The following is a 48,436-nucleotide window of genomic DNA, read 5'->3' as shown; positions in this document are numbered from 1 at the left end:
GACATACGAAAACTCCCCTTATCGTTTCTAGTGAATTTTTGTTTTTTCACTGTCCACTATAAGGGGAGTATATCAAAAGTCCTAGCCTCTCAATTGTCTTTGGATTGTCGAGAAAGACGCAGTGGTTGAGTAGGCTCTACTACGCTGATTTTATCAGCTTTACAGCCCTACTCAACTGTGCGGAGGTGGGACGACGAAATCGAATTCTAACGAATGACCGATTTCTGTCCACGCTCTCTTTTGCTTTTGTCAAACACTCCTTAGTCGCATTTTCAAGAGATTTAGGGTACAATAGACATACAATTTACACGTCTTGGAGGCCGTCATGTTTAAGTGGATCAAACGATTGTTTGGAATTTTTCTTCTTCTTTTTATCTTCTTAGTAGTTTTATTGGTACCAGGTTCTATTCCTGAAGGAGAACAACTGAGAAATGTACAAGCCGGTAGCTCCCTAGTAGACCTGGCTAAAAATGCTGCCTCAAATGGATCCGTGACCACAGAAGGATTATCAACTGAGCTGAGTTTGAATTCTGTGCAGCTCAGTCAAATCGTGAAAACTAGTGCTGGCGATGCACTTGAACATTCAGATTATCAAAAGATGGCCCTTGAGATGAATGGCAATGATCTTCATGTCAAAATTCCTGTTTCTTTAGGGCCGGTTGATAGTTATTTGGATTTGACGATGACGACACAGGTTGAAAACAATGTCTTAACCAGCCACCTTACAGGTGCTAAATTAGGAAAATTACCGATTCCAAAATCTTTGGTTCTCAACTATTTAAAAGAGAAGGAGGGCCAAAACGGAGCCGGTTTAACGGTGACGGATGACAACGTGATCCTCCAGCTCCCTCAAGCAGTCTATACTATTTCAAAAGCGCATGTTGATAATGGGACTGCCAAAGTGACCATTAGCATTCCCTTGTACTAATGATGTAATCAAGGAATCTAGGGGTCCTTTTAGGGACTAGTCTGAGTGTTACAGTTTAGTCAAAACAGTCTGTCATGAGAAACGGGTGCTAGTTGATATAAAGAGGCTGGGACAAAAGTCCTAGCCTCTCAATTGTCTTTGGATTGTCGTGCAAGACGCAGTGGTTGAGTGGGCTCTACTACGCTGATTTCATCAGCTTTTATAGCCCTACTCAACTGTGCGGAGGTGGGATGACGAAATCGAATTCTAACGAATGACCGATTTCTGTCCCACTCTCTTTCTCGTTGGTAGCCATAGAAGGGAAGATAAGATGTTTTTAGAGCATTATTTTGACCGCTATACCTTTCAGCCTGAAAAAGGGCTGGCTTATGGGTTTAGAAAGACGGATACGGGATACATCTACCAGTGTTCGCTGTTAGAGGATAGCTTTTTGCTGAAGTTCTGGATCAAGAACCAGGAGATTTCCTTTAAAGTTTATGATCAGGATACGGGGGATGAATACATCCAGATTCATTTGGAACAACTCCAAGGAAATTTTGTCGGCCAAGTTCGCCAAGCTTGTCAGGAAACCCTGGCAGCCATTCGGCAGTCCTGTTTCGAGGTGGAAGATTTTCTCTATCCTCAAGCAAAACGGTTGATGGCTTATATTTCCCAGCGCTATCAAGGATCCATTGAGTATCTTTGGGATCGTTCTCCCAATTCAGGAGCTATTCGGCACCGGAAGACGCTTAAGTGGTATGGGGTTTTTATGACCATTGATTGGAAGAAATTGGATACTGGCAAGTCTGGGAAAATTGAAGTTTTAAATGTTAAGGCTAATCAAGCTGCGGATTTAATACATGAGAAGGGGATTTATCCGGCTTTTCATATGAATAAGAAGTATTGGGTGAGCATTCCGCTAGACGATTCACTTACCGATGAAGAGCTATTTGCTCTAGTGGATACCAGTTGGCAACTTACGAAAAAAGGAACTTAAAATGAAATTGTTACACAAACTATCCTGGTTTTTTAGATTAGAAAAGAAACACTATCTGATTGGTATTTTATCCTTAATCCTGGTTAGTTTTTTTAATCTGATCCCTCCCAGAATCATGGGGGTCGTGATTGACCGGATTGATAAAAAAAGGCTGACGATGGGGCAATTGGCTCTGGATATTTCGCTCTTGGTAGTTGCGGCCCTTGCTATGTATGCTCTTCGTTTTATCTGGCGGCGCTATATTTTTGGGACAGCTAATAAGTTGGCGCGGATCTTGCGCTACCGATTGTTTAAACAATTCACGCTCATGTCGCCTTCTTTTTACCAACGTTATCGGACAGGAGATCTCATGGCCCATGCGACCAATGATATCAATGCGGTAACCATGTATGCAGGTGGCGGAGTCATGTCTGCTGTTGACGCTTCTGTGACAGCCTTTGTCACCCTGGTGAGCATGTTTTTCATGATTGATTGGCGCTTGACCTTACTGGCGATTTTGCCCCTACCTTTCATGGTGGTTGTGACTTCTGCGATCGGTCGCAAAAATCACCAGGCCTTTAAAGAAGCACAAGAAGCTTTTTCGGACTTAAACAATTTTGTTCAGGAATCAGTTTCTGGCGTCAAGGTGACCAAATCCTTCGGATTTCAGACAGATGAAATTCAGGCTTTTGAAAAGACTAATCAAATGGTTTTCGGCAAGAATATGCGATCAGCCAGTTATAATGCCTTATTTGATCCAACGACGCTTCTATTTGTTGGGTTGTCTTATGTGGTCACACTCTACTTTGGAGGGTTATTTGTCCAAGAAGGGTCCCTGAGCGTTGGGCAAATTGTAACCTTTATCACTTATCTCAATATGCTAGTGTGGCCTCTTCAAGCCATGGGCTTTTTGTTTAATATCAGTCAGCGCGCCAGTGTATCTTATGACCGTATTGAAAAGCTACTAGCAGAATCGGCGGATATCAAGGACCCAGCTCAGCCTGTTACTGAAATTCAAAACGGAGACCTGGAATATCAGATTCAATCCTTTGCTTATGAGGATGAGCCGGTTCTGTCTCATATTCATTTTCGTCTAGAGAAGGGGCAAACTCTTGGGATTGTGGGACCTACTGGTTCTGGTAAAACGACCTTGTTGCGCCTCTTACTAAGGGAACACGACCTGGAGAAAGGCACGATCTTTCTCAATGGAGTCTCTCTCAAAGACTATCGTTTAAAGGATTTGCGTGGCCTGATCGGCTATGTCCCGCAAGACCAGATTCTATTTGCGATGACCATTCGTGAGAATGTAGCTTTTTCTGATCCTAAACTTTCAGAAGAAGCACTGGTAGAGGCTTTAAAGATCTGTGATGTCTACGAGGATATTTTAGCTATGCCAGATCAGCTAGAGACCTTGATTGGTGAGAGAGGTGTTTCTCTCTCAGGAGGACAAAAACAGCGGATTGCTATGAGCCGGGCCTTGGTTATGGATCCGGAGATCTTGATTTTGGATGATTCCTTATCAGCAGTGGATGCCAAGACCGAGCATCAGATCATTGAAAATATGAAACAAAACCAGACAGGTAAAACGACGATTCTAACAGCCCATCGCTTATCGGCTGTTGTTCATGCAGATTTGATACTCGTGATGGAAAATGGGCAAATCAAAGAACGAGGCAACCACGAAAGCTTGATGGCAGAAAAAGGTTGGTACTATGAAACCTACCAAGCCCAACAATTATCTCAAGAAATGGAGGGAAAGCTAAATGAAACTATCAGAAGCTAGTGTCATGAAGCGACTCTTGGCTTATATGTGGCGCTACAAATGGCTGACTGCACTGGCCTTGGCCTTTACCTTCTTAACCAGCCTTTTCTTAACAGCTATCCCTCTTGCGGCACGCTGGTTTATAGACAATCTGGTGGATCCAAAAGTGGCACAGATTCCCGTCCTAACAGCGCTTCAGTTTTTAGCACTCTATTATGCCTTATTTGTCGCCAGGGTGTTTGCGACTTATCTGAGTCAATTAAGCTTTGCGCGCGTGTCCAATTCCATCGTCAGAGACATTCGCTTGGACATTTTCCGAAACCTCCAAGGCCTTGGCATGTCTTTTTATGACCAGACAGCAGCAGGTTCCATTGTTTCGCGCGTGACCAATGATACCCAGGCAGTGGCAGATATGTTTTCTACCGTCTTTTCAAGTTTGGTTTCTTCCCTCTTGCTTTTTCTAGTGACTCTAGTAACCATGTTTAGTTTGGACTGGCATTTGACCATTTGGATCCTGCCGTTTCTGCCGATCATTTGGATTTCAATCAAGCTCTATCGTAAGTTTTCCAATCGTTTGGTCAAAATGACCCGGCAAAAATTATCGGATATCAATGTGAAATTAGCTGAGTCTATTGAAGGCATGCGGATCGTGCAGGCCTTTCGTCAAGAGAAGCGCCTGACCCAAGAGTTTGAGAAAATCAATGGCGAACATTTGTCTTATGCCAATCGCTCCGTGGATGTCAATTCCATCTTTTTAAGGCCAGCTATGTCGCTCTTACAGGTCCTTGCTTATGCCGTTATTCTGACCTTCTTTGGACTCAATTGGCGCAATTCAGGCTTTACAGCAGGCTTGATCTATGCCTTTATCCAGTATGTCAACCAGCTCTTTCAACCCTTGATTGATGTCACTCAGAATTTCGCTACCTTGCAGACGTCAACAGTCTCTGCAGCGCGTGTCTTTGAGATGATGGATCGAACAGACTACGAACCCAAGCAAGCTGGCTATCTAAACGAAATTGAGCGAGGAGATATTCGCTTTGAGCACGTTTCCTTTTCATACGATGGCAAAAGAGATGTTCTAAAAGATATTTCTTTTGAGGTCAAAAATGGCGAAACCATTGCCTTTGTTGGTCATACCGGTTCTGGGAAATCCTCTATCATCAATCTCTTTATGCGCTTTTATGAATTTGATCGTGGTCGGATCTTGATTGATGGAAATGATATCAAGGACTATAGTCAAGAAGCCTTGCGAAAATCCATCGGTCTGGTTCTACAAGAGCCCTTTCTCTACCATGGAACCATTGCTTCAAATATCCGCATGTATCATCAAGAATTGACAGATGAGGAAATTCATCAAGCTACAGAATTTGTGGATGTGGCAGAGTTCATTGAAAGTCTTCCAGGAGCTTATGACCATCCTGTGACAGAACGTGGTTCGACCTTGTCTACTGGGCAACGCCAACTTCTTGCCTTTGCCCGGACGATTGCTGTCAAACCGAAGATTTTGATTCTCGATGAGGCTACTGCCAATATTGACCAAGAAACCGAAGAGATGATTCAAAGCTCTCTGAAGAAGATGCGACAAGGACGGACGACCATTGCTATCGCCCACCGCCTTTCCACCATCCAAGATGCCAACTGTATTTATGTGCTTGATAAAGGAAAAATCATCGAATCGGGAAGCCATGAGGAGCTCATTGCTCTTGAGGGAACTTATAAGAAAATGTATGACCTGCAAGCTGGTATGATGCAGTAAAGGATGGGTGTTCATTCCAAATTTAACCTTGTAATTTTGATCTATTCGCAGTAAAATAGAGAAAAGAAGAAAAGGGAGCAACGTATATGTCAAATGATTTTATCCTCATGGGAGTTGTGATTATCTTGTTTGGACTCTATTTCACCCTTCAAGTGGAGCTCAATAAGGTAAGGAATCAACTAACCCATTTCCTCCTTCAACCGGGTAGCATTTCCAAAGAACAAAAAGAAAAGTATCTCAAGGAACCAGAGATCGAAGCGATTCGCTTAATTCGTCTGGACTATCATATTGGCATTCAAAATGCAAGAGTGGTTTATCAACAGTTGAAGAAATAAAAGAGAGAGTGGGACAGAAATCGGTCATTCGTTAGAATTCGATTTCTGTCCCACTCTCTTTCCTATTCAAAATAGCTCGTCAGTTCTGGTAAGACTGTGGCGACGGCTGCTGCTGGGATTTTGGCAAGTTGGTAGGGACAAGCACCAATATAGGCCTCTTCAAAGAAGTCAAGTGGAAGGCCACCATGCTTTAGGGTTGCTAAGGATTTGACCTGACTGAGATCCAGCAAGACCCCGTCATGAATCAGTGTGAGATGAGGAAGAAGGGAGGAATCAGCCAGTAGGGCCTGAAGCGTCTCTTCTTCCTTTTTTCGTCTCGCAAGGAGTCTTTTTTTATTGGTCAGATACATGCCATTTTCGATATAGAGGCTTAAGGCCTTTTGCATGATGAGGTTACTATCGTAGTCCAGAATGGTTTTATAGCTCAAGACTGGATTTACAAGGTTCTTGGGTAGAATCATAGAAGTGATCCGAAGGGCCGAGAAGAGGTTGGTTGAAAAAGACTTGATATAGATCACTCGATTGTGCCGATCTAGATAATGAAAGGAAGGCGCATTGTGCCCATCCAGATCTCCTAGATAGTCATCTTCTACGATATAGACGTCGTAACGCTCCGCTAGGGCTAGAATCGCTTCCTTGTCCTTTGTGAGATAGCTATGGCCAAGCGGATAGTGGAAGCGCGGAATTGTATAGAAAAATTTGATGTGGCCACTTTTGAAAATGGCTTCTAGCTCTTCTAGATCAATCCCATCTAGATTCCTTTGAATGGTCCGGTAGGCTAGCTGTTGGGCAGAGAGCAACTGGTTCATGCGGTGATAGGTGGGTTGTTCAATCAAGATCTGAGATTTCTTATTTGGAAAGTCAATCTGACTGAGGATGTTCAGAGCTTGTTGCGTGCCCGTGGTCAGTACAATCTGATCGACTGTAGTATAGATCCCTTCGTCTTCTAGTAAGCCTTGAATGGAGGCTCGTACCTCAGGAAGACCTGCTTGGTCGGAAACGTTATTGAAGAGATAATTTTCGCGACCAATTAAGGTCTCATTGATACAAGTCCGGAAGTCCTCAAAAGCTTGGTTACGATCCTCCTCTAATTTGATGGGGAGATCTTCATGTTGATTCGACTCTTGCTCCAAGACATAGTAACCACTTTGGGGTTTGGCATAGAGCACATGTTGGTAGGTCAAGTCCAGTAAGGCCCGCTGGACCGTATCCTTGCTACAAGAAAACTGACGAGCCAACTGGCGAACGGACGGGATTTTCTGCCCGGTTGCGAGTTGCCCCCCTTGAACGGCTTCTTTTAGATAATGAATGATGTCTTTGTATTTACTTGTTTTGGTCATGACTGTCCCCATACAGTTTTTTTCTATTGTACAGAAAAACCGACAAAAAAACCACTCCGAAGAGTGGCTCTCGGTTACATATAGTAAACAATGGCTAGATACTGAAGAGCAGAAGCAGCTAGAATAAAGAGGTGCCAAATCATGTGGAAGTAAGGTTTTTTCTTAGCATAGAAACCAGCACCCACTGTGTAGCAAAGACCACCCATGAGCATGAGGCCCCAAAAAATCGGAGTGGTTTGGCGAATGATGGGTGGAATGATAAAGACCACCAACCAGCCCATGATTAAGTAAAGAGCGAGACTGAATTTTTCGTTGACCTTTTTAGCAAAGATTTTGTAGAGGATCCCAAAGATGGTCGTCCCCCATTGGATCAGGATAATACTGTAGCCTACCCAATTATTCATCAAAGTCAAGACAACCGGTGTGTAGCTACCAGCAATGGCAATGTAGATCATGGAATGATCAATAATGCGAAGCACATACTTTTGAGGAGAATCATAGGACATAGCATGGTAGACTGTCGAAGAAAGAAACATCAAAAAGAGGCTAATCACAAAAATAGATGTTCCAACAGCACTGAGAAGGCCGTGCTGTTCGAAGCTATAGATGGCAGAGATCGGGAGAAGAATCAGCATGAGAAAGGCGCCAACAGCATGGGTTACACTATTTGCAATTTCTTCTCCAAAAGATAATTTTTTACTTAGTTTCATGGTGTAGTTCATCAGGGATGTCCTCCGAATTTTCTGGTTGAATATAAGAGATGGTTTCAAGATAAAGTTGAACCGTCTGGCAAGCTGCACGGATAATGGGAGCTATTGGTTCTTTTTGCTCATTGAGATAATCGACAAAACTATTGTAGAGAAGGTCTGAGTTCGCTTGCTGGTGAAGGTAATTCAAGGTGGAAGCGATCTCTTGGATAGAGAAGACCGTCTTCAGGGTCGTAATGGCGATCAAGCGAGCGATTTGATGGCGCTGGTATTTCTTCTTGTCTGGTTTTTCGACATAGCCGTGTTTGACATAATTATTGATCATAGCAGCGGTTAAGCCTTTGTCTGAAGAAGAAAGAACCGGTGCACAGGTCTTATTGACATAGAGCAATACTTGATCCAGATAGAGATCCAAATCAGGAAGCTCTTCCCAACTAGGATAGTGAAATGTAGTCACAGAATTTTCACCTTTCTTATATCTAGTTTTGATAACTAGATAATACCATTAAAAAAAACTCCTGTCAAGGAATTTTCAAAAATATGGTACAATAGTCCTATGAAAATTTTAATTCCATCCGCTAAAGAACTTAATGAAAAAGGGCGCACGGTCGTACCCAAACCGTTATCCCCCCAGACCAAACAGATCCTCCAAAGCTTAGGGGACTTCTCGCTTGAAGATTTAGCTAGCTTTTATGCGATCTCAGAAGAGAGGGCTCAAGTCGAGCGGGAAAGGATCGAAGCCTTGGTCAATGGAAGCGCCAAGTCTTATCCTGCCTTGGAACTGTTTGATGGTCTCATGTACCGCAGTATGGAGCGAAAAAACTTATCCGACAAAGAGCAGACCTATCTTTCAGAGCATTTGCTAATTACCACAGCTTTGTACGGTGTCATTCCTGCTTATGAAGGAATTGCTCCTCATCGTTTGGACTTTATGATGAAGCTAAAACCGGCCGGTCAGTCCTTAAAAACGATCTGGAAAGAGAGCTATGATCTGGCAGTAGTAGAAGAGGATCAAATTCTTTCTCTCTTGTCATCTGAGTTTGAATTGGTCTTTTCAAAAGCCATTCGTGAACGCATGATTCAAATTAAATTTATGGAGAATCGTGGTGGTAAGCTTAAAATTCACTCGACCATTTCAAAAAAAGCCCGTGGGGCCATGGTCACAGCCATGATGAAGCAGGAAATAAACCAGTTAGAAGATTTGAAGAAACTTGAAGTGGCCGGTTTTTCTTATCGTCAGGACCTGTCACGAGAAAAAGAGTGGGTATTTGTAAAAGATTAAAAAAAATTCCTGACCAGGATCAGGAATTTTTTTATTAATTGTTGGAAACGCCTCACCACAAAACTCCAAAATAGAGGATTTTGGAGTCATATGGCTCTTTTTAGTGGTGATTTAGGCAATGGTTTTAAACTTCTTCAAAAGCTCTTGCAATTCAGCCTGTTCACCTGTGTTAAAAACCTGCATCAGGCGTTGGATGTTTTTGATATGATCGGGAAGGGCTTCTTCGATCTTTTTACGCCCTGCATCAGTAATCGATACCAGATAGGCGCGACGGTCTTCTGGATCAGTCTCACGGGTAATCCAACCATCACGGACCATGTTACGGATCACGACGGTCATATTACCAGATGTCGCAAGAATACTGTCAATCAGATCTTGGATACGGAGATCGCCTTTGCTGTACAAGGTCTCTAAAACAGAGAATTGGGTTGGTGTCAACTGGTGCTTCTTAAAGATATTCGCCTCAGATGCACGGATCAATCTCTCTGCCTTGTGAAAGACAATCATGGTTTTTAAATCTACGTTTGCTTCTTTGAATAGTCTCTTTAAATTTTCCATACTTCTATTTTATCAATAAATAGTATTTATGCCTTTTAAATTTATTTTCAAATTCGTTACAAAAATGTAACAAATTTATATAACTATAAACAAATCAGCGTCAGTTGTTAATTTTACTTTGTTTATCAAATAAATTTATACTAAAATATTGTAAAAGGGATGAAATATTAGTAATAAATCTTTCTTAAAAATCTATAGAATTCTGCTAGGCTTTGGTGTATAATGTGAGAGTGAAAGAAAAAAAGAATCATTTTATCATGTGGCAACATCTTATTGGGATTTGCCTCTTATTGCTAACAGGGATTTTTTCGGTTTTATTTTTGGCCGTTCATACGGTGGACCAGGAAGCTAATCGGATCGCTAAAGCCAAACAAGTGGCTTTATCTCGGTCTACGATGGTTCAGATTGAGGATACGTCAGTCTTTAATGGCCAGGATTCCTATGTGACAGTGATGGGAGAAGATCAAGAAGGCCAAAAGCTGGCGGTTCTTGTGGCAAAGGAGAATCATGCCGTTTATTCTTACCCATTAAACAAGGGGATCAGCCAGAAAAAAGCTTCTGCAATTGTAAAGGACAAAAGTAAGGATCCCATTGAGCGGGTTACTTTTGGTCGCTATCAAGGAAAGGCGATCTGGGAAGTAAAGGCTGGTAGTTCCTTTTATGTCATTGATTTTAAGACTGGAAAAGTCATTCGTGTATTGTAAGTGTTGAGGAGAAGGTATGAAATTATCACATCGTGTAATGGAAATGGAAGAAAGCGTGACGTTGGCCGCAAATGCGCGCGCTAAAGCTCTAGCTGCAGAAGGTCGGGATATTTTGAGCTTGACCCTTGGGCAGCCTGACTTTGCAACTCCAAAAAATATTCAAGAAGCAGCAGTCGCATCGATCGAGGATGGTCGCGCCAGCTTTTATACGGTCGCTTCTGGGCTTCCAGAATTGAAAGATGCCATTAGTGACTATATGAAACAATTCTATGGTTATGCAGTGAACCGGAATGAGGTTGTGGTTGGTACTGGGGCCAAGTTTATTCTTTATGCTTTCTTTACTTCTGTTATCAATCCAGGTGATGAGGTCATCATTCCAACACCTTGCTGGGTCTCTTATGTAGACCAAGTCAAGATGGTGGAAGGAACACCCGTTACTTTCCAAACAACAGAAGAAAATCACTTCAAAGCCACTGTAGAGCAACTGGAAGCAGCGCGTACAGACAAGACTAAGGTGGTCTTACTGAATTCGCCTTCTAATCCAACAGGAATGATATACAGCAAAGAAGAATTGGAGGCGATCGGTAACTGGGCTGTCGAACACGACATCTTGATTTTGGCAGACGATATCTATGGCCGTTTGGTCTATAATGGCAATACCTTTACACCCATTTCTAGTCTCTCTGAAGCCATTCGCAAGCAAACCATCGTGATTAACGGAGTTTCTAAAACTTATGCCATGACCGGTTGGCGGGTAGGCTTTGCAGTAGGGGATCCTGAAATTATCGGAGCCATGGCCAAGGTCATCAGTCAGACCACTTCTAATTTGACGACGGTATCTCAATATGCTGCTATTGAGGCCTTGACAGGAGACCAATCCTCCATTGAGATTATGCGCAAAGCTTTTGAAGAACGCCTGAATACCATTTATCCTCTCTTGAATGAAGTGCCTGGTTTTGAAGCCATTAAACCTCAAGGTGCCTTCTATCTTTTTCCAAATGTCAAGAAGGCCATGGAGATGAAGGGGTACACGGATGTGACAGAATTTACTACAGCGATTTTGGAAGAAGCAGAGGTCGCTCTGGTAACGGGAGATGGCTTTGGTGCCCCTGAAAATGTTCGCTTGTCTTATGCGACCGATTTGGATACGCTTAAGGAAGCTGTACGTCGCCTTAAGGCCTTTATGGAAAAATAAGCAATAAGGATTCTCAGTTAGCATTCTGGGAATCTTTTCTGTTAAAAAATCAAGATTTTTGGCAGGTAGAATCTAGCGTATATAGGTGAATTGTGTTACAATAAAAGGTAATGATGTCTTTGGACAAGAACAACCAGAAAAGGAAGATGAATTATGACAAAACGGATTACCATCATCGAAGTAAAAGACTACGTCGGTCAAGAAGTGACTATCGGTGCTTGGGTAGCAAACAAATCAGGTAAAGGGAAAATTGCCTTCTTGCAATTGCGTGACGGGACTGCTTTTTTCCAAGGTGTAGCTTTCAAACCAAACTTTATCGAAAAATTTGGCGAAGAAGTGGGGCTTGAAAAATTTGATACCATCAAACACTTGAGCCAAGAAACGTCTGTTTACGTTACAGGGATTGTCAAAGAGGACGAACGATCTAAATTTGGCTATGAGCTCGATATTACAGACATCGAAGTCATCGGTGAATCGCAAGACTACCCAATCACTCCCAAAGAACACGGTACAGATTTCTTGATGGACAACCGCCACTTGTGGTTGCGTTCGCGCAAGCAAGTCGCTGTCATGCAAATCCGTAATGCCATTATCTATGCAACTTATGAGTTCTTCGACAAGAATGGCTTTATGAAGTTTGATAGCCCAATTCTTTCAGGAAATGCTGCAGAAGATTCTACAGAACTTTTCGAAACAGACTACTTTGGAACACCAGCCTACTTGAGCCAATCTGGTCAGCTTTATCTTGAAGCTGGTGCTATGGCCCTTGGTCGCGTCTTTGACTTTGGTCCAGTATTCCGTGCTGAAAAATCTAAGACTCGTCGTCATTTGACGGAGTTCTGGATGATGGACGCTGAGTACTCTTACTTGACACATGATGAATCACTTGACTTGCAAGAAGCTTATGTCAAGGCTTTGCTTCAAGGTGTTCTCGACCGTGCTCCTCAAGCCTTGGAAGCTTTAGAACGTGATACAGAGCTCTTGAAACGCTACATTGCAGAGCCATTCAAACGGATCACATATGATGAAGCTATTGACCTCTTGCAAGAACATGAGGGTGATGAGGATGCTGATTATGAGCATTTGGAACATGGAGATGACTTTGGCTCACCACACGAAACGTGGATTTCAAACCACTTTGGTGTGCCAACCTTCGTGATCAACTACCCAGCAGCCATCAAGGCCTTCTACATGAAACCAGTCCCTGGTAACCCAGAGCGCGTGCTTTGTGCAGACTTACTTGCACCAGAAGGCTACGGAGAAATCATCGGTGGTTCCATGCGTGAGGAAGACTACGACGCCCTTGTCGCGAAGATGGAAGAACTTGGCATGGATCGTACAGAGTATGAATTCTATCTTGACCTTCGTAAGTACGGTACAGTGCCACACGGTGGTTTCGGGATCGGTATCGAGCGGATGGTTACTTTCGCGGCTGGTACAAAACATATCCGTGAAGCCATTCCATTCCCACGTATGTTGCACCGTATCAAACCTTAAAAAGACGTAAAAACGCCGGTAGGCGTTTTTAACTTTTATATCACAAGATGATTAGGAAAGGGATTCTTATGCTGAAAAGAGATATCATTGATGGAAAAGAATATGATTGTATTCATGGTGCTTTGATTGCTGACTTGGATCATACCATTCAAACCATGTTGCAGATTTCTTATCCCGATAGTCAGATGGATGACTTTATTACCTACAAGAATTTAAGTCAGTATTGTATGGATTATCTGTCTCAGATTATTGATCGGGCGAATGAGAAAAATGAGGCGATCAAGCAACAGGTGACGGCAGTCTTGCCAATGACGGAGGCTCCCTTTAACGTTGAAGACCGCTTGACGGCTAGCTATACCTTCGGCCAGCGGGTGGCGGATTCGGTCGCACGTTTTGGTGGATCATGGACTTTTATCATCACCTTTATCTTGATGATGGGGATTTGGATGTTGATTAACGTGGTGCATCCTTTTGGCTGGAATTTTGACCCTTATCCATTCATCTTGTTGAATCTAGCCCTGTCTACGATTGCGGCCATTCAAGCTCCTTTGATCATGATGAGCCAAAATCGGGCGGCAGATTATGACCGCCTGCAAGCGAGAAATGACTTTAACGTCAATATGGAGTCTGAACGGGAAATCCGCTTATTGCATACGAAGATTGACCATATGGTGCAACAAGACCAGACGGATTTACTGGAAATTCAAAAGCTGCAAATGGAATTATTGGTATCCCTGTCAAATCAAGTCATCCAATTGCGTCAGGAAATAAATCAAGAAAGAACAGAGGAGGTGGAGAAAATGTAGGCAACTCTAAGTAAGTCTTTTAGAAACACAAAAAATATCTATTGAAAGAGAGAAAACAATGTTTAAAAGAACTTACAAAGGCAATATTCCACTCCTAGCAGGACTGGAATTTACATCTTATTTTGGAATCACCAGTTTTTGGATTTTATTTTTCATTCAGAATGGTCTTTCCTTGCTTCAAATCGGTCTCTTAGAGAGTATCTTTCATGGGACCAGTCTCTTGTGTGAGATCCCTTCTGGTATGTTGGCTGATCGATTTAGCTACAAGACCAATCTCTATTTAGCTCGCTTATCCAGTATTGGATCCTCCATCTTGATTTTGTTTGGTCAGGGGAATTTTTGGATGTATGCGCTTGCCATGATGGTCAATGCCTGGTCTTACAATTTTGATTCGGGAACCAGTACCGCTTTCTTATATGATTCAGCAGTTGAAGCGGGTCAAAAGGACCGTTACCTTCAGATTTCTAGCTTTTTGTCTGGTGTGGCTGAGGTCACCCGAACTTTAGGTACAGTTGTGGCAGGCCTCTTTGTTCATGGCGCCTTGGCTTGGACCTATTATATTGCCATCGGCCTTTCATTAGTTTCCATTCTCTTGATTTTTCTGATGAAAGAGCCTGAAACCAAGAATAATGAAAGAGACCACTTGACCTTAAAACGAATAGTGGTGGTAGTGAAACAAGAATGGCGGGAAAAGCCAGTACTTTTTTACTGGATGCTCACCTATCAGTTGGTAGGGACCATCATGTGTATGTTTTATTTTTACTACCAGCAGAAAATTAGTGACCTAGCTAGTTGGCAAGTGTCGCTCGTCATGCTTGTTGGGAGTCTCTTAAATCTCCTAGCGGTTTATCTGGCTAGTCAAATCGGAAAAAAATGGAATAGTGATCGCGTCTTTCCGATTCTGGTTGCACTGACAGGTTTGGCCTTGTTTTTGGTCGCATTCAGGACTCCATTCGCATATCTAAGTGTCTATCTCTTAACCAATGCCCTTTATGCAGTGTACCAACCCATATACTACAATGAGTTACAAGGCTATTTACCGTCCAGTGTGCGTGCAACCATGCTGAGTATCAATTCGATGATGTTTAGTCTATCCATGATCGTTATCTTCCCACTGACGGGTTGGTTTATTGATAGTTATGGATTTGTAGCAGTCTTTATTGTGCTAGGACTTATAACCTTATTCTCTTTCCCTCTCTTACTGATTGGACTGAGGAAAATGGGTAAGAGCTTAAACAAGAGCCTAAAGAGTGAATAAAATTCTGACGGTTCATTTGTCTAACAAGGTTTAAATAGAACAAAACTAAACGAACTCTCTCTGCTTTGCAGGAAGATTAAGATTAAAGAAAAAGTCATCTTAGAAACTTTCCTTAGGCGAGGACGGACGTCAGCGAACTTCTACGAAGTTCCATGACTTAGTTTTGAACCTAAAGTTTCAAAACTCCCGAGTGCTAGAAACAATAGTGTTTCTAGCACTTTTCTCACAGCGGAAAGTTTCAGTAGATGATTGAATAACTTTTACAAATAAAATTATTTTATCCTTAAAGAAGTTAATAAATTTGTATAAAAGTGCAGATTATATATGTTTTCATTCTCTCCGCTATGCAGGGAGAGTTTTTTTGTCTGTGAAAATTGTGGTAAAATAGGTACATCCTTTACAATTAGAATCGAGTCGTATGAAACCGTTATTGAAGTATTTTAAGGGCTATCTGGTAGAAACCTTTTTAGGGCCCGTGTTTAAACTTTTAGAAGCCATTTTTGAATTATGTGTTCCCTTAATCATTGCCCACTTGGTCGATCAGGTCATTCCACAAAAGGAAACGAGCGGAGTGGTGATGACGGTCGGAGTTTTGTTTTTATTTGCCGGCCTTGGTGTTGTCGTAGCTATTACGGCTCAGTATTTTTCATCTAAAGCAGCTGTCGGCTTTACCCGTGAGATGACAAAGGAGTTGTATGATAAGATCTTGTCCCTTCCGAAGGACAAGCGAGATAGGATCGGTACATCTAGTTTGGTGACCCGTCTCACCTCTGATACTTATCAAATTCAGGTTGGGATCAATCTCTTCTTGCGCCTCTTTTTAAGAGCACCGATTATTGTCTTTGGCTCTATTATCATGGCCTTCACCATCAGTCCCAAATTAACCCTTTGGTTCTTGGGGATGGTGACCATTTTGGCGCTGATTATTGTCCTCATGTCTCGGATTGTCAATCCTCTCTTTGCAACCATTCGGAAAATCACAGACCGAATGGTTACGGTAACGCGTCAGCAATTTCAAGGGATGCGAGTGATTCGGGCCTTTGGACAACAGGCTAGTGAATTAGAAGATTTTAGAGAGGTCAATCAGGACTACAAAGTCTGGCAAATTCGCGCTGGTATCTGGTCTAGTTTGGTGAGTCCCTTGACCTTCCTTGTGGTCAATACGACCTTAGTCTGTGTCATTTGGCAGGGACAAGTAACTATCTCTGCGGGTCTTCTGACTCAAGGGATGTTGGTCGCTCTGGTCAATTATTTATTGCAAATTTTAACAGAATTGATCAAGCTGGCTATGCTGGTCACGTCTTTAAATGTCAGCTATATTTCAGCCAAGCGGGTACAAGAGATCTTTGATTTGAAAGAAGAAGACCTCCTAGAAGCTTTGGCAGAGGAAACCGCAACAGAACAAGAAGCGATCAGTGCAGAGGAAGTTTCTTTCACCTATCCAACGGCTTCAAGCCCAGCCCTAGAGGGAATTTCCTTTGATCTTGACCAAGGACAGATGCTGGGAATTATCGGTGGTACAGGATCTGGGAAGTCCACCCTGGTTCAGCTTTTGAGTCATTTGTATGCCGTTAGTCAAGGCCAATTAGCCCTCTATCATCAAGGACATTCTCCTAAAACTCTCAAAGAGTGGCGGGAGTGGGTAGCTGTCGCCCCACAGAAAGCAGAGCTCTTTCGTGGAACTATTCGTTCCAATCTCTTACTTGGGATGGATGAAAGTGTGACGGATCATGATTTGTGGTGGGCACTAGAAATAGCTCAGGCGGCTGATTTTGTCCGTGAAAAAGAAGGACAACTTGATGAGCCGGTTGAAGCCTTTGGTCGAAATTTTTCAGGTGGCCAACGCCAGCGTTTGACCATTGCGCGTGCTCTTTTGAAAAGGGCCCCTTTCTTGATTTTGGATGATTCGACTTCTGCCCTGGATTATTTGACGGAAGCTCGCCTCTTAAAATCGATTAAAGAAGAATTGAGTAATACGAGTCTGATCCTAGTATCACAACGAACCAATAGTCTTAAATCTGCTGATCAGATTTTGGTCTTGAATAAGGGCCATCAAGTAGGCCTGGGCAATCATGAGTTCCTCTTGGCTACGAATGAGATTTATCAAGAAATTCATAAATCACAACACGGGAGGGAGGAAGCATGAGTCAAAAACGTTCTAGTTATTTAAAACGTCTGTTTAGAGATTTTGCTCACCATCCCGGTTTCCTGATTCTAGCCAGTATCGGAACCATTGCTCAAGTAGCCTTAACGGTTTGGTTACCGATCTTGATTGGACATGCGGTTGACTTGGTTATCAATCCTCAAGGGATGAAAGTCTTATGGCCTGTTTTGATCCAAATGGTGCTGATTATTTTGGCAAATACCTTGATTCAATGGATCAATCCTCTTCTCTACAATCAATTGGTCTATCGATTTAGCCAAACCCTAAGGGCAGAAGTGATGGAAAAAGTACACCGCTTGCCCCTGTCTTATCTGGATAAGCAAGGGAGTGGGGACTTCGTCAGTCGTCTCACGACCGATGTGGAGCAACTTAATAGCGGGCTTCTCATGGTCTTTAACCAGTTCTTTGTTGGCCTCTTAACCATTCTTGTGACCATTGTGACCATGGCAGAGCTGGATTTCTTTATGATGGTAGCGGTTCTGGTCTTGACTCCTTTGTCTCTTTTGATTGCTCGTTTTATTGCCAAGCGTTCTTATACGCTTTTTCAAAAGCAGACCAAGGCGCGTGGTCTTCAAACTCAGTTGATCGAGGAGTCGTTGACCCAGGAAAGTTTGATCCAGTCTTTTAACGCTCAGGATCAATTCCGTGCGGCCTTTAAGGAGACGAATGAAACCTACGCTAAGTATTCCCAATCCGCTGTCTTTTATTCTTCTACTGTCAATCCTGCGACTCGCTTTGTGAATGCTATGATTTATGCAGTGGTGGCTGGATTTGGTGCGGTTCGAATCATTTCAGGTTCGCACTTCACAGTAGGTCAATTAGTGACCTTCCTCAACTATGTCAACCAATACACCAAGCCATTTAATGATATTTCCTCTGTCTTGTCAGAACTCCAAAGTGCCCTTGCCTGCGCAGAGCGCTTGTACAGCGTATTGGATCAAGATGAGATCAAAGAGACGGGACATCAGGTTCTAGAAACTCAGGATGTCAAAGGGGCGATTGGCTTTGAGCACGTCACATTTGGCTATGATGTAGGACGGACCTTGATCAAAGATTTAACCATCCAAGTTCCAGCTGCTAGTAAGGTTGCTATTGTAGGGCCTACAGGAGCAGGAAAATCTACCTTGATCAATCTGCTCATGCGTTTCTACCCTGTGAACTCTGGGATGATTACGATTGATGGGGCGCCGATTACGGACTACACCCGTGCTTCCTACCGCCAACAGTTTGGCATGGTGTTGCAAGAAACCTGGCTTAAGGTTGGGACTATTCATGAAAATATCGCTTTTTCTCGTCCAGATGCGACCAGAGAAGAAGTGATAGAAGCAGCAAAAGCAGCCAATGCGGATTTCTTTATCCGGCAGTTGCCACAAGGGTATGATACCTATCTTTCAGATGCTGGAGAGTCTTTGTCCCAAGGTCAACGCCAACTCTTAACGATTGCGCGGGTTTTCCTCTCTGTTCCTAAGATTTTGATCTTGGATGAGGCGACATCCTCTATTGATACTCGGACTGAGGTCTTGATTCAAGATGCCTTTTCTCAGCTCATGAAGGGACGGACCAGCTTTATTATTGCCCACCGCTTATCGACCGTTCAAAATGCCGATATGATCCTTGTCATGGTGGATGGAGATATTGTTGAACATGGTACTCATGAAGAGCTGATGCAAGCGCAAGGTGTTTACTACAAGTTGCAGACAGCTCAGCAACAGATTGGTTAGAATGTAAACAAACTATTTTTAAAGTAAAAATAGCATAAAAATCTAGTTATCCGCATAAAAACTGGACTTATCACACTTTATCAAGGTCAAAACCACTCAATTTACTACTAATTTACTACTTATGAATGAGCTTTGATACGACGATTTATCCTTGAAAAGTGAAGATATAAAGATACTTCCAATAAAATTTGAATATTTAATAGGTAGACACTTCAAAAAATGAGGTGTCTATTTTTTTACCCGATTTTGAAAGGAAGTGAACTTATGAAAACAAAAAATCAAGAATCAAAAGGTCGTTCCCCACTCTTTAAGACCATCAAACATTCATTCAGCCAATAAAAAAGAAAGGATAGGTAAAAATATGGAACTTAAATTTGTGATTCCCAACATGGAAAAAACATTCGGCAATTTAGAATTTGCTGGCGAGGATAAAGTCGTTCAGCGAAGAATCAACGGACGGCTAACTGTCTTATCAAGAAGCTATAATCTCTATTCTGATGTTCAAAGAGCAGATGATATTGTGGTGGTGCTTCCTGCTGAAGCTGGCGAAAAACATTTCGGCTTTGAGGAACGTGTGAAGTTAGTCAATCCACGTATTACCGCAGAGGGCTACAAAATCGGCACTCGTGGTTTTACAAATTACCTTTTACATGCTGACGACATGATAAAAGAATAAAGAAAGAGAGGAAAAATGATGAGATTAGCAAATGGCATTGTATTAGATAAAGACACGACTTTTGGAGAATTGAAATTCTCTGCTCTACGTCGTGAAGTGAGAATCCAAAATGAAGACGGGTCGGTTTCAGATGAAATCAAGGAACGTACCTATGACTTAAAATCCAAAGGACAAGGACGCATGATTCAAGTAAGTATTCCTGCCAGCGTGCCTTTGAAAGAGTTTGATTATAACGCACGGGTGGAACTTATCAATCCCATTGCGGACACCGTTGCTACTGCCACCTATCAAGGAGCAGATGTTGACTGGTATATCAAGGCAGACGATATTGTGCTGACAAAGGATTCTAGTTCATTCAAAGCTCAACCACAAGCAAAGAAAGAACCGACACAAGACAAATAGTCGCTAGGTAGAAAGGAGACTTTTTCGCATGAAACAGCGTGGTAAAAGGATTCGCCCATCTGGTAAAGATTTAGTCTTTCATTTTACGATAGCGTCACTCCTGCCTGTTTTCCTGCTGGTTGTCGGACTGTTTCATGTGAAGACAATCCAGCAGATCAACTGGCAGGATTTTAACCTATCACAAGCAGATAAGATTGACATTCCCTATTTAATTATCAGTTTCAGTGTCGCAATTCTTATCTGCTTGCTGGTAGCGTTTGTATTCAAACGGGTTCGCTATGATACGGTTAAACAACTTTACCACCGTCAAAAACTGGCAAAGATGATACTTGAAAACAAGTGGTATGAATCTGAACAGGTCAAAACAGAGGGTTTCTTTAAAGATAGTGCTGGTCGTACAAAGGAAAAGATAACCTACTTCCCTAAAATGTATTATCGACTTAAAAATGGCTTGATACAGATACGGGTGGAAATCACGCTGGGAAAATATCAAGACCAACTCTTACACTTGGAAAAGAAATTAGAGAGTGGCTTGTACTGTGAGCTGACGGATAAAGAGTTAAAGGATTCCTATGTGGAATATACTTTGCTCTATGACACCATAGCCAGTCGTATTTCTATTGATGAAGTAGAAGCTAAAGATGGTAAACTTCGCTTAATGAAAAACGTATGGTGGGAATATGATAAGCTCCCTCATATGTTGATTGCTGGTGGTACAGGTGGCGGTAAAACTTACTTTATACTGACACTGATTGAAGCCTTGCTTCATACAGATTCAAAACTGTATATTCTTGACCCGAAAAATGCTGATCTTGCGGACTTAGGTTCTGTGATGGCAAATGTCTACTATAGAAAAGAAGACTTGCTTTCTTGCATTGAAACATTCTATGAAGAAATGATGAAACGTAGTGAGGAAATGAAGCAGATGAAGAACTATAAGACTGGCAAAAATTATGCTTACTTAGGTCTCCCGGCACACTTCTTAATCTTTGATGAATACGTCGCTTTCATGGAAATGCTGGGAACAAAAGAAAACACCGCAGTTATGAATAAGCTGAAACAGATTGTCATGTTAGGTCGTCAAGCTGGCTTCTTTCTAATACTGGCTTGTCAACGTCCAGACGCAAAATATTTAGGCGACGGAATCCGTGATCAGTTTAATTTCAGAGTGGCTTTAGGTCGTATGTCTGAAATGGGCTATGGCATGATGTTTGGCAGTGACGTACAAAAGGATTTCTTCTTAAAGCGAATCAAAGGTCGTGGCTATGTTGATGTAGGAACAAGTGTCATATCAGAGTTTTATACTCCCCTTGTACCAAAAGGATATGATTTCTTGGAGGAAATTAAAAAGTTATCCAACAGCAGACAGTCCACGCAGGCGACGTGCGAAGCGGAAGTCGCAGGTGTGGACTGATCTTGCTGGCTGGTGTGGCAATAGCCACGCCAGCACTTAACCCCCCGTATCTAACAGGGGGGTACAAATCGACAGGAAACAGTCAAAAAAACATTAGAAAATCCTTTGGTTACAAGGGATTTACAAAATTTCAGCGTATGTCAAATGGGCTTTAAAAGTTGACATACGCCTTTTTGATTGGAGGGATTTTTACTGAATGAACAAACTTGGTTACAGCATTTAAAAGAAAAACGCTTGGCTTATGGACTATCTCAAAACCGTTTAGCTGTTGCGACTGGTATTACAAGGCAGTATCTAAGCGATATTGAAACAGGAAAAGTCAAGCCATCAGAGGATTTACAGCAGTCCCTTTGGGAAGCTCTGGAACGCTTCAATCCCGACGCTCCCCTTGAAATGCTGTTTGATTATGTAAGGATTCGCTTTCCGACAACAGACGTACAGCAGGTGGTCGAAAACATCTTACAACTGAAACTGTCCTATTTTCTTCATGAGGACTATGGTTTCTATTCTTATTCAGAGCATTATGCTTTAGGCGACATATTCGTCCTTTGCTCCCATGAACTGGACAAAGGAGTTCTGGTGGAATTGAAAGGTCGTGGGTGCAGACAATTTGAAAGCTATCTTCTGGCACAACAAAGAAGCTGGTATGAGTTCTTTATGGACGTTTTGGTGGCTGGCGGTGTGATGAAACGCCTTGACCTTGCCATTAACGATAAGACAGGGATTTTGAATATCCCTGTACTCACTGAAAAGTGCCAACAGGAAGAATGTATCTCCGTCTTCCGCAGTTTTAAAAGCTATCGCAGTGGCGAACTGGTACGCAAAGAGGAAAAGGAATGTATGGGAAACACCCTCTATATCGGTTCATTACAAAGTGAAGTTTATTTCTGTATCTATGAAAAGGACTACGAGCAGTACAAGAAAAATGATATTCCCATTGAAGACGCAGAAGTAAAAAACCGTTTTGAGATTCGATTGAAAAATGAGCGTGCCTATTATGCAGTCCGTGATTTACTCGTCTATGACAATCCAGAGCATACCGCCTTTAAAATTATCAATCGGTATATCCGTTTTGTAGATAAAGACGATTCCAAACCTCGTTCTGATTGGAAACTGAATGAAGAATGGGCTTGGTTTATTGGGAACAATCGTGAACGATTAAAACTAACCACAAAACCAGAGCCTTACTCCTTCCAAAGGACGCTGAACTGGCTATCTCATCAAGTTGCCCCGACCTTAAAGGTTGCGATTAAACTTGATGAAATCAACCAGACGCAGGTTGTAAAAGACATTCTCGACCATGCGAAACTGACAGACCGACACAAGCAGATTTTGAAGCAACAGTCAGTAAAAGAACAGGACGTGATAACAACAAAAAAAGGATATAATGGGAGATAAGACGGTTCGTGTTCGTGCTGACTTGCACCATATCATAAAAATCGAAACAGCAAAGAATGGCGGAAACGTAAAAGAAGTTATGGAAATAAGACTTAGAAGCAAACTTAAGAGTGTGTTGATAGTGCATTATCTTAAAATTTTGTATAATAGGAATTGAAGTTAAATTAGATGCTAAAAATTTGTAATTAAGAAGGAGGGATTCGTCATGTTGGTATTCCAAATGCGTAATGTAGATAAAACATCTACTGTTTTGAAACAGACTAAAAACAGTGATTACGCAGATAAATAAATACGTTAGATTAATTCCTACCAGTGACTAATCTTATGACTTTTTAAACAGATAACTAAAATTACAAACAAATCGTTTAACTTCTGTATTTGTTTATAGATGTAATCACTTCAGGAGAGATTACATGAACAAAAATATAAAATATTCTCAAAACTTTTTAACGAGTGAAAAAGTACTCAACCAAATAATAAAACAATTGAATTTAAAAGAAACCGATACCGTTTACGAAATTGGAACAGGTAAAGGGCATTTAACGACGAAACTGGCTAAAATAAGTAAACAGGTAACGTCTATTGAATTAGACAGTCATCTATTCAACTTATCGTCAGAAAAATTAAAACTGAATACTCGTGTCACTTTAATTCACCAAGATATTCTACAGTTTCAATTCCCTAACAAACAGAGGTATAAAATTGTTGGGAATATTCCTTACCATTTAAGCACACAAATTATTAAAAAAGTGGTTTTTGAAAGCCGTGCGTCTGACATCTATCTGATTGTTGAAGAAGGATTCTACAAGCGTACCTTGGATATTCACCGAACACTAGGGTTGCTCTTGCACACTCAAGTCTCGATTCAGCAATTGCTTAAGCTGCCAGCGGAATGCTTTCATCCTAAACCAAAAGTAAACAGTGTCTTAATAAAACTTACCCGCCATACCACAGATGTTCCAGATAAATATTGGAAGCTATATACGTACTTTGTTTCAAAATGGGTCAATCGAGAATATCGTCAACTGTTTACTAAAAATCAGTTTCATCAAGCAATGAAACACGCCAAAGTAAACAATTTAAGTACCATTACTTATGAGCAAGTATTGTCTATTTTTAATAGTTATCTATTATTTAACGGGAGGAAATAATTCTATGAGTCGCTTTTTTAAATTTGGAAAGTTACACGTTACTAAAGGGAATGGAGATAAATTATTAGATATACTACTGACAGCTTCCAAGAAGCTAAAGAGGTCCCTAGCGCCTACGGGGAATTTGTATCGATAAGGGGTACAAATTCCCACTAAGCGCTCGGGACCCCTTGTAGGAAAATGTCCTAAGTGGGATATCTGTCAACTGGTATGGTTGACTAAAAATACTTCCTACGAAAATGTAGGGGGTATTTTTTTACGAAAAAATACAATCGATTCTTAAAAAGAAAAATTTTTGATTGGCAAAACCATAACAAGTTCGTTTTAGGGTTTTGATTTTGCGATTGATGCCTTCTAAAGGACCATTAGAGTATTCAAATTTAGCGCTATTTAAGACATATTTTCTGTTTTGACGAAGGGTTTGAATAGCAGTATCCATTTCTGTATTGGTTTTTTGGTAGTCTAAGATGGTTGACTCTAGTAATTCACTATTGCGCTCGTTTAGGGCTTTCGTGATATCTTGGTAAGTTTGGTATACTTCAGCGAACTTGGAAAATTTACTAGTAATGAGATCAACAGCATTTTGGCGAGTCATATATTGTTTAACGCCGCGAAGAAAAACTACTTCTTCAGGGTGAAGATCTTCAGCTTTTTTATGGAATAGCTTCCAATGTGACTTCATAATTTTATATTCTTGGCTCTGTTTATCAAGTTGCTTTAGGATAGAGATACGACAATTGTCCAAAGCGCGACCAGCTAATTGTACAAGGTGGAAGCGATCAATAATGATATTGGCATTAGGGAAAAGGCGATAGATAAAACTTTGATATTGAGCATTTAAATCAATTACAACTGATTGAACGCATTCGCGTTCGGCTTTTGAATAACGACTTTCAAAATAATCAACAATGGTAGGTGATAGACGATCCTGTAACTTTGTGACAATTTGGTGGGTTTCAGCGTCACAACAGATAAAGGACATCACAGACTTAATTGAACGAAACTCGTCAAAACATAGATGCTTAGGCAACTTAGCCACACGATAGTGTGGTTCCATGCGCTCTAAGATTGTTCGACGAACACTGCTAGGAGAGCAGTGACACATTTCAGCAATAAGCTGACCAGATAAGCCTTTACGAGCTAAAAGCATGATTTGATTTTTGAGATCACTGGATAAGGTTTGATTTTCTTTGGTTAAATTAGTAATAGCACCAAAAGTAGTATGGCATGATTTACATTTATAGCGTTGTTTACGAAGCTCTAGTTCATATCTTCTCCCATTTAAACTTGCCAGTCGTACATGAGTTTTGCGAAAGCCATCCTTATTAACTGTGGGAAAGCCACAGTTACGACAACGATTAATCGGATAAGAAAGAGTAGCTGTTATTAGCGTTATATACTCTTTAACAGAATCGTTGTTGTGTTCAGCTTCTTCAACAGAAATAATTTTAATATTTTTATCTTTAATTCCAAGAATATTTAGGATAGAATCATTATGGGACATTTGTTTAACCTTCTTTCATGATTTTTGTGGTGAATTGATTGTATAACGAGGGGACAGCAAATGTCCTCTTTTTTGTATAAAAAAATCTGGCATGGAATCTCTATCCATACCAGAAAGTGTATACCCCAAAAAAATAACTCAAATACAAATTCATTGAATATAGAGAGGAGAACATTTTTATGAATTTTGGACAAAACCTTTATAACTGGTTTCTATCAAACGCTCAATCACTGGTGCTTTTAGCAATCGTTGTGATTGGCTTGTATCTTGGCTTCAAGCGTGAGTTTAGCAAACTGATTGGCTTTTTAATTATTGCGATTATTGCGGTTGGCTTAGTCTTCAACGCTGCTGGAGTAAAAGACATTTTACTAGAGCTATTCAATCGCATTATTGGTGCTTAAATAAAACCGTTCTTATGGACCTACATGATGAATGGATTTATTCTTCAAGAAAATACATCAATTTTGATAAGTAGAAATGGTAAAAACATTGTATAGCATTTTACACAGGAGTCTGGACTTGACTGAGTTTTTAATTGATGATAATATGGTTTTTGATATTGATAATTTAAAAGGATTTCTTAATGATACCAGTTCATTTGGGTTTATAGCTAAAGAAAATAATAAAATTATAGGATTTGCATATTGCTATACACTTTTAAGACCTGATGGAAAAACAATGTTTTATTTACACTCAATAGGAATGTTACCTAACTATCAAGACAAAGGTTATGGTTCAAAATTATTATCTTTTATTAAGGAATATTCTAAAGAGATTGGTTGTTCTGAAATGTTTTTAATAACTGATAAAGGTAATCCTAGAGCTTGCCATGTATATGAAAAATTAGGTGGTAAAAATGATTATAAAGATGAAATAGTATATGTATATGATTATGAAAAAGGTGATAAATAAATGAATATAGTTGAAAATGAAATATGTATAAGAACTTTAATAGATGATGATTTTCCTTTGATGTTAAAATGGTTAACTGATGAAAGAGTATTAGAATTTTATGGTGGTAGAGATAAAAAATATACATTAGAATCATTAAAAAAACATTATACAGAGCCTTGGGAAGATGAAGTTTTTAGAGTAATTATTGAATATAACAATGTTCCTATTGGATATGGACAAATATATAAAATGTATGATGAGTTATATACTGATTATCATTATCCAAAAACTGATGAGATAGTCTATGGTATGGATCAATTTATAGGAGAGCCAAATTATTGGAGTAAAGGAATTGGTACAAGATATATTAAATTGATTTTTGAATTTTTGAAAAAAGAAAGAAATGCTAATGCAGTTATTTTAGACCCTCATAAAAATAATCCAAGAGCAATAAGGGCATACCAAAAATCTGGTTTTAGAATTATTGAAGATTTGCCAGAACATGAATTACACGAGGGCAAAAAAGAAGATTGTTATTTAATGGAATATAGATATGATGATAATGCCACAAATGTTAAGGCAATGAAATATTTAATTGAGCATTACTTTGATAATTTCAAAGTAGATAGTATTGAAATAATCGGTAGTGGTTATGATAGTGTGGCATATTTAGTTAATAATGAATACATTTTTAAAACAAAATTTAGTACTAATAAGAAAAAAGGTTATGCAAAAGAAAAAGCAATATATAATTTTTTAAATACAAATTTAGAAACTAATGTAAAAATTCCTAATATTGAATATTCGTATATTAGTGATGAATTATCTATACTAGGTTATAAAGAAATTAAAGGAACTTTTTTAACACCAGAAATTTATTCTACTATGTCAGAAGAAGAACAAAATTTGTTAAAACGAGATATTGCCAGTTTTTTAAGACAAATGCACGGTTTAGATTATACAGATATTAGTGAATGTACTATTGATAATAAACAAAATGTATTAGAAGAGTATATATTGTTGCGTGAAACTATTTATAATGATTTAACTGATATAGAAAAAGATTATATAGAAAGTTTTATGGAAAGACTAAATGCAACAACAGTTTTTGAGGGTAAAAAGTGTTTATGCCATAATGATTTTAGTTGTAATCATCTATTGTTAGATGGCAATAATAGATTAACTGGAATAATTGATTTTGGAGATTCTGGAATTATAGATGAATATTGTGATTTTATATACTTACTTGAAGATAGTGAAGAAGAAATAGGAACAAATTTTGGAGAAGATATATTAAGAATGTATGGAAATATAGATATTGAGAAAGCAAAAGAATATCAAGATATAGTTGAAGAATATTATCCTATTGAAACTATTGTTTATGGAATTAAAAATATTAAACAGGAATTTATCGAAAATGGTAGAAAAGAAATTTATAAAAGGACTTATAAAGATTGATTATATAATATATGAAAAGCTATTATAAAAGACATTAGTATTAAATAGTTTAAAAAAATGAAAAATAATAAAGGAAGTGAGTCAAGTCCAGACTCCTGTGTAAAATGCTATACAATGTTTTTACCATTTCTACTTATCAAAATTGATGTATTTTCTTGAAGAATAAATCCATTCATCATGTAGGTCCATAAGAACGGCTCCAATTAAGCGATTGGCTGATGTTTGATTGGGGAAGATGCGAATAATCTTTTCTCTTCTGCGTACTTCTTGATTCAGTCGTTCAATTAGATTGGTACTCTTTAGTCGATTGTGGGAATTGTAGCGAATCGTAAAGCCCTATCTACTGTCCGCAATAAAAAGAAAGAACTGAAAGACTTGGATAACCACGCTTGGCAAAGTGATAATGAAACCAGCTCCAATGTGGCGGAAGCTCTGGAAAGTGTGAATGAGCTGGAAACCAATTTAGACCAAAGCAAGGAATCTATGTACAAGCTGTCTTATGTGGTAAGGGTATCAGCAAATGATCTTGACGAACTCAAACGTCGTTGTAATGAAGTGAAAGATTTTTATGACGATTTAAGCGTAAAACCGGTACGACCATTTGGGGATATGCTCGGCTTACATGAAGAATTTTTACCTGCCAGCAAGCGTTATATGAATGATTATATTCAATACGTGACCTCTGATTTCCTCGCTGGTTTAGGTTTTGGTGCTACTCAAATGCTGGGGGAAAATGAGGGGATTTATGTTGGCTACAGCTTAGATACTGGACGCAATGTCTATCTGAAACCTGCTCTTGCCAGTCAAGGGGTTAAGGGTTCAGTAACCAATGCGTTAGCGTCGGCTTTTGTTGGTTCGCTGGGTGGTGGTAAATCCTTTGCGAATAACCTTATCGTCTATTATGCGGTGCTTTATGGGGCACAAGCAGTGATTGTAGACCCAAAAGCAGAACGTGGCAGATGGAAAGAAACCTTGCCAGAGATTTCCCATGAAATCAATATCGTCACTCTGACTTCTGATGAGAAAAACAAAGGCTTACTTGACCCTTATGTGATTATGAAAAATCCCAAAGATTCTGAATCACTGGCTATTGATATTCTGACATTCCTTACGGGGATTTCCTCTCGTGATGGGGAACGCTTCCCAATCCTTAGAAAAGCCATTCGTGCAGTAACCAATAGTGAAGTACGAGGGTTGATGAAAGTGATTGAGGAATTACGGGTTGAGAATACGCCACTAAGTACCAGTATAGCCGACCATATCGAAAGTTTTACAGACTATGACTTTGCACATTTATTATTCAGTAATGGTTATGTGGAGCAGTCTATCAGCTTAGAAAAACAACTGAACATTATACAGGTTGCGGACTTGGTACTTCCCGACAAGGAAACTTCCTTTGAGGAATATACCACTATGGAGCTTTTATCCGTTGCTATGCTGATTGTCATTAGTACCTTTGCTTTAGACTTTATCCATACAGACCGAAGCATTTTCAAGATTGTAGATTTAGACGAAGCATGGAGCTTTTTACAGGTAGCACAAGGAAAAACACTATCTATGAAGCTGGTTCGGGCTGGTCGTGCTATGAACGCTGGGGTATATTTCGTGACCCAAAATACAGACGACCTCTTAGATGAAAAACTGAAAAATAACCTCGGCTTAAAATTTGCATTTCGTTCCACTGACCTTAACGAGATTAAAAAGACCTTAGCCTTTTTTGGTGTAGACCCAGAGGACGAAAACAATCAGAAGCGATTGCGTGATTTGGAAAACGGGCAATGCCTTATCAGTGATTTATATGGTCGTGTCGGTGTGATACAGTTCCACCCTGTATTTGAAGAACTGCTCCATGCCTTTGATACCAGACCACCTGTGCGAAAAGAGGTGTAAATGTGAAACCATCAATAGTAAACAGAATAAAATCAAACTGGACGCTGAAACGTCTAGGTAAAGTGGCAATGACAGTGGCTTTCACACTTGTGATTGCCATTTTTCTTTTAGCCATGCTGGGAACGGTGGTTCAAGCTGCGGGCTTGGTAGATGATACGGTCAATGTGGCAAATGAATACAGCCGATACCCACTTGAAAACTATCAACTGGATTTTTATGTGGATAATAGCTGGGGCTGGCTTCCGTGGAACTGGTCGGACGGGATTGGAAAACAGGTCATGTATGGACTATATGCCATTACCAATTTTATTTGGACAATCAGTTTGTATGTTTCCAATGCGACAGGTTACTTAGTACAGGAAGCCTATTCCTTAGACTTCATTTCCGCTACAGCAGATTCCATTGGTAAGAATATGCAGACCTTAGCTGGTGTGAGTGCAAACGGATTTTCAACAGAGGGTTTCTATGTTGGATTCCTCTTACTCTTGATTTTGGTTCTTGGGGTTTATGTTGCCTATACGGGACTGATAAAGAGAGAAACCACAAAGGCAATTCATGCCATTATGAATTTTGTGCTGGTGTTTATCCTATCGGCTTCCTTTATTGCCTACGCTCCCGACTACATTAAAAAAATCAATGACTTTTCATCAGACATCAGTAATGCCAGTTTATCACTTGGCACGAAGATTGTCATGCCCCATTCCGATAGTCAAGGCAAGGACAGCGTGGACTTAATCAGAGATAGCCTGTTTTCCATACAGGTTCAGCAACCGTGGCTACTGCTTCAATACAACAGTTCAGACATTGAAAGTATCGGTATTGACCGTGTGGAAAGCCTGCTCTCCACCAGCCCAGATTCCAACAATGGCGAAGACAGAGAAAAAATTGTTGCGGAAGAAATTGAAGACAGAAGCAATACCAATCTAACCATTACAAAGACCATTAACCGTTTAGGTACAGTCTTCTTCCTATTTGTCTTCAATATTGGGATTTCCATATTTGTATTCCTATTAACAGGAATCATGATTTTCTCGCAGGTACTTTTTATCATCTATGCTATGTTTCTGCCTGTGAGCTTTATTTTAAGCATGATTCCATCATTTGATGGTATGTCAAAACGAGCCATAACAAAGCTCTTTAATACCATTTTGACACGAGCTGGAATCACATTGATTATTACGACAGCATTTAGTATTTCAACCATGCTCTATACCTTATCGGCTGGTTATCCGTTCTTTTTGATTGCTTTTCTACAGATTGTGACCTTTGCAGGAATCTACTTCAAGCTGGGCGATTTAATGAGTATGTTTTCTCTACAGAGTAACGATTCTCAAAGTGTGGGAAGTCGTGTGATGAGAAAACCTCGTATGCTTATGCACGCTCACATGCACCGTCTACAGCGGAAACTTGGACGTTCCATGACTACTCTAGGGGCTGGGTCTGCCATTGTTACAGGTAAAAAAGGACAGTCGGGTTCGGGGAGTTCTGCAAGGACACAAGCAGATCACTCCCGACCAGACGGAAAGGAAAAATCAACACTTGGAAAACGTATCGGTCAAACCATCGGTACAGTAGCTGATACCAAAGACAGAATGGTAGACACTGCTAGTGGTTTGAAAGAACAGGTTAAAGATTTGCCGACCAATGCAAGATATGCAGTATATCAAGGAAAATCCAAAGTAAAAGAGAATGTCCGTGATTTAACCAGTAGTATTTCTCAAACCAAAGCGGACAGAGCCAGTGGACGCAAGGAACAGCAGGAACAAAGGCGAAAAACCATTGCGAAGCGTCGCTCTGAAATGGAACAGGTCAAACAGAAAAAACAGCCTGCTTCTTCTGTTCATGAAAGACCGACTACAAGACAAGAACAATATCATGATGAACAGACCTCAAAACAGTCTAATATTCAGACTTCATATAAGGAATCTCAACAAGCCAAACAAGAGCGTCCAGCAGTTAAGTCCGATTTTTCAAGTCCAAAAGTGGAACGCCAAGGCAATACCGTTCAAGAAAAAACCGTTCAAAAGCCAGCAACTTCAACCACTACAGCAGATAGAACTTCACAACGTCCAATCACAAAAGAACGTCCGTCTACTGTTCAAAGAGTACCACTACAAAATACAAGAAGTAGACCACCAATCAAAACCGCCACCATTAAGAAAGTCGGTAAGAAACCATGAAGTTGAAAACTTTAGTGATTGGTGGTTCTGGATTATTCTTGATGGTCTTCTCACTGCTTCTGTTTGTTGCCATTTTATTTTCAGATGAACAGGACAGCGGAATTTCCAATATTCATTATGGAGGTGTGAATGTTTCCGCAGAAGTGCTGGCTCATAAGCCTATGGTAGAAAAATATGCCAAAGAATATGGCGTTGAAGAATATGTCAACATACTTCTTGCGATTATACAGGTGGAATCGGGCGGTACTGCGGAAGATGTTATGCAGTCCTCGGAATCCCTCGGTCTTCCACCTAATTCATTGAGTACAGAAGAATCCATTAAGCAAGGTGTGAAGTATTTCAGTGAATTATTAGCCAGTAGCGAAAGGCTCAGTGTAGATTTAGAATCGGTTATCCAGTCCTACAATTATGGTGGTGGTTTCTTAGGGTATGTGGCTAATCGTGGAAATAAATATACCTTTGAACTGGCTCAAAGTTTCTCAAAAGAGTATTCAGGTGGCGAAAAAGTGTCTTACCCCAATCCCATAGCCATACCTATCAATGGGGGCTGGCGATACAACTATGGCAATATGTTTTATGTGCAACTGGTAACGCAGTATCTTGTCACAACAGAGTTTGATGATGATACGGTACAAGCCATCATGGACGAAGCACTGAAATATGAGGGCTGGCGATACGTTTACGGTGGAGCTTCCCCGACTACTTCTTTTGATTGTAGCGGACTGACACAATGGACGTATGGAAAAGCTGGAATTAACTTACCACGAACCGCACAACAGCAATATGATGTGACCCAGCATATCCCACTATCGGAAGCACAAGCTGGCGATTTGGTTTTCTTTCATTCTACCTATAACGCTGGCTCTTATATTACTCATGTTGGGATATACCTTGGCAATAACCGTATGTTTCATGCAGGCGACCCAATCGGTTATGCCGACTTAACAAGCCCCTACTGGCAACAGCATTTAGTGGGAGCAGGACGAATCAAACAATGAGAAAGGAAGATTTAATGATGAAATTTAGAAAAAATCAGAATAAAGAAAAACAGATACCAAAGGAAAAGAAACCTCGTGTCTACTATAAGGTCAATCCTCATAAAAAGGTTGTGATTGCCTTGTGGGTACTTTTAGGGCTTAGTTTCAGCTTTGCGATATTCAAGCACTTTACAGCTATAGATACTCATACTATTCACGAAACAACTATCATAGAAAAGGAATACGTTGATACTCATCATGTAGAAAATTTTGTAGAGAACTTTGCGAAAGTCTACTATTCATGGGAGCAATCCGATAAGTCCATTGATAATCGAATGGAAAGTCTAAAAGGCTATCTGACAGATGAACTTCAAGCTCTCAATGTTGATACAGTACGCAAAGATATTCCTGTATCGTCTTCTGTAAGAGGATTTCAGATATGGACGGTAGAGCCAACTGGCGACAATGAGTTTAATGTAACCTACAGTGTAGACCAGCTCATTACAGAGGGAGAAAATACAAAGACCGTCCACTCTGCTTATATAGTGAGTGTCTATGTAGATGGTTCTGGAAATATGGTACTGGTTAAGAATCCGACCATTACCAACATACCTAAGAAATCAAGTTATAAACCAAAAGCCATTGAAAGTGAGGGGACGGTTGATTCCATTACAACCAATGAAATCAATGAGTTTTTAACGACGTTCTTCAAGCTCTATCCTACAGCGACAGCCAGTGAACTTTCCTACTATGTGAATGACGGGATATTAAAACCAATCGGAAAAGAGTACATCTTTCAAGAACTGGTAAATCCTATTCACAATCGTAAGGATAATCAAGTCACGGTATCGCTGACAGTGGAGTATATCGACCAGCAGACCAAAGCAACGCAGGTATCTCAATTTGATTTGGTACTTGAAAAGAACGGGAGTAATTGGAAGATTATAGAATAACAAATATTGGTACATTATTACAGCTATTTTGTAATCACGTACTCTCTTTGATAAAAAATTGGAGATTCCTTGACAAATATGCTCTTACGTGCTATTATTTAAGTATCTATTTAAAAGGAGTTAATAAATATGCGGCAAGGTATTCTTAAATAAACTGTCAATTTGATAGTGGGAACAAATAATTGGATGTCCTTTTTTAGGAGGGCTTAGTTTTTTGTACCCAGTTTAAGAATACCTTTATCATGTGATTCTAAAGTATCCAGAGAATATCTGTATGCTTTGTATACCTATGGTTATGCATAAAAATCCCAGTGATAAAAGTATTTATCACTGGGATTTTTATGCCCTTTTGGGTTTTTGAATGGAGGAAAATCACATGAAAATTATTAATATTGGAGTTTTAGCTCATGTTGATGCAGGAAAAACTACCTTAACAGAAAGCTTATTATATAACAGTGGAGCGATTACAGAATTAGGAAGCGTGGACAAAGGTACAACGAGGACGGATAATACGCTTTTAGAACGTCAGAGAGGAATTACAATTCAGACAGGAATAACCTCTTTTCAGTGGGAAAATACGAAGGTGAACATCATAGACACGCCAGGACATATGGATTTCTTAGCAGAAGTATATCGTTCATTATCAGTTTTAGATGGGGCAATTCTACTGATTTCTGCAAAAGATGGCGTACAAGCACAAACTCGTATATTATTTCATGCACTTAGGAAAATGGGGATTCCCACAATCTTTTTTATCAATAAGATTGACCAAAATGGAATTGATTTATCAACGGTTTATCAGGATATTAAAGAGAAACTTTCTGCCGAAATTGTAATCAAACAGAAGGTAGAACTGTATCCTAATATGTGTGTGACGAACTTTACCGAATCTGAACAATGGGATACGGTAATAGAGGGAAACGATGACCTTTTAGAGAAATATATGTCCGGTAAATCATTAGAAGCATTGGAACTCGAACAAGAGGAAAGCATAAGATTTCATAATTGTTCCCTGTTCCCTGTTTATCACGGAAGTGCAAAAAACAATATAGGGATTGATAACCTTATAGAAGTGATTACGAATAAATTTTATTCATCAACACATCGAGGTCAGTCTGAACTTTGCGGAAAAGTTTTCAAAATTGAGTATTCGGAAAAAAGACAGCGTCTTGCATATATACGTCTTTATAGTGGCGTACTGCATTTGCGAGATTCGGTTAGAATATCGGAAAAGGAAAAAATAAAAATTACAGAAATGTATACTTCAATAAATGGTGAATTATGTAAAATCGATAAGGCTTATTCCGGGGAAATTGTTATTTTGCAGAATGAGTTTTTGAAGTTAAATAGTGTTCTTGGAGATACAAAGCTATTGCCACAGAGAGAGAGAATTGAAAATCCCCTCCCTCTGCTGCAAACGACTGTTGAACCGAGCAAACCTCAACAAAGGGAAATGTTACTTGATGCACTTTTAGAAATCTTCGACAGTGACCCGCTTCTGCGATATTATGTGGATTCTGCGACACATGAAATCATACTTTCTTTCTTAGGGAAAGTACAAATGGAAGTGACTTGTGCTCTGCTGCAAGAAAAGTATCATGTGGAGATAGAAATAAAAGAGCCTACAGTCATTTATATGGAAAGACCGTTAAAAAAAGCAGAGTATACCATTCACATCGAAGTTCCACCGAATCCTTTCTGGGCTTCCATTGGTCTATCTGTAGCACCGCTTCCATTAGGGAGCGGAGTACAGTATGAGAGCTCGGTTTCTCTTGGATACTTAAATCAATCGTTTCAAAATGCAGTTATGGAGGGGATACGCTATGGCTGTGAACAAGGATTGTATGGTTGGAATGTGACGGACTGTAAAATCTGTTTTAAGTATGGCTTATACTATAGCCCTGTTAGTACCCCAGCAGATTTTCGGATGCTTGCTCCTATTGTATTGGAACAAGTCTTAAAAAAAGCTGGAACAGAATTGTTAGAGCCATATCTTAGTTTTAAAATTTATGCGCCACAGGAATATCTTTCACGAGCATACAACGATGCTCCTAAATATTGTGCGAACATCGTAGACACTCAATTGAAAAATAATGAGGTCATTCTTAGTGGAGAAATCCCTGCTCGGTGTATTCAAGAATATCGTAGTGATTTAACTTTCTTTACAAATGGACGTAGTGTTTGTTTAACAGAGTTAAAAGGGTACCATGTTACTACCGGTGAACCTGTTTGCCAGCCCCGTCGTCCAAATAGTCGGATAGATAAAGTACGATATATGTTCAATAAAATAACTTAGTGTATTTTATGTTGTTATATAAATATGGTTTCTTGTTAAATAAGATGAAATATTTTTGGCTCTGTCACAACAAATGGTTGATTTTGACGAGAAATAGCGTATAATAATAGTAAGAAACAGTACCACCGAAGGAGGTAATTGGATATGCCTACTATCAAAGACGCATTAGATATTATCGGTAAGTTGACTGTCGCAGAGCAGGAAAGCCTTAAAACAATGCTTTTAAGTCCTGCCTTTGTAAAGCCTTTGAATATTGAAGATTTCGTAGCAAAGGAACGCTTTGCAAATGGTCGTGTATGCCCTCTTTGTGGCTGTATCCATGTGGTTCGCAATGGTCATCGTAAAGATGGCACACAGCGATATGTATGTAAGGATTGTGGCAAGTCCTTCGTGATTGCTACGAACTCCATTGTGTCTGGTACAAGAAAAGACTTGTCCGTGTGGGAGCAGTACATTGATTGTATGATGAATGGCTTATCCATTCGTAAGACTGCTGTTGCTTGTGGGATTCACAGAAACACCGCATTCCTTTGGAGACACAAGATTTTGGATGCACTTCAGAATATGGCAGACGATGTTACCCTTGACGGCATTATTGAGGCTGACGAAACTTTTTTCGCCATCTCGTACAAGGGCAATCATAGCAAGAGTAAGACATTTGCTATGCCACGCAAGGCTCATAAGCGTGGTCATTCTACACATATCAGAGGCTTGTCCCAAGAAAAGGTATGTGTTCCTTGTGCGGTTAATAGGAATGGCTTGTCTATCTCCAAGATTACGAATACTGGTAGAGTTTCTACAAGAGATTTACATCATATTTATGATGGTAGGATTAAGACCAATTCCACTCTTGTTACGGACAAGATGAACTCCTATGTGAGATTTACAAATGCCAATGGCATTGACCTTGTGCAGTTAAAGACTGGCAAAGCCAAGAAAGGCATTTATAATATCCAACATATCAATAGCTACCATAGCCAGCTAAAGAGGTTTATGCGTGGCTTTAACGGTGTTTCTACCAAGTATCTGAACAACTATCTTGTGTGGAATAACCTTGTAAATTACGCCAAAGAAAGCGACATGGAGAAAAGGAACATCTTCTTAACTTTCGTTTTGGCAACATTGAAAACTGCTAAATGCAGAGATTTATCAAACAGACCAGCAGTTCCTCTGGTCGCCTAATTAGAATTTGTGGAGATGATAAGATGGTCAATATAACAGATGTAAAACAGATTCTTCAATTTGCAATAGATGCGGAGATTAAAGTCTTTCTTGATGGTGGCTGGGGTGTAGATGCTCTTCTTGGATATCAGTCAAGAGCCCATAATGATATTGACATTTTTGTAGAAAAGAACGATTATCAGAACTTTATAGAAATAATGAAAGCTAATGGCTTTTATGAGATTAAGATGGAATATACAACATTGAACCATACTGTATGGGAAGATTTGAAAAACAGAATTATTGATTTGCATTGTTTTGAATATACGGACGAAGGTGAAATTCTTTATGATGGGGATTGTTTTCCGGTAGAAACTTTTTCGGGTAAAGGAAGAATTGAGGAAATAGAGGTTTCCTGTATTGAACCATATAGTCAAGTAATGTTCCATCTGGGATACGAGTTTGATGAAAATGATGCACATGATGTGAAGTTATTGTGTGAGACACTTCATATCGAAATTCCAAATGAGTATAGATAACTGCAAATAACAGTTTGTAGGGGAGTTCTGATACTCCCCTATAAAAATGGCTATTTATCAACTGTTTGTTGTGACATAGCCATATTTTTTAATAAAGATTTGAATTAAAGTGTAAAGGAGGAGATAGTTATTATAAACTACAAGTGGATATTGTGTCCTGTATGTGGAAATAAAACATGATTAAAGATAAGGGAAGATACTGAATTAAAAAAATTCCCCCTCTATTGTCCGAAATGCAGACAAGAAAATTTAATTGAAATAAAGCAGTTCAAAGTAACTGTGATTACAGAGCCAGACGCAAAGACGCAGAGCCGATAAAATGAGATTAATACAATCTCATTTTATCGGCTCTTTCCGTTATGTATGGATTCTTTTAATTAGTCTTCGATGTTTCTTGCTTCGTTGATACCGCTGGCTAAAGATTCCATTAAGGATAGTTCTTTGTCTGTAAAGCTATCCATGTATTTCTCTATCTGTAATCGTCGGGTGCTTTTTACCAAGTTATTAGCAGGTAAGAAAAATTCATCAACGGAAACATGAAGTAACGATACAAGGTCATAAAGAACTTGTATGCTGGGGTGTTGCCCTTTATTTTCAATATTAGTTAAGTACCGTGTGTCAATTTCAATCAATGCTCCCACTTGTTCACGAGTTAAACCTCGTTTCAATCGAGCTTCTTTAATGGCTAAACCAAAGGCTCTAAAATCATATTTATCTTCTTTTTTACGCATAGTAGACCACCTCTATACATTTTATTGTTCCTACTGAATTAAAAACAGGTATAGAAAAACGTGTTATATGGTTTATAGGTTTATATTTAATAAAAAGCACTACTAAACGCCAATAAAAAAAACCGTTATATGGTAGTGCTATTTATGCTGTTAAAATATTGTATCTTACTTCCAAATGGCGGTTTGTTGGAGGTCAACGTCGCCATGAAGTACATCATATACAATAAATTTCCTTACATTGGGTTCTTGTCAAAAAAAGTCGTCTATCTGCAATAGATAAGTACGTCCACCAATGTGGTTTTATAAATCATATAGATAGAATAACAGAAGCATGTAAACAGAGAAATAAATCTGTTTATATGCTTTTTTGGCTATTCAGAACTTTTTTACAAAGTTTATTTATCAGTAATGCAACAAATCCCCCTTTCACATTGGGACTAAGAGTGAAAGGAGATAAACGAGCAAGGCTCACTTCCTTTCCTAGACAGAAAGGGGGTGAGAAACATGAAACCATCTTCTTTTCAGACCACAATAGAAAATCAGTTTGACTATATCTGTAAACGTGCTATGGAAGACGAGCGAAAGAATTATATGCTTTATCTTTCAAGGATTGCAAAGCGTGAGGTGTCCTTTTCGGATGTTGGCGATTATCTTGTTAGCCAGTTTGCGACAACAGATAACTATTCAACTGACTTTCAGATTTTTACACTCAATGGGTTATCAGTAGGCGTTGAAAATGATTTGTTGAGTGAAGCATTACGTGAGTTGCCAGACAAGAAACGTGAAATTCTACTGCTGTTTTACTTTATGGACATGAGCGATTCAGAAATTGCAGACCTGTTGAAATTGAACCGTTCTACTGTCTATCGGCATAGAACCAGTGGACTAGCCTTAATTAAAAAGTTTATGGAGGAATTTGAAGAATGAAAACACAATATCCTATGATTCCCTTTCCTCTCATTGTAAAGGCAACAGATGGCGATACCGAAGCGATTAACCAGATTCTACATCATTACAGAGGGTACATAACGAAACGTTCCCTACGACTTATGAAAGATGAATATGGCAATCAAAGTATGGTCGTTGATGAAGTCTTACGTGGAAGAATGGAAACCAGACTGATTACAAAGATTCTGTCATTTGAAATTAAGTAATAACCTCTCTCTTTTCGTGGAAGCGTGCCATACTATTCCACGCTTCCCGAACAGGGAGGTTTGTTATTCCATCAAAGCATATTGAGCTTTCAATGTGTTTTGATAGGCTAACGAGCCATTGTTCTTTGAAAACTGAATAAAAGTAATCGAATACGTTTCGATAAGAAAAGAGCCAACGGAACTAACCGCCATGACCTATCTTCTAAAGATAGCGAGCGATTCATGTTAGTGATCCGAGAAGCAATCTTTAGCAGGATTGCCTGCAACGACATTCTTATCGTGATAATGATACTCCCATACAGTCAATAGTCCGAGCGTGATAAAACCGTCGCAGGCAATGAGTATGGCTACATGAGAACCATGCAGGGGTGGAACTCCCGTGAGCTTTGCTAAAGCTGTTCGATTGCTGGTAAAACAACTTTTATGAAATCCAAATAAGTGATTTGGAAAGGAGGATTTTATGAAGCAGACTGACATTCCTATTTGGGAACGTTATACCCTAACCATTGAAGAAGCGTCAAAATATTTTCGTATTGGCGAAAACAAGCTACGACGCTTGGCAGAGGAAAATAAAAATGCAAATTGGCTGATTATGAATGGCAATCGTATTCAGATTAAACGAAAACAATTTGAAAAAATTATAGATACATTGGACGCAATCTAGCGTCGCCAAAGGGTCTTGTATATGATAAAATAGTATTAAGTCGTATCAAGGCTCTTTCCATAAAGGAAAGGAGCAAATGCCATGTCAGAAAAAAGACGTGACAATAAAGGTCGAATCTTAAAGACTGGAGAGAGCCAACGAAAAGACGGAAGATACTTATACAAATATATAGATTCATTTGGAGAACCGCAATTTGTTTACTCGTGGAAACTTGTGGCTACAGACCGAGTACCAGCAGGAAAGCGTGATTGTATCTCACTTAGAGAGAAAATCGCAGAGTTACAGAAAGACATTCATGATGGTATTGATGTTGTAGGAAAGAAAATGACACTCTGCCAGCTTTACGCAAAACAGAACGCTCAAAGACCAAAGGTTAGAAAAAACACTGAAACTGGACGCAAATATCTTATGGATATTTTGAAGAAAGACAAGTTAGGTGTAAGAAGTATTGACAGTATTAAGCCATCAGACGCTAAAGAATGGGCTATTAGAATGAGTGAAAATGGTTATGCTTATCAAACCATCAATAACTACAAACGTTCTTTAAAGGCTTCATTCTATATTGCTATACAAGATGATTGTGTTCGGAAGAATCCATTTGACTTTCAACTGAAAGCAGTTCTTGATGATGATACTGTCCCTAAGACCGTACTAACAGAAGAACAGGAAGAAAAACTGTTAGCCTTTGCAAAAGCTGATAAAACCTACAGCAAAAATTATGATGAAATTCTGATACTCTTAAAAACAGGTCTTCGTATTTCAGAGTTTGGTGGTTTGACACTTCCAGATTTAGATTTTGAGAATCGTCTTGTCAATATAGACCATCAGCTATTGAGAGATACTGAAATTGGGTACTACATTGAAACACCAAAGACCAAAAGTGGCGAACGTCAAGTTCCTATGGTTGAAGAAGCCTATCAAGCATTTAAGCGAGTGTTAGCGAATCGAAAGAATGATAAGCGTGTTGAGATTGATGGATATAGTGATTTCCTCTTTCTTAATAGAAAGAACTATCCAAAAGTGGCAAGTGATTACAACGGCATGATGAAAGGTCTTGTTAAGAAATACAATAAGTATAACGAGGATAAATTGCCACACATCACTCCACATAGTTTGCGACATACATTCTGTACCAACTATGCAAATGCAGGAATGAATCCAAAGGCATTACAGTACATTATGGGACATGCTAATATAGCCATGACGCTGAACTATTACGCACATGCAACATTCGATTCTGCAATGGCAGAAATGAAACGCTTGAATAAAGAGAAGCAACAGGAGCGTCTTGTTGCTTAGTAGTACAAATGAATTTACTACTTATTTACCACTTCTGACAGCTAAGACATGAGGAAATATGCAAAGAAACGTGAAGTATCTTCCTACAGTAAAAATACTCGAAAGCACATAGAATAAGGCTTTACGAGCATTTAAGAAAATATAAAAAGATAATTAGAAATTTATACTTTGTTTCAGCTAAAATAAGTAAAGTGATTCTGCAAAGGAATAAATATCTACCTAATTTGTATAACAAATTAAGAGAATATTAAAACTTTCCGCTGTGAGAAAAGTGAGGCTGGGACAAAAGTCCTAGCCTCTTCTTGTTTTTGGATTGTCGAGCAAGACGCAGTGGTTGAGTGGGCTCTACTACGCTGATTTCATCAGCTTTTACAGCCCTACTCAACTGTGCGGAGGTGGGACGACGAAATCGAATTCTGACGAATGACCGATTTCTGTCCCACTCTCACTCGGAATTATTGAGAGTAAAACAGTTTGGGAAACTGTTTTAGCCTGAGCCCAGAAATTAAAGAGCGAAGAGGCTCAATATGAATTGAACACGGGCTGCGGATTGTGTCAAAATGATAAATTCTCCTAGAATCGAAAGATTTTGCGTCAGACTCCCTATTTTGACTTTATCCACAGTCGCCCTTAGTATCTTTATTTAGTCATGGTACTTCCTGGATTGCTGAAATCATCCACTGGATAATTTCACCTAACGTCCGTACTCACCTTAGGAAAGTTTTTAATATGTCTTTTAAGCATTTTTAAATTTGAAAATGCTTTTATAGTACAAAAAAAGCATCTAGCAAAATTGCTAGATGTAAGTGTTATCACCAGGAAGTGTCTATTTATGTTTGGAATTCATAACTTGTCCCTTAAGTATGGCAAGAAAACATTATTGCATCCAACATCTCTAAAGTTCCAAGAGGGGAAATCATATACAACTTATAGAAAATCCTCGTTGTTGAATAAGATTGGACTGATTTCAATCAAGGTTTCTAAAGGGGATATAGCTGTAAAATATTATATATATACCGTATTGTTAAACCAAGAAGGTACCAAAATTAAGGTTTCGGAGCTTATAAACTTAAGAAAGTTGTCTCATGTATTTGTACTTTTTTTATTGTCTTTTTGTAACAAAGTGACGTAGTCACTTTTAGTGTGGAATAGGTGAGATAAAAAAACAGTGTTTCGTTTTTGGTCAATGAAGTAAAGCAAAACATATTGGTCTATAATTTTTCCTCGTGAGGGATACTTGCTGTTAATCTTTACTCCGATTTTCTCATCAGCGTCAAAGCCTGCTTCAGGAAAAATCTCTAAACTTTTTAAGCTGTCTAAGATTTTAGCCACAGTATTTTTGGCGGATTGAGGGGATAGAAGTACCGTAGCTATATAGTCGTGTATATTCTCGATAGCTTCCTCGACCTCTTTTGAAGCAATCACTTTATAAGCCATAACGTACCCTCATATCGTCTAGGGAAGTTCCTTCGCCTGCCTCGTATTCTCTCAAGGCACGCTCAGATTGGGCTTGTAATTCTTCAATCAACTGTTCTCTATGTAGATCTTCGGCCGTCTTAATAGGCAAATCTTGCTCCAGGACTATTTGCTCCACAAATAAAGAAATAGCATCTGTCATTGTCATTCCCTTTTCCTTGATAATTTTTCGAGCTTGTTCCATAGTGGCTTCATTCAGTTTAAAATTGTATTGTTTCGATAAAGTTAAAGCCATGATATATCTCCAATCTATACGTTATAGATTGATTATATACTAGATATAGACTTTAATCAAGAAAAAAGAGAGCGGGATAGAAATCGGTCATTCGTTAGAATTCGATTTCGTTGTCCCACCTCCGCACAGTTGAGTAGGGCTGTAAAAGCTGATGAAATCAGCGTAGTAGAGCCCACTCAAGGACTGCGTCTTGCTCGATAATCCAAAAACAAGAAGAGGCTAGGACTTTTGTCCCAGCCTCCTCAGAAATCATGAGGGTATATTATCTTTTTAAACGTTTAGCACTTTATCCAAGAATTCTTTCAATCGTGGGTGTTGGGGGTTATCGAAAATTTGGTCTGGTTTGCCGTCTTCGAGGAATTCCCCATCTGCGGTGAAGATGACCCGATTGGCTACTTGGCGGGCAAATCCCATCTCGTGGGTGACGATAATCATGGTCATCCCTTGCTTGGCCAAGTCCTTCATAACGTTCAATACATCTCCAACCATCTCAGGGTCAAGGGCAGAAGTCGGTTCGTCAAAGAGCATAATATCTGGATTCATGGCGAGTCCACGGGCAATGGCCACACGTTGTTTTTGACCACCGGAAAGGCTGTTTGGATTGGCATCGGCTTTATCTGCGAGACCAACTTTTTCCAATAATTCCATTCCGACTTTTTGAGCTTCTTCGCGAGTCATCCGTTTGTGCTCTACCGGCGCAAACATAATGTTTTCTAGCACGCTCATGTGAGGGAAGAGGTTGAAGTGTTGGAAAACCATCCCAATATTTTCACGGACCAAATCAACATTGGTTTTTGGATCGGTTAGATCATATCCATTTACGGTAATTTGACCTTTTGTCACTTCTTCGAGGAGGTTGAGACTCCGAAGGAAGGTCGATTTACCAGAACCGGACGGTCCGATAATACAGACCACATCCCCTTCGTAGAATTTCGCGGAGATTCCTTTTAAGACCTCATTTTCACCATAGTATTTGTGGAGGTCATGGACATCAATTTTTAATTTAGTCATTAGTTAACCTTCTTTTCTAATTGTTTTGCAAAGCGTGTTAGCAAGGTGATAATCACGAGGTAGAAGACGGCAAGGATAGCATACATCTTGAAACTTTGGTAGTTTCGAGCAATAATGATCTTACCAGTTTGGAAGAGTTCGACCAATCCGATCGCAGAAACGATCGTCGTATCTTTCAGCGCAATGACGAATTGGTTCACAAAGTTTGGAAGCATGAGTTTGGTTGCTTGTGGCAAGATGATCTTACGCATGGTCTTGCCATAAGAGATTCCAAGGCTTCGGCTGGCTTCCATCTGTCCAATCGGTACAGCTTGAATCCCCCCACGGACAATTTCTGCGATATAAGCAGCAGCATTGAGGGAGAGGGCGATGGTACCTGCGACAAAGTCGTTGATTGGGGATTGATGACCTGTGACAGATTCAATCAAGTTTGGAATTCCCCAGAAGATGAAGGCAGCAAGGATCATGAGTGGGATCCCGCGAATAACATCGACAAAGATTTCTGCTGTCCAGCGGAGCCATTTATAAGGGCTAACACTAAACATCCCAAAGATAACACCGATCACCATAGCAATGGCGAAAGAGAGAAGTGCAAGGGCAAGGGTTACACCCAAACCACTTAACAATTGTTTGTAGTTGTTTTGAAGTAAGCCCCAGATCGTTGTTTCATCTGCTGTTGTACTTGAAGTACTTGATTTGCTATCTGACTTAAGATATTTATCGAGAATCTTTTGGTATTGGCCATTTTTCTTCAAGTTTGCAAGACCGTTATTGAACATTTCGATCAATTCAGGATTTTCACCTTTTTTAACCGCAAACGCTAGTTGACCACTTGGAGTTCCTTCGATAGGTGTTTTGAATTTACGTCCTTGTTTAATAGCATATTTGATGACGGGTTCATCATCCATAATCGCTGCAACCGAACCAGAATTCAAGCTGTCATACATAGAAGCCCCATCAGAGAAAGTTTTGATCTTGTAACCATATTTCTTTTGGTTTTCTTCAAGGAAGGTCTGCGATGCAGTTCCGTTTTTAACACCGACCGTCTTTCCTTTTAAGTCATCATAAGAATCAATATTGCTACTTTCTTGAACGGCTAGAATAGAATTGGCAGTGTAGTATGGTTCAGAAAAATCAAATGTTTCTTTCCGAGCATCGGTCACAGTCATTCCTGCGATCATTCCTTGGGCATGACCAGATTGGACATCACTTACCGCAGCGTCAAATCCAGGGTTATCAATTTCAATGGTAAATCCTTGGTCTTTGGCAATGGCCTTGATCAAATCCATATCGATTCCTGTATACTTATTTTTCCCATTTTGGAAAACGAATGGGGCAAAGGAAGAATCACTTGAGATACTATATTTTGATTTTTGGGGGCTTGCTTTTTGACCAGCAGGAGTAGTTGTTTCTGGAACAGCACTGTTAGCAGTTGATTGACTTTCACCTGTCCATTTCTTGATGATCTTATCAAGTGTTCCATCAGCTTTCATTTGGGCGAGGGCCTTGTTAAATTGAGTGATCAATTTTTCATGTTTCCCACCTTTTTTAACACCAAAGGCAAAGCCACCGACTGCTTCCCCATCCATATTGATCGCTAGGTCCTGACCTTTTTGGATGGCATATTGAATGACGGGTTGGTCGTCCATCACAGCATCCACTGCACCAGTCGATAAGCTATTGTACATGAGATCACCCGTATCAAAAGTCGTGATACTGTAGCCATACTTGTCCTTGTTTTTATCAAGGAAGCGTTGAGCTGCAGTTCCGTTTTTAACACCGACTTTCTTCCCTTTTAATTGGCTGTACTTCGTGATTTTGTCAGCTTTCGTAGTCGCAATGACAACTTTTGTATCGTAGTAAGTATCAGACATGGTGAAGACTTTTTCACGTTCAGTTGTTTTGGTCATTCCAGCCATAATGGCATCCGCTTGACCAGCTTGGACAGCATTGATTGCAGCATCAAATCCAGGGAAGGATTTATCTAAATCCCAGCCATTGATTTCAGCGACCTTGTCCAAGATTTCTACGTCAATTCCTTTATAGGTTTGATCTGAATCTTTAAATTCAAATGGAGCATAAGCTGTGTCGAAAACGACCTTGATCGTCTCAGCATGAGCATGACCAGCGAATGCTACCAGTGGAAATAAGAAAAGCAAATAGGCTAGTAATTTTTTCTTCATTTCTGTCTCCTTTTTCTTCATTTCTCTTTAGGTGTTTGACCCATGAGTGGATCGACCAAAGGATGGCCTAAAAAATAAATCATTCATACCGGATAGAATATGAATGATCTTATGTTTTTCTATAAAAGCTATTATATCAGAAAAATATCAGTTTAGCAAGAAAAATCAACTTTTTATGTTAGGTTTTCTGACATGAAGTTCATGCATTACTGATTTTTTGGAGTCATTGGAGTCATAAATGAAGGAAAGCCGAACTCATATTGATGGGTTCGGCTTTTTCTATATAATAATAGGAATAATTAGCTTGACTTGGGCACCATGATTAATATTTTCTAAATGCATCGTTCCATTATGAAGTTTCATGACGCGTTTTACGAATGATAAACCAAGTCCATAGTGACTTTCTTGAGAGGGTGTTCTTGCTTGGTCATCTTTATAGAAAAGATTTCCAGCATGTTCTAATATATTTTTTGAAAAACTAGATTGGTTATTCCATATGGTTAGAACTAACTGACTATTTTTTTGTGAAATTGTTAGGTGAATTTGTGCATCATTTTCTTGTTGATGTTGTACTGCATTCGTAATAATATTTGTGATTGCTCGGTAAAATAGATTGGAATGAATTGCAATTTGTGCCGATGGAGTTACTGTGTTTGTAAAAACAAATTGTGTATTTCTAGGGAGTAAAGGAGTGATATGTTCCTGTAATTGATAAGTTACTTGTTTAATTGGTATGTTTTCAAGTTGAATATCTTGGTTGTAAAAGGTTTTGGAGTATTGGATAAAGTGGTTAAAATAATCGTTTAACTGAATACTTGCTTGCTCAAGATCTTTTAGACATTCCATTGCTTGAGGTGTTTGTTCGGTAGATTGTAAGAATTCAGCATTTCCTCTGATGACAGTTAGAGGGCTACGAAGATCATGTGCAGCGCTAGATACTTGAAACATGAGTTCTTTTTTTTGATCTTTTTCATTTTGAATTCTATTTTTTATTTCAGATTGCATTTTTTCGATCAAATCATTTGTTTCAATAAATTCCTTAATCTGCAAATGGTGATGTTCGTTTTTTGTGAAATATAGACCACTATGATAAACCATGTTCATTTCTTTTTGAATCTTGGTTAATAATTGTTTAATATTGATTACAATGATAACAATTAAAATGATGCAAAGATAAATCCAAGAGCTGACGCTAAAAAATAAAGCAAAGCGATTGGCATTTTTTTCATTAATTCCTGATACAGAAGATAGAAGAGCTGGAACTATGTAAAAAAGTATAAGACATAGAAGAAATTGCCAAATGATTGTAAGGTAGGTACGCTTAATGAGTTGCCTGATTGTCAATTCTTTTGCCATTTGTATCCTCCTCCCCATACTGTTTTGATTGGATCGATTTGATGAATTTTAAATTTTTGTCTAATTTGATAGATATATTCAGTGATCGACCGTAGTTGAGCGTCAGAGCTTACAGGATAAAGGTAATTGTAAAGTTCTTCTATGGTAAATATTCGGTTTTCATTTTTGGCTAAAAGATAAAGTAAATCAAACTCTCGCTTAGTTAGCGATATTCTCTTTGATTGATAATAAACTTCTTGACGATCTCGATAAAAAGTAATATCTGAATTCATTTCTTCTTTAGAGGCAGGGTGAGATCTTTCTTCTCTACGAAGATGCATTTGAATTCTTGCAATCAATTCTTTAATGCTGAATGGTTTTGTGATGTAATCATCGGCTCCGGCTTGTATTCCTTTTAGTAAATCTTCTTCAAAATCTTTAGCGGTTAGAAATAAGATTGGAGTAGCAATTTGTGGACGAATGGAAC

General features: G+C 39.4%; 48 protein-coding genes and 3 pseudogenes (1 of these 51 running past the window's edge). 37 read left to right on the top strand and 14 right to left on the bottom strand.

What is annotated here, in order from left to right; genetic code table 11:
* Window positions 1-325 precede the first annotated feature (325 nt).
* The 5 genes from HA044_RS05625 to HA044_RS05605 all read left to right on the top strand — a co-directional run bounded on the left by HA044_RS05625 (window position 326) and on the right by HA044_RS05605 (window position 5,736).
* On the top strand, window positions 326-928 hold the full coding sequence (locus HA044_RS05625; RefSeq protein WP_187540017.1) for a hypothetical protein: 603 nt from the start codon (window positions 326-328) through the stop codon (window positions 926-928).
* 310 nt (window positions 929-1,238) lie between these two features.
* On the top strand, window positions 1,239-1,904 hold the full coding sequence (locus tag HA044_RS05620; RefSeq protein ID WP_187540016.1) for an MmcQ/YjbR family DNA-binding protein: 666 nt from the start codon (window positions 1,239-1,241) through the stop codon (window positions 1,902-1,904).
* 1 nt (window position 1,905) lies between these two features.
* Window positions 1,906-3,666: an ABC transporter ATP-binding protein gene (locus tag HA044_RS05615; RefSeq protein ID WP_187540015.1), complete on the top strand. Its 1,761-nt coding sequence runs from the start codon at window positions 1,906-1,908 to the stop codon at window positions 3,664-3,666.
* Window positions 3,647-5,401, top strand: coding sequence for an ABC transporter ATP-binding protein (locus HA044_RS05610; protein WP_187540014.1), 1,755 nt, complete (start codon window positions 3,647-3,649; stop codon window positions 5,399-5,401). The genes HA044_RS05615 and HA044_RS05610 overlap by 20 nt, the downstream gene beginning before the upstream one ends.
* 86 nt (window positions 5,402-5,487) lie before the next feature.
* Window positions 5,488-5,736 carry a hypothetical protein gene (locus HA044_RS05605; protein ID WP_187540012.1) on the top strand — a complete coding sequence of 83 codons (249 nt, stop codon included), beginning with the start codon at window positions 5,488-5,490 and terminating at the stop codon, window positions 5,734-5,736.
* 62 nt (window positions 5,737-5,798) lie between these two features.
* Here the strand turns inward: HA044_RS05605 and HA044_RS05600 are convergent, their stop codons facing one another.
* From HA044_RS05600 to HA044_RS05590, 3 genes are all read right to left on the bottom strand, one after another.
* Window positions 5,799-7,076: a PLP-dependent aminotransferase family protein gene (locus HA044_RS05600; RefSeq protein WP_262407544.1), complete on the bottom strand. Its 1,278-nt coding sequence runs from the start codon at window positions 7,074-7,076 to the stop codon at window positions 5,799-5,801.
* Window positions 7,077-7,150: 74 nt separating this feature from the next.
* A complete protein-coding gene (locus tag HA044_RS05595) occupies window positions 7,151-7,798 on the bottom strand; it encodes a hemolysin III family protein (RefSeq protein WP_187540009.1) in 648 nt (215 codons plus the stop codon).
* Entirely contained in the window at window positions 7,773-8,240 is a 468-nt protein-coding gene (locus HA044_RS05590; RefSeq protein ID WP_187540007.1) for a DUF1836 domain-containing protein, read from the bottom strand. The genes HA044_RS05595 and HA044_RS05590 overlap by 26 nt, the downstream gene beginning before the upstream one ends.
* Before the next feature lie 99 nt (window positions 8,241-8,339).
* Between HA044_RS05590 and yaaA the strand changes: the two genes are divergently transcribed.
* Complete coding sequence (yaaA, locus tag HA044_RS05585) at window positions 8,340-9,065, top strand: peroxide stress protein YaaA (protein WP_187540005.1); 726 nt, start codon at window positions 8,340-8,342, stop codon at window positions 9,063-9,065.
* 111 nt (window positions 9,066-9,176) lie between these two features.
* Here yaaA and HA044_RS05580 read toward each other — a convergent pair whose 3' ends face one another.
* Window positions 9,177-9,623, bottom strand: a complete 447-nt coding sequence (locus HA044_RS05580; RefSeq protein ID WP_187540004.1) for a MarR family winged helix-turn-helix transcriptional regulator — start codon at window positions 9,621-9,623, stop codon at window positions 9,177-9,179.
* Between the two features lie 257 nt (window positions 9,624-9,880).
* Between HA044_RS05580 and HA044_RS05575 the strand changes: the two genes are divergently transcribed.
* From HA044_RS05575 to erm(B), 15 genes are all read left to right on the top strand, one after another.
* On the top strand, window positions 9,881-10,327 hold the full coding sequence (locus tag HA044_RS05575; RefSeq protein ID WP_187540002.1) for a DUF5590 domain-containing protein: 447 nt from the start codon (window positions 9,881-9,883) through the stop codon (window positions 10,325-10,327).
* Between the two features lie 16 nt (window positions 10,328-10,343).
* Entirely contained in the window at window positions 10,344-11,522 is a 1,179-nt protein-coding gene (locus tag HA044_RS05570; RefSeq protein WP_187540000.1) for a pyridoxal phosphate-dependent aminotransferase, read from the top strand.
* 153 nt (window positions 11,523-11,675) lie between these two features.
* Window positions 11,676-13,019: an asparagine--tRNA ligase gene (asnS, locus tag HA044_RS05565; RefSeq protein WP_222935340.1), complete on the top strand. Its 1,344-nt coding sequence runs from the start codon at window positions 11,676-11,678 to the stop codon at window positions 13,017-13,019.
* A gap of 68 nt (window positions 13,020-13,087) precedes the next feature.
* Window positions 13,088-13,825 (top strand): DUF1003 domain-containing protein, encoded by a 738-nt coding sequence (locus HA044_RS05560; RefSeq protein WP_187539998.1) that lies wholly within the window; start codon window positions 13,088-13,090, stop codon window positions 13,823-13,825.
* A 58-nt stretch (window positions 13,826-13,883) separates the two neighbouring features.
* Entirely contained in the window at window positions 13,884-15,083 is a 1,200-nt protein-coding gene (locus tag HA044_RS05555) for an MFS transporter (RefSeq protein ID WP_187539996.1), read from the top strand.
* A 418-nt stretch (window positions 15,084-15,501) separates the two neighbouring features.
* Window positions 15,502-17,229: an ABC transporter ATP-binding protein gene (locus tag HA044_RS05550; protein WP_187539995.1), complete on the top strand. Its 1,728-nt coding sequence runs from the start codon at window positions 15,502-15,504 to the stop codon at window positions 17,227-17,229.
* Window positions 17,226-18,968 (top strand): ABC transporter ATP-binding protein, encoded by a 1,743-nt coding sequence (locus tag HA044_RS05545; RefSeq protein WP_187539993.1) that lies wholly within the window; start codon window positions 17,226-17,228, stop codon window positions 18,966-18,968. Before HA044_RS05550 ends, HA044_RS05545 begins: the two co-directional genes overlap by 4 nt.
* 361 nt (window positions 18,969-19,329) lie before the next feature.
* Complete coding sequence (locus tag HA044_RS05540; RefSeq protein WP_000420682.1) at window positions 19,330-19,644, top strand: YdcP family protein; 315 nt, start codon at window positions 19,330-19,332, stop codon at window positions 19,642-19,644.
* A gap of 15 nt (window positions 19,645-19,659) precedes the next feature.
* Window positions 19,660-20,046, top strand: coding sequence for a YdcP family protein (locus HA044_RS05535; RefSeq protein WP_000985015.1), 387 nt, complete (start codon window positions 19,660-19,662; stop codon window positions 20,044-20,046).
* A 28-nt stretch (window positions 20,047-20,074) separates the two neighbouring features.
* Window positions 20,075-21,460 carry an FtsK/SpoIIIE domain-containing protein gene (locus HA044_RS05530; RefSeq protein WP_000813488.1) on the top strand — a complete coding sequence of 462 codons (1,386 nt, stop codon included), beginning with the start codon at window positions 20,075-20,077 and terminating at the stop codon, window positions 21,458-21,460.
* Between the two features lie 2 nt (window positions 21,461-21,462).
* The gene (locus HA044_RS05525) at window positions 21,463-21,615 is read left to right on the top strand and encodes a hypothetical protein (RefSeq protein ID WP_000879507.1); all 153 of its coding nucleotides are present in this window, start codon (window positions 21,463-21,465) and stop codon (window positions 21,613-21,615) included.
* A gap of 22 nt (window positions 21,616-21,637) precedes the next feature.
* Window positions 21,638-22,858 (top strand): MobT family relaxase, encoded by a 1,221-nt coding sequence (mobT, locus tag HA044_RS05520; protein ID WP_000398285.1) that lies wholly within the window; start codon window positions 21,638-21,640, stop codon window positions 22,856-22,858.
* Complete coding sequence (locus tag HA044_RS05515; protein WP_000502600.1) at window positions 22,848-23,015, top strand: MLS leader peptide; 168 nt, start codon at window positions 22,848-22,850, stop codon at window positions 23,013-23,015. The genes mobT and HA044_RS05515 overlap by 11 nt, the downstream gene beginning before the upstream one ends.
* A 48-nt stretch (window positions 23,016-23,063) precedes the next feature.
* The gene (locus HA044_RS05510) at window positions 23,064-23,147 is read left to right on the top strand and encodes a 23S rRNA methyltransferase attenuation leader peptide (RefSeq protein WP_001814874.1); all 84 of its coding nucleotides are present in this window, start codon (window positions 23,064-23,066) and stop codon (window positions 23,145-23,147) included.
* Window positions 23,148-23,271: 124 nt separating this feature from the next.
* Window positions 23,272-24,009 carry a 23S rRNA (adenine(2058)-N(6))-methyltransferase Erm(B) gene (erm(B), locus tag HA044_RS05505; RefSeq protein ID WP_001038795.1) on the top strand — a complete coding sequence of 246 codons (738 nt, stop codon included), beginning with the start codon at window positions 23,272-23,274 and terminating at the stop codon, window positions 24,007-24,009.
* A gap of 256 nt (window positions 24,010-24,265) precedes the next feature.
* On the opposite strand, the gene HA044_RS05500 is transcribed toward erm(B), so the two are convergent.
* Window positions 24,266-25,513: an ISL3 family transposase gene (locus HA044_RS05500; RefSeq protein ID WP_000019067.1), complete on the bottom strand. Its 1,248-nt coding sequence runs from the start codon at window positions 25,511-25,513 to the stop codon at window positions 24,266-24,268.
* A 179-nt stretch (window positions 25,514-25,692) separates the two neighbouring features.
* On the opposite strand from HA044_RS05500, the gene HA044_RS05495 reads away from it, so the two are divergent.
* From HA044_RS05495 to aph(2'')-Ia, 3 genes are all read left to right on the top strand, one after another.
* Window positions 25,693-25,914, top strand: a complete 222-nt coding sequence (locus tag HA044_RS05495) for a hypothetical protein (protein WP_001009056.1) — start codon at window positions 25,693-25,695, stop codon at window positions 25,912-25,914.
* A gap of 118 nt (window positions 25,915-26,032) precedes the next feature.
* Window positions 26,033-26,425 carry a GNAT family N-acetyltransferase gene (locus HA044_RS05490; RefSeq protein WP_053019407.1) on the top strand — a complete coding sequence of 131 codons (393 nt, stop codon included), beginning with the start codon at window positions 26,033-26,035 and terminating at the stop codon, window positions 26,423-26,425.
* Window positions 26,426-27,865 (top strand): aminoglycoside O-phosphotransferase APH(2'')-Ia, encoded by a 1,440-nt coding sequence (gene aph(2'')-Ia, locus HA044_RS05485; protein ID WP_001028144.1) that lies wholly within the window; start codon window positions 26,426-26,428, stop codon window positions 27,863-27,865.
* Between the two features lie 129 nt (window positions 27,866-27,994).
* Here the strand turns inward: aph(2'')-Ia and HA044_RS05480 are convergent.
* Window positions 27,995-28,198: pseudogene (locus tag HA044_RS05480) on the bottom strand (transposase); the annotation flags it as partial.
* Between HA044_RS05480 and HA044_RS05475 the strand changes: the two are divergent.
* From HA044_RS05475 to HA044_RS05435, 9 genes and pseudogenes are all read left to right on the top strand, one after another.
* Window positions 28,175-29,755, top strand: a pseudogene (locus HA044_RS05475) (ATP-binding protein); the annotation flags it as partial. The pseudogenes HA044_RS05480 and HA044_RS05475 sit on opposite strands and share 24 nt — an antisense overlap.
* A gap of 2 nt (window positions 29,756-29,757) precedes the next feature.
* Window positions 29,758-31,935, top strand: a complete 2,178-nt coding sequence (locus tag HA044_RS05470; RefSeq protein WP_000804748.1) for a CD3337/EF1877 family mobilome membrane protein — start codon at window positions 29,758-29,760, stop codon at window positions 31,933-31,935.
* Window positions 31,932-32,933: a lysozyme family protein gene (locus HA044_RS05465; protein WP_000769868.1), complete on the top strand. Its 1,002-nt coding sequence runs from the start codon at window positions 31,932-31,934 to the stop codon at window positions 32,931-32,933. Before HA044_RS05470 ends, HA044_RS05465 begins: the two co-directional genes overlap by 4 nt.
* The gene (locus HA044_RS05460) at window positions 32,930-33,865 is read left to right on the top strand and encodes a conjugal transfer protein (protein WP_001224320.1); all 936 of its coding nucleotides are present in this window, start codon (window positions 32,930-32,932) and stop codon (window positions 33,863-33,865) included. Before HA044_RS05465 ends, HA044_RS05460 begins: the two co-directional genes overlap by 4 nt.
* A gap of 313 nt (window positions 33,866-34,178) precedes the next feature.
* Window positions 34,179-34,226 (top strand): annotated as a pseudogene (locus HA044_RS10155) (hypothetical protein); the annotation flags it as partial.
* 15 nt (window positions 34,227-34,241) lie between these two features.
* Window positions 34,242-36,161 (top strand): tetracycline resistance ribosomal protection protein Tet(M), encoded by a 1,920-nt coding sequence (gene tet(M), locus HA044_RS05450; RefSeq protein WP_187539991.1) that lies wholly within the window; start codon window positions 34,242-34,244, stop codon window positions 36,159-36,161.
* A gap of 144 nt (window positions 36,162-36,305) precedes the next feature.
* A complete protein-coding gene (locus HA044_RS05445; RefSeq protein ID WP_056994926.1) occupies window positions 36,306-37,343 on the top strand; it encodes an IS1595-like element ISSag10 family transposase in 1,038 nt (345 codons plus the stop codon).
* A gap of 23 nt (window positions 37,344-37,366) precedes the next feature.
* Window positions 37,367-37,861 (top strand): lincosamide nucleotidyltransferase Lnu(C), encoded by a 495-nt coding sequence (gene lnu(C), locus HA044_RS05440; protein WP_019543803.1) that lies wholly within the window; start codon window positions 37,367-37,369, stop codon window positions 37,859-37,861.
* Window positions 37,862-38,047: 186 nt separating this feature from the next.
* The gene (locus HA044_RS05435; protein ID WP_080961458.1) at window positions 38,048-38,179 is read left to right on the top strand and encodes a cysteine-rich KTR domain-containing protein; all 132 of its coding nucleotides are present in this window, start codon (window positions 38,048-38,050) and stop codon (window positions 38,177-38,179) included.
* Between the two features lie 59 nt (window positions 38,180-38,238).
* Here HA044_RS05435 and HA044_RS05430 read toward each other — a convergent pair whose 3' ends face one another.
* On the bottom strand, window positions 38,239-38,592 hold the full coding sequence (locus HA044_RS05430) for a helix-turn-helix transcriptional regulator (RefSeq protein ID WP_187539989.1): 354 nt from the start codon (window positions 38,590-38,592) through the stop codon (window positions 38,239-38,241).
* A gap of 504 nt (window positions 38,593-39,096) precedes the next feature.
* On the opposite strand from HA044_RS05430, the gene HA044_RS05425 reads away from it, so the two are divergent.
* A complete protein-coding gene (locus HA044_RS05425) occupies window positions 39,097-39,519 on the top strand; it encodes a sigma-70 family RNA polymerase sigma factor (RefSeq protein WP_000804885.1) in 423 nt (140 codons plus the stop codon).
* A complete protein-coding gene (locus HA044_RS05420; protein ID WP_000857133.1) occupies window positions 39,516-39,746 on the top strand; it encodes a helix-turn-helix domain-containing protein in 231 nt (76 codons plus the stop codon). The genes HA044_RS05425 and HA044_RS05420 overlap by 4 nt, the downstream gene beginning before the upstream one ends.
* Before the next feature lie 225 nt (window positions 39,747-39,971).
* On the opposite strand, the gene HA044_RS10000 is transcribed toward HA044_RS05420, so the two are convergent.
* The gene (locus tag HA044_RS10000; RefSeq protein WP_001845478.1) at window positions 39,972-40,223 is read right to left on the bottom strand and encodes a hypothetical protein; all 252 of its coding nucleotides are present in this window, start codon (window positions 40,221-40,223) and stop codon (window positions 39,972-39,974) included.
* Here HA044_RS10000 and HA044_RS05415 point away from each other — a divergent pair.
* Together HA044_RS05415 and HA044_RS05410 are read left to right on the top strand one after the other, a co-directional pair.
* A complete protein-coding gene (locus HA044_RS05415; RefSeq protein ID WP_000814511.1) occupies window positions 40,207-40,410 on the top strand; it encodes an excisionase in 204 nt (67 codons plus the stop codon). The genes HA044_RS10000 and HA044_RS05415 overlap by 17 nt on opposite strands.
* Window positions 40,411-40,491: 81 nt before the next feature.
* Complete coding sequence (locus tag HA044_RS05410) at window positions 40,492-41,709, top strand: tyrosine-type recombinase/integrase (RefSeq protein ID WP_001291561.1); 1,218 nt, start codon at window positions 40,492-40,494, stop codon at window positions 41,707-41,709.
* A 1,083-nt stretch (window positions 41,710-42,792) separates the two neighbouring features.
* Here HA044_RS05410 and HA044_RS05405 read toward each other — a convergent pair.
* From HA044_RS05405 to HA044_RS05380, 6 genes are all read right to left on the bottom strand, one after another.
* Complete coding sequence (locus HA044_RS05405; protein ID WP_187539987.1) at window positions 42,793-43,146, bottom strand: type II toxin-antitoxin system RelE/ParE family toxin; 354 nt, start codon at window positions 43,144-43,146, stop codon at window positions 42,793-42,795.
* Complete coding sequence (locus tag HA044_RS05400; protein WP_187539986.1) at window positions 43,136-43,420, bottom strand: type II toxin-antitoxin system RelB/DinJ family antitoxin; 285 nt, start codon at window positions 43,418-43,420, stop codon at window positions 43,136-43,138. Before HA044_RS05400 ends, HA044_RS05405 begins: the two co-directional genes overlap by 11 nt.
* A gap of 270 nt (window positions 43,421-43,690) precedes the next feature.
* Window positions 43,691-44,431, bottom strand: a complete 741-nt coding sequence (locus tag HA044_RS05395) for an amino acid ABC transporter ATP-binding protein (protein WP_187539984.1) — start codon at window positions 44,429-44,431, stop codon at window positions 43,691-43,693.
* Window positions 44,431-46,614 (bottom strand): amino acid ABC transporter substrate-binding protein/permease, encoded by a 2,184-nt coding sequence (locus tag HA044_RS05390; RefSeq protein ID WP_187539983.1) that lies wholly within the window; start codon window positions 46,612-46,614, stop codon window positions 44,431-44,433. Before HA044_RS05390 ends, HA044_RS05395 begins: the two co-directional genes overlap by 1 nt.
* 279 nt (window positions 46,615-46,893) lie before the next feature.
* Window positions 46,894-47,970 carry a sensor histidine kinase KdpD gene (locus HA044_RS05385; protein WP_187539981.1) on the bottom strand — a complete coding sequence of 359 codons (1,077 nt, stop codon included), beginning with the start codon at window positions 47,968-47,970 and terminating at the stop codon, window positions 46,894-46,896.
* Window positions 47,955-48,436, bottom strand: partial view of a response regulator transcription factor gene (locus HA044_RS05380; RefSeq protein WP_187539979.1) — the 3' portion only. 190 nt of this gene lie beyond the right edge of the window; the window shows 482 of its 672 coding nt (coding positions 191-672); its start codon lies off the right edge, out of view — the gene reads right to left on this strand; it ends in the stop codon at window positions 47,955-47,957. The genes HA044_RS05385 and HA044_RS05380 overlap by 16 nt, the downstream gene beginning before the upstream one ends.

This window comes from Streptococcus sp. IMAU 99161, assembly GCF_014435245.1.
Taxonomy (GTDB): domain Bacteria; phylum Bacillota; class Bacilli; order Lactobacillales; family Streptococcaceae; genus Streptococcus; species Streptococcus lactarius.
Note: the sequence above shows the minus strand (reverse complement) of the source record. Positions and strands in the feature narration are given on the sequence as shown.

Bases quoted from the DNA above. Each gene is read 5' to 3' on its own strand.
- HA044_RS05530 (WP_000813488.1), top strand. From the start codon at position 20,075: ATGAAACAGCGTGGTAAAAGGATTCGCCCATCTGGTAAAGATTTAGTC.
- HA044_RS05620 (WP_187540016.1), top strand. From the start codon at position 1,239: ATGTTTTTAGAGCATTATTTTGACCGCTATACCTTTCAGCCTGAAAAA.
- HA044_RS05600 (WP_262407544.1), bottom strand. From the start codon at position 7,076: ATGACCAAAACAAGTAAATACAAAGACATCATTCATTATCTAAAAGAA.
- HA044_RS05610 (WP_187540014.1), top strand. From the start codon at position 3,647: ATGAAACTATCAGAAGCTAGTGTCATGAAGCGACTCTTGGCTTATATG.
- HA044_RS05550 (WP_187539995.1), top strand. From the start codon at position 15,502: ATGAAACCGTTATTGAAGTATTTTAAGGGCTATCTGGTAGAAACCTTT.
- HA044_RS10000 (WP_001845478.1), bottom strand. From the start codon at position 40,223: ATGTCAGTCTGCTTCATAAAATCCTCCTTTCCAAATCACTTATTTGGA.
- HA044_RS05420 (WP_000857133.1), top strand. From the start codon at position 39,516: ATGAAAACACAATATCCTATGATTCCCTTTCCTCTCATTGTAAAGGCA.
- asnS (WP_222935340.1), top strand. From the start codon at position 11,676: ATGACAAAACGGATTACCATCATCGAAGTAAAAGACTACGTCGGTCAA.
- yaaA (WP_187540005.1), top strand. From the start codon at position 8,340: ATGAAAATTTTAATTCCATCCGCTAAAGAACTTAATGAAAAAGGGCGC.
- HA044_RS05615 (WP_187540015.1), top strand. From the start codon at position 1,906: ATGAAATTGTTACACAAACTATCCTGGTTTTTTAGATTAGAAAAGAAA.
- HA044_RS05500 (WP_000019067.1), bottom strand. From the start codon at position 25,513: ATGTCCCATAATGATTCTATCCTAAATATTCTTGGAATTAAAGATAAA.
- HA044_RS05540 (WP_000420682.1), top strand. From the start codon at position 19,330: ATGGAACTTAAATTTGTGATTCCCAACATGGAAAAAACATTCGGCAAT.
- HA044_RS05445 (WP_056994926.1), top strand. From the start codon at position 36,306: ATGCCTACTATCAAAGACGCATTAGATATTATCGGTAAGTTGACTGTC.
- HA044_RS05385 (WP_187539981.1), bottom strand. From the start codon at position 47,970: ATGGCAAAAGAATTGACAATCAGGCAACTCATTAAGCGTACCTACCTT.
- HA044_RS05575 (WP_187540002.1), top strand. From the start codon at position 9,881: ATGTGGCAACATCTTATTGGGATTTGCCTCTTATTGCTAACAGGGATT.
- HA044_RS05580 (WP_187540004.1), bottom strand. From the start codon at position 9,623: ATGGAAAATTTAAAGAGACTATTCAAAGAAGCAAACGTAGATTTAAAA.
- HA044_RS05460 (WP_001224320.1), top strand. From the start codon at position 32,930: ATGAGAAAGGAAGATTTAATGATGAAATTTAGAAAAAATCAGAATAAA.
- HA044_RS05410 (WP_001291561.1), top strand. From the start codon at position 40,492: ATGTCAGAAAAAAGACGTGACAATAAAGGTCGAATCTTAAAGACTGGA.
- HA044_RS05400 (WP_187539986.1), bottom strand. From the start codon at position 43,420: ATGGCTTTAACTTTATCGAAACAATACAATTTTAAACTGAATGAAGCC.
- HA044_RS05625 (WP_187540017.1), top strand. From the start codon at position 326: ATGTTTAAGTGGATCAAACGATTGTTTGGAATTTTTCTTCTTCTTTTT.
- HA044_RS05390 (WP_187539983.1), bottom strand. From the start codon at position 46,614: ATGAAGAAAAAATTACTAGCCTATTTGCTTTTCTTATTTCCACTGGTA.
- HA044_RS05570 (WP_187540000.1), top strand. From the start codon at position 10,344: ATGAAATTATCACATCGTGTAATGGAAATGGAAGAAAGCGTGACGTTG.
- HA044_RS05535 (WP_000985015.1), top strand. From the start codon at position 19,660: ATGATGAGATTAGCAAATGGCATTGTATTAGATAAAGACACGACTTTT.
- HA044_RS05395 (WP_187539984.1), bottom strand. From the start codon at position 44,431: ATGACTAAATTAAAAATTGATGTCCATGACCTCCACAAATACTATGGT.
- HA044_RS05425 (WP_000804885.1), top strand. From the start codon at position 39,097: ATGAAACCATCTTCTTTTCAGACCACAATAGAAAATCAGTTTGACTAT.
- HA044_RS05495 (WP_001009056.1), top strand. From the start codon at position 25,693: ATGAATTTTGGACAAAACCTTTATAACTGGTTTCTATCAAACGCTCAA.
- HA044_RS05415 (WP_000814511.1), top strand. From the start codon at position 40,207: ATGAAGCAGACTGACATTCCTATTTGGGAACGTTATACCCTAACCATT.
- HA044_RS05605 (WP_187540012.1), top strand. From the start codon at position 5,488: ATGTCAAATGATTTTATCCTCATGGGAGTTGTGATTATCTTGTTTGGA.
- HA044_RS05555 (WP_187539996.1), top strand. From the start codon at position 13,884: ATGTTTAAAAGAACTTACAAAGGCAATATTCCACTCCTAGCAGGACTG.
- HA044_RS05545 (WP_187539993.1), top strand. From the start codon at position 17,226: ATGAGTCAAAAACGTTCTAGTTATTTAAAACGTCTGTTTAGAGATTTT.
- HA044_RS05465 (WP_000769868.1), top strand. From the start codon at position 31,932: ATGAAGTTGAAAACTTTAGTGATTGGTGGTTCTGGATTATTCTTGATG.
- HA044_RS05515 (WP_000502600.1), top strand. From the start codon at position 22,848: ATGGGAGATAAGACGGTTCGTGTTCGTGCTGACTTGCACCATATCATA.
- HA044_RS05405 (WP_187539987.1), bottom strand. From the start codon at position 43,146: ATGGCTTATAAAGTGATTGCTTCAAAAGAGGTCGAGGAAGCTATCGAG.
- HA044_RS05560 (WP_187539998.1), top strand. From the start codon at position 13,088: ATGCTGAAAAGAGATATCATTGATGGAAAAGAATATGATTGTATTCAT.
- HA044_RS05595 (WP_187540009.1), bottom strand. From the start codon at position 7,798: ATGAACTACACCATGAAACTAAGTAAAAAATTATCTTTTGGAGAAGAA.
- HA044_RS05430 (WP_187539989.1), bottom strand. From the start codon at position 38,592: ATGCGTAAAAAAGAAGATAAATATGATTTTAGAGCCTTTGGTTTAGCC.
- HA044_RS05510 (WP_001814874.1), top strand. From the start codon at position 23,064: ATGTTGGTATTCCAAATGCGTAATGTAGATAAAACATCTACTGTTTTG.